Raw genomic sequence first — 57,671 nt, forward strand, 5'->3', positions numbered from 1 at the left:
GGGAAACGGTCGATGTGTTTGGCGATCATGGCTTGGGCGGTTTGTTGAAAGAAGGTGGTCATGGAAAATCCCCTAAATGTCTTGGTGGGAATTTAGGGGATTTTGGGGAATTTTGCAAAGGTCTCAGCCTGCAAACATAAAAGGCCGTCTGAAAATCAATTTCAGACGGCCTTTTTTATTATCAATCCAATCAGTTTTTCATCGATTGAACCGGAGCCGGGATTCTGCCGCCTCGGTTGACGAATACTTCACATGAGCCTTCTTTGACCGGCATTACAGGCGCGTAGCCTAACAGGCCACCGAACTCGACGCTGTCGCCGACGGTTTTGCCGGTTACCGGAATAATGCGCACGGCAGTGGTTTTGCTGTTGATCATGCCGATGGCGGCTTCGTCGGCGATAATACCGGAAATGGTATGAGCAGGCGTATTGCCGGGAACGGCAATCATATCCAAACCAACGGAGCAGACAGCGGTCATGGCTTCGAGTTTGTCCAGTGTCAGCACGCCGGCTTCGGCAGCGGCAATCATGCCCTCATCTTCTGAAACAGGGATAAATGCGCCGCTCAAACCGCCGACCGCACTGGAAGCCATCATGCCGCCTTTTTTCACGGCATCATTCAGCAAGGCCAAAGCCGCTGTCGTGCCGTGCGTACCGCAGACGCTCAAACCCATCTCTTCAAGAATGCGCGCCACCGAGTCGCCAACGGCAGGGGTTGGTGCCAATGACAAGTCGAGAATACCAAATGGGATGTTTAGCATTTTTGAAGCTTCGCGGCCGATGAGTTCGCCCACGCGGGTAATTTTGAAAGCAGTTTTCTTCACTACTTCCGCAACTTCGGTCAATGTCGTTGCATCTGAGTTTTCCAACGCGGCTTTTACAACACCCGGACCCGATACGCCGACATTGATAACGGCATCCGCTTCGCCCGAACCGTGAAACGCGCCCGCCATAAACGGGTTGTCTTCTACTGCATTACAGAACACGACGATTTTGGCGCAGCCGAAACCTTCGGGCGTGATTTCAGCCGTACGTTTGATGGTTTCGCCTGCCAGCTTGACTGCATCCATATTGATACCGGCACGCGTGCTGCCGATATTGATGGAGCTGCACACGATATCGGTAGTCTTCATCGCTTCGGGAATGGAATGAATCAGCACCTCATCCGAAGGCGACATACCTTTTTGCACCAACGCGGAAAAGCCGCCAATAAAAGACACGCCTATCGCTTTGGCAGCCTTATCCAAAGTTTGCGCCACGCTGACGTAAGAATCAGCATGGGTGGCCGCGGCGATTTGGGCAATCGGCGTAACGGAAATGCGCTGATTCACAATCGGTACACCGTATTTGGCAGACAGATATTTTGCCGTTGCCACCAAGTCTTTGCCGACTGTGGTGATTTTATTGTAAATATTTTGGTTCAACACATTGATATCGCTGTTGATACAGTCATGTAAATCAATGCCGATGGTAATGGTACGGACATCAAAATTCTGGTCGGCTACCATTTTGACGGTTTCAAGTATCTCATTACTGTGGAAGTTATTCATGGGGTTCGGCCTTTCTTGCAGGTCGTCTGAAAAATATTTTCAGACGACCTTCGATTAGACTTTAAGCTTGACATACATATGCTCTTGCGTGCCTTCAGCAGTTTTTCGCATTTCGTAATCAAACACATCAGAATATTTTTTTACTAAATCGGTAAATTTCTTACACCCGTAATTACGTGGGTCAAAATCTACCTGCAAGCGTTTCCAAGTGGCACCGAATGCAGTCATAGCCATCCATTCACTTTCCGCATGTTCGAAAATTTTATGTATAGTCTCTAATGGTAATTTGTTCTCAAGTTGTTCGGCAATTTTCGGTTGAGCTTGAGCATTTTCGGGAGAGGCTGTTTGAATCTGTTTCTCTGTTGGTTTCTGTGGTTTATCAGTTACTGTTTCTTTTTGTGTGGGTTCAGGCATCAAGTTTTCTACATAGATAAATTGGCTGCACGCATTACGGAAAGCTTCAGGCGTTTGCTTTTTGCCAAAACCGTAAACTGTTACACCTTGTTCTTTCAACCGAATAGCTAATGCAGTAAAGTCACTATCACTAGATACCAAACAAAAACCATCAAAACGGCCAGTATAAAGTAAATCCATCGCATCAATAATCATAAAACCGTCAGTGGCATTTTTACCTGTGGTGTAAGCAAATTGCTGCATAGGTTTGATAGCATGCTCATTAATGACGGCTTTCCATTTGCCGTTGTCACCAACAAAGTTGCCATAGATGCGTTTTGCCATTGCTTCACCGAATTTAGTTGTTTCTTCTAAAATCGCATCAATGGTTTGCGCTGACGCATTATCAGCATCAATTAAAACTGCCAACCGTGCAGATTTCTCTTCAGCTACATTAAAACTAATTTTATTTTTTGACATAATTTTAGAGTTCCTAAAAATCAAATACGGTGCATGGCTTGAAAAATTTCTTCGTTTTGCATACGGATATCAAGCGCGAGTTTTTTGCTCTCTTCCGCAAACAAATCCAAAACTTCTTGACGCGATTTGGCGCATTTTGAAGTGTCTACCAAAATAATCATGGTAAAAAAATCGTCCATCAGCTGTTGGCTGATGTTGAGAATATTGATTTGGTTTTCCGCTAAAATTTTGGAAACGTCGTACACAATGCCCACACGGTCTTTGCCGATGACGGTGATGACTGAATTGTTCATAACGCGGTTTCTCCTCATAAGATATTTGAAAAGTGTTGACAATTATAACACTTAGGCCGTCTGAAAAACTGTTTCAGACGGCCTGAGTATTCAAATTTCAATTTTAATTATCGCCCTGCTTTCAAAGCCTGCCACAGGCGAACGCTGAGTTTGCTCGCATCGGTTGACTTAGGGGAGACGATGAAGCTTTTTTCCATCAATTCTTTGCTTGGGAAAATCGATTCGTCAGAGGTATATTTTTCATCCATCAAATCACGCGCCGGACGGCTGGCAGGAGCATAAGTCACATAGTTGCCGTTTTTGGCCGCTGTTTCCGGATTGAGCGTGTGATTGATGTATTTGTGTGCATTGGCCACATTTTGCGCATCACGCGGAATCATCAGCGAATCCACCCAAATACCGACGCCGCTTTTCGGCGCCAATACTTCGACTTCGACGCCGTTTTCTGCTTCTTTGGCACGGGTTTTGGCAATATTGAGGTCGCCGCCGTAGCCTACCGATACGCAAAGATTACCGGCAGCCATATCGTCAATATAGCCGGATGAGGTAAAGCGTTTGATGTCGGGACGCACTTTTTTCATCATATCGACAGCTGCTTTGATGTCATCAGGGTTTTCGCTGTTCGGATCTTTGCCCAAATAATGCAAAGCCAAAGGAATCTGCTCGATGGCGCTGTCAAAATAGCTGATGCCGCAGGATTTCAGTTTTTGGGTGTATTCAGGATTGAACACCAAATCCCATTCGTTTTCAGGCAGCTTGTCCGTACCCAAAGCCTTTTGAACCTGCTGTTTGTTAATCGCCAGCGTATTGATACCCCAGAAATAAGGGACGGCATATTCGTTGCCCGGATCGACGGTTTCCATCATTTTCAACAAATCAGGATCGATATTGGCGTAATCGGGAATTTGCGATTTGTCGATTTTTTGATACGCGCCGGCTTTAATCTGACGGCCGACATTGGCAATAGAAGGCGCAACCAAGTCATAACCCGACTTGCCGGTCAGCAGCTTGGCTTCCAGCGCTTCGTTGCTGTCGTAGTAATCGTAGCGGACGTTGATATACGTTTTGTTTTCAAACGCAGACAGCGTGGCAGGATCGACATAATCCGACCAGTTGTAGATATTGAGTTTATCCGTTTGAGAGGAAGTTTGAGATGCGGAAGATTCTGCGGCGGTTTCTTTTCCGCCGCTACACGCAGTCAAGACGAGGCTCAAGATTGCCGCCGCCATCAAAGATTTTTTCATGGTTTCAGACCTTTTGTTCGGGGGGTAAAAATATTGCAGCGGTGGCGGATGCCACTTACAAAAGGGAAACTGTGGGGGCGGCCGGCATGTGTCCTTTGCCCTTGATTCAGCAAGGTTTGCATTAAACGGCAAAAATCTTTTGAATGCAAGACCTTAAAGCAGAAAAAAATTTCATTTTTCAGATGGCCTGAAGCTATGGTTTTATTCATAAACAACATTTTTTCAGAAACGGTTTCATGCCGTCTGGAAAAAACTGTGGGCTTATTCAAACGGCCTCAAGATTTGTCAAAACCGCCCAATTTGTGGGAAAATTGCACGATTGAATTTAATGAAGGGCGACACCGTGTTAGACAGAGAAGGCTATCGCCCCAATGTCGGTATTATCCTGATTAACGAGCGTAACGAAGTCTTTTGGGGCAAACGCGTACGCGAACATTCATGGCAGTTTCCGCAAGGCGGCATCAAGCCGGGTGAAAGCCCTGAGACCGCCATGTACCGCGAGTTGTACGAAGAAGTCGGCCTGTTACCGCAACACATCAAAATTGTTGGCCGTACGCGCGACTGGTTGCGTTATGACGTTCCCAGCCATTGGGTGCGCCGCGAATGGCGCGGTTCGTATCGCGGACAAAAACAGATTTGGTATCTTGTGCGTTTGGTCGGCCGCGACAGCGACGTCAACCTCCGCGCCTGCCATCATCCTGAATTTGACGGCTGGCGCTGGCACCAATACTGGGCGCCGGTTGACGAAGTCATCGACTTCAAGCGCGGCGTGTATTTGGACGCATTGACCGAACTCTCCCGTTTCTTGCGCGGCATAGAAAGCTATGAAGACTTTATCCGGCGCAATCCAATAGAAAACCTATAATCCAAACGCTTTCAGGCCGTCTGAAAGCGTTGTTTTTCATCCTTTCAGACGGCCTTTACATTATTCCTATGGCTAAAAACAATCAATACAGCGAATCCAGCATTACCGTCCTCAAAGGCTTGGAGCCGGTCAAAGAACGTCCCGGCATGTACACCCGTACCGACAGCCCGACCCATATCTGTCAGGAAGTAATTGATAATGCGGCGGACGAGGCGTTAGGTGGTTTTGCAACTGCAATCGACGTGCAAATTCATGAAGACGGTTCGCTTTCCGTCCGTGATAACGGCCGCGGCATTCCCGTCGGCCTGCACCCTGAAGAAGGCGTACCCGTAGTCGAACTCGTCTTCACCCGTCTGCACGCAGGTGGCAAGTTCAACAAAAAAGACGGCGGCAGCGCCTATGCCTTTTCAGGCGGCCTACACGGCGTCGGCGTATCTGTGACCAACGCCCTTTCCACCCGCCTTGAAGTAACGGTCAAACGCGAAGGCAAAGTCCACCGCATCGTCTTTTCCGGTGGCAACGTCATTGAGCCATTGACTGAAGTGGGCAAATGCGCCGTCAAAGACAGCGGCACCGAAGTGCGCGTCTGGCCGGACGGCAAATATTTTGAAAGCCCGAATTACAGCATTCCCGAACTCGAGCGCCTATTGCGCGCCAAAGCCGTCTTGTTGCCGGGCGTACGCGTTTCCCTGACCCGTCCGGTTAAAGGCGAAAACGAAACATACACCCAAACTTGGCACTATCCAGACGGCTTGAAAAGCTATCTGACCGACCTCATTGCCGATGCGCAGGAAGCCGTGCCTATCTTCTCTTGTGAAAACTACATTTCAGACGGCCACAACGGCGATTTCAGTATCGGAGAAGGCGCCGCGTTTGCCCTGACTTGGCTGGAAGAAGGCTCGTGTGCCAACGAAAGCTACGTCAACCTCATCCCCACCCCTCTGGGCGGTACGCACGAAGCAGGCTTGAAACAAGCCGTGTTTAACGCCGTCAACAACTTCATCAATCTGCACAACCTCTTGCCGCGCGGCGTGAAAGTGCAAAGCGACGACGTGTTCAGCAAAACCGCCTTCGTCCTCTCTGCCCGCGTCCTCGACCCTCAGTTCCAAGGTCAGACCAAAGACAAGCTAACCAACCGCGACGCGCTGAAACTCGTTGCCACCGTATCGGGCGATCCTTTGGAATTGTGGCTGAACCAAAACGTGGATTACGGCAAAAAAATCGCCGAACTCGCTATCCGTCAGGCACAAGCACGAATGCGTTCGGTTAAAAAGATTGAAAAGAAAAAAGGCAGCGGCGTTGCCGTCCTGCCCGGCAAGCTAACCGACTGCGAAAGCGAAGACATCCGCGAAAACGAACTCTTCCTTGTCGAAGGCGATTCTGCCGGCGGCTCTGCCAAACTTGCCCGCGACAAAGCCACACAGGCCATCTTGCCCCTGCGCGGCAAAGTGCTCAACAGCTTTGAAGTCCACCCCGACCAACTCTTCGGTAACGCCGAAATCCATGATATTTCCGTCGCCATCGGTGTCGATCCGCACGGCATCAACGACAATCCCGATTTAAGCGGCCTGCGCTACGGCAAAATCGCCATCCTGTCCGATGCCGACGTGGACGGCTCGCATATTCAGGTCTTGCTGTTGACCCTGTTCTACCGCCACTTCCCCAAACTGGTTGCCGACGGACATATCTACGTCGCCCAGCCGCCGCTGTTCCGCGTTGATGTCAACGCACAAGGCAAAAGCAAACCTGCCCGCAAATTTTACGCCCTCGACCAAAACGAACTCGACAGCATTTTGGAGCGACTACAAAAGAAGGCGTTAAAGAAACTGCTTATTCCATCAGCCGTTTCAAAGGCTTGGGCGAGATGAACCCCGACCAGCTCAAAGACACCACCATGCACCCTGACACCCGCCGCCTGTTGCAGGTACAAATCCCAGAAGGCGCAGATGACGAAACACGCGACATCTTCGTCAAACTGATGGGCAAAGGCGAAGCCGCCGCCCGCCGCGCATGGATGGAAAAAGAAGGCGATACGGCAGAATTGGATATCTAATCCATTGTTTCAATAGACTAAAGGTGTAGAAATCAGTAGCGTTGTTTACAGTATTTCCAGGAGAATACTGAAACATGAACATGCACAAAAACACTCGTCTCACCCCACACCACCGCCAAGCCATTTGGCTGGCCTACACGCAGGAAAAGGAAAGCGTTACCTCCCTGGCACGCCGCTACCAAGTCAGCCGCGTCACCATTTACCGCGCACTTAAAGCTGCAAGAGGCAGGCTGCTCAAACCCCAAACCAGCACCAACAACCGTTTCAAACAGGCAAAGTACGGAATGAAACGCCTGACCAAGGTAGAACGCAGCATTCAGAAAAAACTCAAAAAGCAGGCCAAACGCTACAATAAATCCTACCCCGGAGAGTTAGTGCATCTCGATACCAAACGGCTGCTGCTGCTCAAAGGGCAGAAAGCCACCGATAAACGGGATTACCTGTTTGTCGCCATCGATGATTTCTCAAGGGAGCTATACGCCGCCATTTTGCCGGACAAAACTGCAGACAGTGCCTCCAAGTTTCTGACCGAACACCTGATTGATTCCTGCCCCTATTTGATCGAGTGCGTGTATTCCGACAACGGGACGGAATACAAAGGATCGGCCAACCATGCTTTCGGTGTGGCCTGTTATGAGAACGGGATTGGTCAAAAGTTTACCCGGGTTGCCCGTCCGCAGACCAACGGTAAGGCGGAGCGAGTTATCCGTACCCTGATGGAGATGTGGCATGAGAAGCAGTCGTTTGACAGTCCGGAACATCGGCAAAAGGAGTTGTGTCGCTTTGTTAATTTCTATAACACTGTGAAGCCGCACCGCAGTTTGAATGGGGATACGCCGTTTGAGGTCTTGCAGGCTTATTTTTCTCAACCTGTGGTGTAAACAACGCGATGATTTCCTACACTAAAGGCCGTCTGAAACTTTAAAAGTTTCAGACGGCCTTTTTCAAAATCATCAGAATTTAAGGTTAAACAGTATTTCCATACCCCGTTACTTACCTATTTCTATTTTTGCAGCTTGATTGAGTTTTTAAGACAAATAAAAAAGCACTGATATTATCAGTGCTTTTTAAATAATGGCGCGGCGGACGGGGCTCGAACCCGCGACCCCCGGCGTGACAGGCCGGTACTCTAACCAACTGAGCTACCACCGCGCATCCACTGTCAAAGACAATGAAAGGAAACTTGGTGGGTGATGACGGAGTCGAACCGCCGACATTCTGCTTGTAAGGCAGACGCTCTACCAACTGAGCTAATCACCCGATAAGCCGACATTAAATCAAAAAATCAGGCTACGCGCAAGGTTTTTATTTAAACAAAAATATATCCCATTGAAAGAATATAGAATATTTTATTTAACCGCAAAAATTACCGTTATGCCCATCTATCAATCGAAAATCAAATGCCCCAATTTATCCGCTTTAGTATGCAGATAACGTTCATTTTCCACATTTTCGCCGACATGTAATGCAATCCGTGCGACCACATTAATACCGGAATCTTTCAATGTTTGGATTTTTTCAGGGTTATTAGTCAACAACTTGACTTCACGAATATGCAGATAATCATAAATCTGCTTGGCCAAAGTAAAGTCGCGCGCATCAACAGGAAGACCGAGTGCAACATTGGCCTCAACCGTATCCAAGCCCTGATCTTGCAGACGATACGCACGGATTTTGTTTATCAAACCAATGCCCCTGCCTTCTTGGCGCAAATATACGATAACGCCACGCCCTTCTTTCTGAACAGCCTGCATCGCCGCTTGAAGCTGAGGGCCGCAATCACATTTCACCGAAAATAAAGCATCGCCGGTCAAGCACTCGGAATGAATACGCGACAACACAGGCAGGCCGTCTGAAACATCGCCCATCGTCAATGCGACATGCTCCTGACCGCCCTCTTCTTCAAAGCCGTGCATGGTAAATTCGCCCCATTCCGTAGGCAAACGGCATGACGCGACAAACTTCAACGCGTTACTCATTTTCCGCTTCCTCGTTTTCAGCCACGCCCAACAGATTTTTCAAAGAATCCGACAGCGCCAAGGCAAGGGCAATCCAAGCCACCAATACTTCATCGGGCGCGCCGTCTTTGACATCAAACTCGGCATGTACCACACCCAAAACCGCACCGCTGGGCATACAGACAGGAACAGAAATCTGACTCAAACCAGGATGATTGCGTTCGTTCGACAATTCACCAATTTCCTGCCAATACGCCACATTCTGACAAACATTCATCCAACCGCTTTGTGCCGTACGCACAGCCAAAAAAGCCTGTCCGGCCTGCTCGTCGATTGGAATCACATTTTCCAATGGCACGCCCCAACGGCTCAGTCGAACCAGCGACAACGCGCCATCTTTCGGAAACGCTGTATAAACCGCTGCGCTTTTCAAATGCTCGGTGCGCTCGGCAACCGAATCCAAAGCCATAAAAATCTGTTTCAGCAACAATTCATGCTCGGCATCAACATAATCCGCCAACTGCCAACCGTCTTCAGACGGCCACAAAATCGAACGCTCAACCGAAGCATTGCCCATTTTAATCACAGACTGGGCAGTCAAATAAGCAACATGTATATCATCCGCAGGCAACTTCAAACCTTGCGTCTGCAAAAAATCTTTAATCAATAAAGCAGGCATCTGCCCTTCCTCACCAAATGGAAAGTTGAGGCCGTCTGAAAACAAACCCTGCTTTCAGACGGCCGGAATAAATCATTATATAAGGGATAAACCGAAAAATTCAAGCAACCAAGACTTTGCGCCCCCATTAATCTTGTGTATAATCCACGGTTCAGATTAGTGCGGACGTGGCGAAATTGGTAGACGCACCAGATTTAGGTTCTGGCGCCGCGAGGTGTGAGAGTTCGAGTCTCTCCGTCCGCACCACACTCAAAATGAGCAGCTTTCGGGCTGCTTTTTTTACATCTATTCCACTATATACCCTATTCAAAATCAAAACTGCTTTAATTTTTTGACCTTTGCAAAAAGGGGTTTATTTGGGGGTATAACAGACGTTTCCACTTATCTTTCAGACGGCCTATCATTTATGTTGAATCCATCGCAAAAACTTGTCGAATTGGTCCGTATCCTTGAAGAACGTGCCTATATTTTTCCGGGAGATCCCGTTCAGGCGACGGAAGCGTTGCGACATATTGATGGCGGCAACGAGGAAAAACTGATACACCGTGCCCAAATTATTGACCGCGACCAGCATTTGAAATATGTGTTGCAACAGGTGGAGACAGGCTCGTTTTGGCTTTGGATTGTTGCGGCGACGTTGTTGTTTACGGTCGGTTTTTCCAGTACTTATCTTTTGATGGACAATCAGGGGCTGAACTTTTTTCTGGTATTGGCCGGGATTTTGGGCATGAATACAGTCATGCTGCTGGTGTGGCTGGCGACTTTATTCCTGCATTTGAAAAATGTGCACTTTATCAGCAGTCCGGCAACTTGGTTCCGAGGCAAAGATCCTGTCAATCAGGCAATTTTGCGGCTTTATGTGGATGAATGGCGCAAACCGCAAACGCGTTGGCTGATTGGTGCAACTTCACACGGTCTGTGGCTATGCACGCTGTCGGGAATGTTGGTTTCTGTTTTGCTGCTGCTTTTGGTGCGTCAATATACGTTCAACTGGGAAAGTACGCTTTTAAGTAATACGGCATTGGTGAAAACGGTTGAGGCTTTGTCATGGCTGCCGGAACGTTTGGGCTTTCCTGTTCCCGACAGTCAGGCTGTGATTGCAGGCCGTCTGAACAATCATATCGAAGATGCACGCGCTTGGGCGGGTTTACTCATCGGCAGCATCATCTGCTATGGCATTCTGCCACGCTTGCTTGCTTGGCTGGCTTGCAAGATTACTTCAAAAACCCTGCGCGAACGTTTGGATTTGAATCAGCCCTACTATCAAAACATCCTCCGCACATGGCAAACGAAGATTGTCGATGCCGATGATTTTCAGGAAAACATCGTTCCCGTTTCATCTAAAATTACGCTGAATAATGCGCCCAAATGGGCTGTTACACTGGAAACAGAATGGCCTGAGCCGCTTTGGTTTTCCGGCGTTTTGGCGCAAGAGTGGATAGACAAAGGCGTGGCCGCCGGCAGAAAAGATTTGGAACAATTGGAAGCCGAATTGAAACAAACTCCGGCGCAACTTCTCATCGGCGTACGCACGCAAACTGTTCCCGATCGCGGCATTTTGCGTCAAATCAGCCGCTTGGCCGAGGCTACGGACGGCGGCGTTATCATTCAGCTTTTGAATCAAGACAGTTTCTCTGAAGATTTGGATACCAAACTGGATTATTGGCGCGATGCGCTGGCAGAAAGAAACATTGCCTGGCTGGAGCCGACCCGTTTGGCACAAGAAAAACGGCAAAGCGCTATTTGACAGATAAACCGAAGGCCGTCTGAAACCTGATGTTTGGGTTTCAGACGGCCTTATTTATTGTTGAGGATTCATCTTAATGATGTTCGTGGCGATGCTCTTGATGATGTTTAGGTTTGGCTGCATGATGTTTGGCTTTAGGTGCAGGTTTTTTCATTTTTTGCGGTTTGACTTTTTTGTGCATATGCTCTTGTTTCGGATGCATTTCATGTTTGCCGTGTGCAGAAGCGACTGGAGCCAATACCAAACCGGAAGCTGCAACCATCAAAGAGGTCATTTGAATCAGTTTTTTCATATTTATCTTCTTTCAAGTGGTTGATTTTAGGTAAAAATAAGAATTTATTCACATTCATTAGCGATGGACAAATATTAATGGCTTTGACTGTCAGCTGCTGTCAGCATTCGGCGAAATCTGTTCAAAATTCGGCAATAGAAGTATGGCGACACGATGATGTAGCATGGTTTTGAAAGTTTACCGTCAATTTTGACAAAGCGTCTTTACACATTTCCCAAACGACAAAAAGCGCGAACCTTTCGATTCGCGCTTTTTTCAGACGGCATCAATTATTTTTTGTCGTCTTTTACTTCTTCAAAGTCGGCATCTACAACGTCGTCGTCTTTCTTAGCAGAAGACTCGGCTTGTGCGCCCTCGCCTGCTTGTGCTTCGGCTTGCGCTTGAGCGTAAACCATTTCACCCAATTTTTGGCTGGCTGCACCCAAAGCTTCGGCTTTGGCATCGATAGCGGCTTTATCGTCGCCTTTAACGGCTTCTTCAGCTTCTTTCAACGCAGCTTCGATTTTTTCTTTCTCGGCAGCGTCGAGTTTGTCGCCGTAGTCAGCTAGAGATTTTTTCACGGAGTGAATCAGGGCTTCGGCTTGGTTGCGTGAAGCGACCAATTCAGTCAGTTTTTTATCTTCTTCAGCATTGGCTTCGGCATCTTTCACCATGCGTTCGATTTCTTCTTCGCTCAAACCTGAAGAGCCTTGGATGGTGATGTTGGCCGCTTTGCCTGTACCTTTGTCTTTGGCGGAAACGTGCAAGATACCGTTGGCGTCAATGTCGAAAGTAACTTCAATTTGCGGCATACCGCGTGGTGCAGGTGCGATGTCGGTCAAGTTGAACTGACCCAAAGATTTGTTGGCAGAAGCGCGTTCGCGTTCGCCTTGCAGTACATGGATGGTTACCGCGCTTTGGTTGTCTTCGGCAGTAGAGAACACTTGAGACGCTTTAGTCGGAATAGTAGTGTTCTTTTGAATCAGCTTGGTCATCACGCCGCCCATGGTTTCGATACCCAAAGACAGAGGCGTTACGTCCAGCAACAATACGTCGCTGCGGCCGCCGCTCAATACTTCGCCTTGAATCGCTGCACCTACGGCAACAGCTTCATCAGGGTTCACGTCTTTACGAGGCTCTTTGCCGAAGAAGGCTTTAACGGCTTCTTGTACTTTCGGCATACGGCTTTGACCGCCGACCAAGATTACGTCGTCAATGTCGCTGGTGCTCAAGCCGGCATCTTTCAATGCGATTTTGCAAGGCTCGATAGAACGTTGGATCAAATCTTCAACCAGGCTTTCGAATTTGGCACGGGTAATTTTCATGGCCAAGTGTTTAGGACCGGTTGCGTCCATAGTGATGTATGGCAGGTTGATTTCAGTTTGCTGACTGCTGGACAATTCGATTTTAGCTTTCTCAGCAGCTTCTTTCAGACGTTGCAGAGCCATTACGTCTTGTTTCAAATCAATGCCTTGTTCTTTTTTGAACTCGTCAATGATGTAGTCGATCAAGCGTTGGTCGAAGTCTTCACCGCCCAAGAAGGTATCGCCGTTGGTAGCCAATACTTCGAATTGTTTGTCTCCGTCGAGGTTGGCAATTTCGATGATGGAAATATCGAAAGTACCACCACCCAAGTCATATACGGCTACTTTGCGGTCTTTGTTGTCGCCTTTGTCCATACCGAATGCCAAAGCGGCTGCGGTTGGTTCGTTGATGATACGTTTTACTTCCAAACCTGCGATACGGCCTGCGTCTTTAGTCGCTTGACGTTGACTGTCGTTGAAGTAGGCCGGAACGGTAATCACGGCTTCGGTGACTTTCTCGCCCAAGTAAGCTTCAGCGGCTTCTTTCATTTTACGCAAAACTTCTGCGGAAATTTGAGGAGGAGACAGCTCTTTACCTTGCGCTTTCACCCATGCGTCGCCGTTGCTGGCTTTGATAATTTCGAAAGGCATAGATTCGATGTCGCGTTGAACTTCTTTGTCTTCAAATTTGTGGCCGATCAAACGTTTGGCGGCGTAAATAGTGTTTTTAGCGTTGGTTACCGCTTGGCGTTTTGCAGGCGCGCCGACGAGGATTTCGCCGCCGTCCAAATAAGCGATAACGGAAGGAGTGGTGCGTGCACCTTCTGCATTTTCGATCACTTTGGTTTGACCGTTTTCAGAAATGGCCAAACAAGAGTTGGTTGTACCTAAGTCAATACCGATTACTTTTGCCATATTATGTTGCTCCTAATAAATAAACTTTTCTAAATTAATAATCCTGTGGAACATTTCGTTCCGATGGCTTGTAAATAAGGTTGCTTCATTTTTTTTTCAAGGCTTAATTTGAATTTTTTTTAAATTAAATTCAAGTACTTGATTTATTTATCCACAAGCCGTTTATTCTTTTCTCAGACGGCCGGTTTTAATTTTCCGATTCCGGTTTATCGGAATGATTTTCCAATAGCGGAACATCGGGATTTGAAACCGGATAAGGCCGTCTGAAGATTTTATGCTTGATAAACTTTATCAAGCGGTGCCTTCAATCTTCTTTTTTCGCCACGACAACCATCGCAGGACGCAGTACGCGGTCGGCCAATGTATAGCCTTTTTTCATCACGCTGACGATGGTATTCGGCTCTTGCTCGCTGACGACTGCCTGCATCGCTTGATGTTGGTGCGGATCGAGTTTGTCACCCGGCTGCGGGTTGATTTCTTTAATATGGGTGGCATCAAATGCTTTTTGCAGCTCGTTCAAAGTCATTTGCACGCCCATTTTCAGTGCATCGAAATTGCCGCTTTGGTCCAGCAGCGCCATTTCGAGATAATCTTTAACCGGCAACATTTCTGCTGCAAATTTTTGTCCGGCGAATTTATGGGTGTCGGCGATTTCCTGCTGATGGCGGCGGCGCAGGTTTTGCTCGTTTGCCAGACCGCGCAATTCGCTGTCTTTGAGTTGGCCTTCCAACTCGGTGACACGCGCCTGAAGCTCTTCGTAAGTCGGTTCTGCTTGTTCGGTTTCAACGGTTTCGGCAGTTTCTACGGCTGCCGCTTCTTCTGCTTCATGTTGATGTTGTTCGTTATGCTCCGTCATTTCTGACATCCTTTTAGCGTGTTGATATTCGATGTTTCATATATAAGGCCGTCTGAAAAAACTTCAAGCATTTGAACGTCGATTATCAAATGCCTTGTTAAAAGACGTTGGAAAACGGTAAGATAGCCATCTGATTTTATTCTTCAGACGGCCTCGAATATGAAAAAAGACCATTTGAATTCAACCGATTTTAATCTGTGGCACACCATCCGCGAAGAAACTGAAGCGGCAGCCGCGGCCGAACCGATGCTGGCGAGCTTCCTGCATCAAACCGTGTTACGCCACGATTCGCTCGATTCGGTACTTGCCTACCATCTTTCCAGCAAACTCGGCAGCCCGATTATGGATGTGCGCGCTCTGTTTGAAATTTATCAGCAGGCTTTGAGCGTGGACACCCGTATCAGCAAATGTGTCGAGGCCGACTTAAAAGCCATTTACGAGCGCGACCCGGCTTGTGATGAATATTCGCTGCCGCTGTTGTATTTCAAAGGCTTCCACGCCGTACAGGCACACCGTATCAACCACTGGCTCTATCAAAACGGCCGTAAAACGCTGGCGTATTTCCTGCAAAACCGCATGTCGGAAGTCTTCGGTGTCGATATCCACCCAGCCGCCCGTTTCGGTCACGGTTTGATGCTCGACCATGCCACCGGTTTTGTGGCCGGTGAAACCGCCGTCTTAGGCAACAATATTTCCATCCTCCACGGCGTAACGCTGGGCGGTTCAGGAAAAGAAAGCGGCGACCGCCATCCGAAAATCGGTAATGGCGTGATGATTGGTGCGAATGCTTCGATTTTGGGCAACATCCGCATCGGCGAAAATGCCAAAATCGGCGCAGGCAGCGTGGTGGTTGCCGACGTACCGTCTTCGATTACCGTTGTCGGCGTACCGGCCAAACCGGTCGGCCGCTCTTCCAAAACTCCGTCTGCCGATATGGATCAAAGTATTCAATTATCATCTACGGATTTTGTGATTTAAGCAGTCTGCCATTAAAAAAGGCCGTCTGAAAGATTTATTCTTTCAGACCGCCTTTTTCTATTTAAATCTTGGTGTTAACCGCGTTTGCGCAAGGTTTCCAAGTGCGTTTTAACCTGCTTAACTTTCTCTTCGGTAAATAGGTTGGCAATGTTTTTCCAAATGCTGTGATAACCGTAAGGCCCGTGTTGCATTTCGGCTTTTGCTTCTTCCACCGGCCAACCTTGATAAATGATGCGGTACATTCCGGCAATCAAACCGGTACGGTCTGCGCCGTGATAACAATGAATAAGCACTGCCCCGTTTTGCTGTTGTTTTTCAATCAGGTATAGGATTTCCGCAATCTCTTTCGGCTTAATGCTCCATGACAGCAACGGACGGTTTAGCAAGGTCAAACCATACGCCTTCAAATGGTCGTCATCGTTGCGGTCGAAAAAGCGCAGGTTGATCACGCTTTGAATGCCCAGTTTGACGATGGCTTCGCCATCTTCGGCAACAGGCTGCTCGCTGCGGTAAAGCTTGTCGTCGATACGATAAAGGTTGGCATCGTGTTTGACAGGCGTTGCCCAACGTTCGGACTGAACGGCTTGGCCGCCGTTATCCGGCGGCGCAGATAAGCAAGCGATGGGCAAGCCGGAAGCGAGAAGGCACAATAAAAGACGGCGCATAAAATTCCTGTATGAAAATCAATGGGAAAACAAATATCGAAAGATTTTATCAAAACCCGTTCGGATATTCTATCCGCGCAAACCGCGTTACAATAAAGCCTCTTTTTTCAGACGACCTTTCATCATGACCTGCCTTGCTTGGAACACCACGCCTTCCCTTGCCAACCTTTGCCACGCGATCGAACAACATACCGCGCCGCTTTATTTGATTGTCTGCCTGCCTGAAAACCATATTCCCGATTTTCCATTATCGAATCAGCCATCCGAGCTTGAAGGCCGTCTGAACAACCGCCTCGTTCAAGCCATGAAATGCCTTCAGTTCAACAGCGTCAATGTTTTGGAAAACCTATTGCCTGACGTGCACCTTTGGCTGGTTCCGCCACACCGCGCCGACCGCTTACACGAACATTTCCCTCATATCGAATGGCAAACCGAAGCCATACCCCAATCCACCCCCATTACTCTAAAACCTTGGTTCAGACGGCCTGAACATCAAGCCGCGCCCGAACATGTCCTGATTATCGGCGCAGGCATTGCCGGCGCGGCAACCGCACGCAAACTGGCGGAACACGGCGTACGCGTTACCGTTTTAGAGGCCGGAAAAGCAGCGCAGGCAGGCAGCGGCAACCGCCAAGGCTTGCTCTACGCCAAAATCTCGCCACACGATACCGAACAAACCGAGCTGCTGCTGACAGGCTACGGCTACACGCGCCGATTGTTGGAAGACTTGCTACCCGACTCCGACGTATGGGGCGGCGACGGCGTATTGCATTTGAATTTTGACGACAGCGAACGCAAACGCAATCAGGCCTTGGGTTTGCAACACCAGCATAAACACCTTTACCACAGCGTATCTGCCGAAGAGGCTGCGCACATTGCAGGCATAGACGTATTTTCAGACGGCCTTTACTGGCCGCAAGGCGTATGGCTGAATCCGCCCACTGTCGTGCATGCCTTATTGAATCATCCGCTAATTGAGTTGCACGAACACTCGCCGCTGACCGCCGTATCGCATGACGGCACACAATGGATGGCACACACACCGGATGCTCATTTCAACGCCAGCCATATCGTTTACTGCATGGGCGCGCACAGCCCGACTGCCGCCGACACCAACGTCTCCGCCCTGCCTTTCCGCCAAATCCGCGGCCAAACCGGCGTTGTGTCCTCAAGCCCGTTTTCACAAAAGCTGCGTTGCGCCATTTCCGGCGAAAGCTACATCAGTCCGAGCTGGCAAGGCCGCCACTGCTACGGCGCGACATTTATCCTCAACAGCAACGATGAAACTTGGTATCCAAACGAAGAAGTCGACAACCGTGCCGCCCTTCAACAACTCAATCCGCCATTGGCACAATCCCTGTTTGATCAAAATTCGTTTTCAGACGGCCTTCAAAACACACAAGGCCATGCCGCCCTGCGTTGCGACAGCCTCGACCACTTGCCCGTTGTCGGCGCACTCGGCGACATCGCCGCCATGCAGTCCGCCTACGCCAAGCTGGCATTGGACAAAAACTACCGCCTCGACAATATCCCCTGCCCTTACCTGCCCAATGCCTACATCAATACGGCACACGGCACGCGCGGCCTGGCGACAGCCCCCATCTGCGCCGCCGCCATTGCGGCCGAAATACTCGGCTTGCCCCATCCGCTATCGCAAAGGCTGAGAACCGCGCTACACCCCAACCGCGCCATCATCCGCGCGATTGTTCGGCAGCAGCCGTTGTTATCCGTTTAAAGATTTCGTTTTAAATAAAAAAGGCCGTCTGAAAGTCATCAAAACTTTCAGACGGCCTTTAGCTATCCGTTAACTGCCTAGAATTTCCATTCCAGCGATACAGCGTAATTACGGCCTGGGGCGCGATAGCGGTCTAAGCCTTTGCCATCGCGGTCAACCCCGTTGGTGGTGCTGTAGCTGTACAGGCCGCGCAGGGAGTCCCAAGTGGTGTATTTGCGGTTGAACATATTGTACACGCCGGCACGCAAAGTCAGGTTTTTAGCCGGTTTGTAGAAGCCGTACATATCAAACACATAAGCCGATTTGTTCAGCCATGGATAATCCACTACTTTTTCTTGCAAAGGCGTACCCCAACCGTTGTTTTCAAACACGGTATATTGAGCGTCTTTGGCTTTTTTCGCACCCAAATAAGTCAGGCGGGAGAACACACCCCATTTTTCGCTCGGGCTTTCGTAATCGACACCGGCAATCACTTTCAGAGGCTGAGTGGACAGCAGGCTGTTGTTGCCTGACAGTTTGCTCTTCGCGTAACCGACAGAACCAAACAATTTCCAGCCTTCAGGTACAAAAGAAACCACTTGACCTAAATTCAGACGGCCTGTCAGCTCAAGACCACGGATTCGGGCCTTGTCGATGTTTTGCATCTGCCATTCCAGTTTTTCGGAATAAGGATTGCTACAAATACCATAGTAGTAATTCATCTGAGTACAGCCGACATCGCCACTGGTGGTCAGCTTCTGCTCTTCAGACAAGAAGTTGCGGTAATTGCTTTGATACAGGTTGGCATCCAAAGTACCTTTTTCGCTGCGGCCTTGCAGAGAAAGGGTATGGGTGGTGCTGCGCTCGGCTTTCAGGTTCGGATTAGGCAACCAGGTACCTGAGCCGTGGTTGTAAGTGAAATACACTTCAGACGCATTCGGCACGCGGAAACCGGAAGTTACATCGTAACCCAAACGCCATGTCTGACTCAGCTGTGCAGCCAAGCCGACAAAACCGCTCCAGCCTTTATAAGTGTTGGCTGCAGGTGGTGTTTTGTCACAAGCATGACACTCGGCATTCAGTTGCTGCGGCGTCATTTTGGTGTAGTCGTAACGGATACCTGCGCGGCTGCTAAACACGTCGTTCCATTGGATTTGATCAGACAGCGAGAAACCGTAGTTGTTGGTTTTCACTGGATGCTGAATCGTGCTGGACGTGCGTAAAATACGGCCGCTGAAGTAGTAGTCGTCGCGGTTTAAGTTTTCAAACTCACGCTGGCTGGCGAAAGTTTTAAACGACAAGCGATGTTGGCCGCCCATTTGCAATGGTTGGCTGTCCATACGCAATGTAATGCGTTTGAAGGTTGTATCCATGCTGCGGTTGTAGATTTCGTCCAAATCCTTCTGATTGTAGTTGCGCGTCCAGGTAGAATAATCCATCGGGAACGAGCCTTTGTTGTTAACCGCCGCTACTTTGGTTTTCTGATAATCGAAGTCCGCTTTCAACAACGACAACCAATTCGAATCGGGCGTCCACTCGTAAAACAGGTTGGCATTGCGCCGTCTGTTTACGTCATCGGCTTCGCGCCAAGAAGAAGCGGTCAGGTTATAAGACTCTTCAATCGTGTAATTGTGGCCCTGCTGACCGTTGAGAGATGCGCCGATACGATGGTTGTCGTTGATTTGGTAAGCAATCTTACCCAAGAAGCTGTGGTATTTATGTTTGGACGGGTCAGGAATACCGCGCGCAGAACCACGGATATTCGCTCCGCTGCCGGCGCCCTCTACCGGATAACCACGCTCGCCCGCGCTTTCAGTCTCATGGCCGCGACGTTGCGAATACAGCAAAGCGGCATCCACGCGGTCGTTGTTCAAACCGAACCCAAGTGTATTTGTCCATTCGCGGTTGCGGCTGCTGTAACCGTTTTTCATCATCACGCCGAACTGACGCTCAGGCAACAGCAAATCATGACCTTGCAGTGTTTGGTAATTCACGCCGCCACCCAATGCACCGCTGCCGGTATTGAAAGAGTCTGCGCCCTTCACGATTTCGATGTTGCGCACGAGTTCGGGGTCGATAGACAGACGCGAGCTGTTGAAGTTGCCATAACGGGCATACAGCGAGTTTTCTTCGGAATCAGGCAGGTTTACGCCGTCAATGCTGACGCCGACACGGTTGCCTTCCACGCCGCGCACGGCAAAGCCTTTTTGATGGCGGCCACTGTCGCTCAAGCCAACGTCGGTGGAATAACGTACCAAGTCTTTGTTGTCACGTACCATTTCTTGTTGGATACGGCCAAGGTTGACACGTTCCACGGCTGCAGGCGCATTGCGCTGACCTTTAACGCGGACTTCTTTTATCTCTGCTTTAACGGGTGTGGTTTCAGTTGCAGCTTCATCTGCTGCTAATACTGGATTGCCAAAAATACTGCCGACTAGCGCGGCAATAGGGAGCATTTGTAATGGTTTCATATTATCAACTCAAGATGTAATGGATTGTTCATCCATCAGTTAATGCATAAAAAATTTCTGATAATCATTAATGATTAATAAGACAGCAACCCGTTCAAACAAAACTTTGTTGTGTAATTAAAGGCCCCTGCAAACATCTACGCCGAGACCTTGTCTGTTTGATTTAATTATTTTTTAGAGTCTGTGCGGCGTCATACCTTCAGGCGCTTCCGCACCTTCCGGCAAACCGAAGGTTTCACGCAGAATCACTTTATAGAATTCAAAAGCTTCGCGCGCGCCTTGAATGGCTTCCGCTTCAGCTTCCGGAGTCAAGTTCAAAGCATTCAGATGCTCGACAAAAGCGCGCCAGTGTTTGCCGCGGCCGTTCGGATGAGGAGCCAGGTGGCGTGCGCCAAATTCGCCGGTGTATTCGAGTTTTTGAGCGTGTTTGAACAAGAATGCCGCGCCCAAATTAGAACCTTCGGCGCAATACAGCCAGCCGATGGCTTTATTGCCGGTTTCGTGTGGCAATTCTTTGTCAAATTTGTAAGGCTCTTCACCCAAGTCTTTCAAGTCTTGAGTCACGGCATCGTAACGCGCCATGTATTCAAGCTCTGGAATGGCTTTGTTCAATTCGGCATCTTTATAGATGTGGTCGACAGCCTTATGGAAAACAGATTGAAGTTTCAAGAATTTGATGTAGTTTTCTTTGCTGGAAAAAGGTTGAACGGACATAACCAAGTTATCAACGCTGTCGTGCGTTGTCGTGGTTTGCTCTTTCAAGCGTTTGGCGAAAGTCAGCTCTTGGGTTTCACTCATGATGTTTCCTTTGAATTAAGAGACTAATAGTTTCAGATGGTTTCAGACAGCCTTTATGGTTAAAAATCCGTCTAATTTGAAAAGAATCGTTTTAAAAACAAAGAAGATAATTTTTAGCCTGCTTCAGGTTCGTTGACCGTGTACCTTCCACAAATCTACAAGGATTATCGTGTTTTTAAATATTGAGAATATATCTTATTTTTATCCTAATGGCAATAAACCAAACTAAGACCTATTAATAAAATTTAACGGTCCATAGTAATAATCTTCTGAAGTTTTTTCAAACTTTTCAGACGGCCCAAACCTTATTAAGCAGCCGCCATTCAATCCAATATCGACCTAAATTTGGGCTATCCTTCTGTTTTCCTTTATAATGCAACACTCTTTGCACCTTCTTTATCCCCTGCCGAACCATGAAACGGATTCCTGCCTACCATCGCTGGTGGCGCTACAAGTCTTATCTTCCTGATGCGACGCTGCCTGCACATACGGTGGAATGCCCGGATTGCGGCTGCCGTATGGATATTCCGCGCCTGCGTCAGGGGCAGGAAGCGCATTGTCCGGTGTGCAACCATGAAATTGTGGAGGTGGAAAACAATCCGTATATCGCGCCAATTGCCTATGCGCTGACAACCTTGATTCTAATGGCGTTCGCGTACAATATGGTGTATATCCGCGTGGATTTGTTCGGCGTGACATCGATTTTGTCGTTGCCGCAAATGATGCGGCTTTTGATTTCGCTGGATTACGGTTTTCTAGCGGAAGTGATGTTTATCCTCACCTTCGGCGCGCCCTTACTGTTTTTGCTGCTCTGTCTTTATGTTTATACGGCCTTGATACGCGAAAAGGCCTACCCTGCGCTGCGCTTTGCAACGCGCGTATTGGTTCGGCTGCGTCATTGGATTATGGTGGATGTGTTTTTCATTTCCACTTTGGTGGCGTATATCAAGCTCTCGTCCGTTGCTACAGTGGAATTCGGCTCAGCGTTTTATCTGATGTTTCCGCTGTCGGTCATGCTGATTCGGACTTCGGTATCGATTCCGCAGCATTGGGTTTATTATAAGATTCACCGTTTAACCGGCGGCCATGCGGTTCAGACGGCCGCTGAAGACAAAATCTGTTGCAGCCGCTGCCTGTATTTCCGCAATAAAGACGAGCAACCTTGCGGCGTATGCGGAGCAGACTTATACCGCCGCCGCCCGAAAAGCCTGAGCATTTCTCTGGCGTTTTTAATGGCGGCGTTTATCCTATATTTCCCTGCCAACATCCTGCCGATTATGATTTCGTCCAATCCGACGGCTTTGGAGATCAACACGATTTTTAACGGCATTGTTTATATGTGGAACGACGGCGACCGATTGATTGCCGTGATTATCTTTAGTGCCAGTATTATGGTGCCGGTTTTGAAGATTATTGCGATGGCGGTTTTGATTTATTCCGCATACTTCAAGCCTGTGATGAGCGCGGACAAGATGTCGGTTTTGTATCGGATTACCGAATCCATCGGCCGCTGGTCGATGATTGATATTTTTGTGATTATTATTTTGATGAGTTCGTTCCACACCAATATGGCACGCGTCGTGCCGGGTGGTGCGGCGATTTACTTCTGCCTGGTCGTTATTTTGACCATGCTTTCGGCCTATTATTTCGATCCCCGTCTGATTTGGGACAAGCAACAGCAGCTTTCAGACGGCCTTGATTCTGACCAGACCTTAACACAATGAAAAAACACGATTCTTCACCCAATTATCACGCCCCAGCGCGTGTCAAGAAAACCAATGTCTTCACGTCTGTCGTGTGGCTGATTCCGCTGATTGCGCTGATTGCCGGCGGCTGGCTTTTGATTAAAGACATCCGCAACCGCGGCCCTGTCGTTACGCTGTTGATGGACAGCGCCGAAGGCATCGAAGTCAACAACACCGTTATTAAAGTATTGAACGTCGATGTCGGACACGTTACCCGCATCAAATTGCGCGACGACCAAAAAGGCGTGGAAGTTACTGCCCAGCTCAGCGCCGATGCCAAAGACCTTATCCGCAGCGATACCCAATTTTGGGTGGTCAAACCGCGTATCGACCAAAGCGGCGTTACCGGCTTGGGAACCTTGCTTTCCGGCTCATATATTGCATTTACACCGGGCAAAAGCCAAGAAACCAAAGATGTATTTGTCGTCCAAGACATTCCGCCGATTGCCGCCATCGGTCAAAGCGGCCTGCGCCTGAATTTGATCGGCAAAAACGACCGCATCCTCAACGTCAGCAGCCCTGTTTTGTATGAAAACTTTATGGTCGGCCAAGTAGAAAGCGCGCATTTCGACCCGTCCGACCAAAGCGTGCATTACACCATTTTCATCCAAAGCCCCAACGACAAACTAATTAATTCCGCCAGCCGTTTTTGGCTGGAAAGCGGCATTAATATCGAAACCACAGGCAGTGGTGTCAAACTCAATTCCGCCCCTCTGCCTGCCCTGCTGTCCGGTGCGATTTCGTTTGATTCGCCCAAAACAAGCGACAGCAAAAACGTCAAAAGCGAAGACAGCTTCACGCTTTATGACAGCCGCAGCGAAGTCGCCAACCTGCCTGACGACCGCTCGCTGTACTACACCGCATTCTTCAAACAATCCGTACGCGGCCTGACTGCCGGTTCGCCTGTTGAATACAAAGGCCTGAATGTCGGCGTAGTTTCCGATGTTCCTTATTTCGACCGCAACGACAGCCTGCATTTGTTTGAAAACGGTTGGATTCCCGTACGCATCCGCATCGAGCCTTCCCGTTTGGAAATCAATGCCGACGAGCAAAGCAAAGAGCATTGGAAACAACAATTTCAGACGGCCTTAAACAAAGGCCTGACTGCCACTATCTCCAGCAACAACCTGCTGACCGGCAGCAAAATGATTGAGTTGAACGATCAGCCTTCCGCATCGCCTAAGCTGCGACCGCATACCGTTTATGCAGGCGATACCGTTATCGCGACCCAAGGCGGTGGTTTGGACGATTTGCAAGCCAAAGTGGCCGATTTGCTAGACAAATTCAACAATCTGCCATTGGATAAAACCGTTGCCGGCTTGAACGGTTCGCTTGCCGAGCTCAAGTCCACACTCAAATCTGCCAATGCCGCCCTAAGCTCTATCGACAAACTGGTCGGCAAACCGCAGACACAAAACATTCCGAACGAGTTGAACCAAACCCTGAAAGAGTTGCGTCAAACCCTGCAAGGCGTATCGCCGCAATCGCCTATCTACGGCGACGTACAAAATACGCTGCAAAGTTTGGACAAAACCTTAAAAGACGTTCAACCCGTGATTAATACTTTGAAAGAAAAACCCAACGCGCTGATTTTTAACAGCAACAGCAAAGACCCTATCCCGAAAGGAAGCCGATAATGCGCCTCTTCCCGATTGCCGCCGCCCTGACGCTTGCCGCCTGCGGCACTGCGCAAAGCACACAATATTTCGTCCTGCCCGACAGCCAGTACATCCGTCCGGCTGCACAAGGCAACGAAATCGCGGTCAAAGTCAACCTTGCCGAACCGCTTGCCAACGGCGGCCTCGTTTACCAAACCGATGCCTATCATGTGAATCTGGCGAAAAACCACCTTTGGGCGGCTCCGCTCGATGGTGCATTGGCGGCAAACCTCAGCAACAAGCTCAACCGCCTCAATCCGCGTCGCACCTTTGTGCCTGCTTCACGTAGCCAAAGCAGCCAAACCCTGAAAGTCTATATCGAAGCCTTCCAAGGCAGCTATCAAGGGCAGACCACCATCAGCGGTTATGCACAATGGCCGGACGGACGCAGCAAACCGTTTAACGCCATTACGCCGCAACAAGGCGACGGCTATACCGCCATGCTCGAATCGTTGGAAAACGGTTTGTCACAGGTTGCCGATACGATTGCCCATTAAACAAAAAGGCCGTCTGAACATTTTCAGACGGCCTTTTTCATGTTTCAAACATTCATTACAACGCGCGGTCAAAATACAAAGCCACGCCGGAACGCTCACTCATCGCCAACAAATAATCCATCAATTTTTGCGGCCATTGAATACCGCGCACAACGGTCAGGTTGCGCAAAATAGGGAACGTCAGGATATCTTCCAAACTGATTTCACCGCCCAAGCCCTCGCCTTCGCATACCAGCGCTTCCAGTTCGGCCAAATCTTGATGCAGACGCTCCAGATATTGCGCCGTTTTGTTCAGATTAGTCTCGAAATTTCCGATACTTTTCTCTTTTTTGTCGATAAAGTATTTTTTCGCTTCATCGGTCTCAAATTCAGGCAAGCCGATTTTGACCATGCGCGGCTGTACCAATTTGTTATTGTATTCGCCCACTTTATCCAACCAAGCCTGAACTTCGGGACGAACCTCTTCTTTCAGACGGCCTTGATCGATATAGCGGACAATATCCAAACTTTCACCCATAAACGAACCATCTTCTTTTTGCAAAATCGGCACTTGTTTTGAGCCAATCATGCCAATCGGCGTAGCTTCGTCATCGTTTGCTAAGACGACCTCTTCCACCGCCACATCGCGCAAGCCGAAAATCATCCTTGCACGAACGCAAAACGGGCAATGGTCGTAAATATACAGTTTCATCGAAATACTCCTTAAAATTTCAAAACGGTTAACCATAACACCCAAGGCCGTCTGAAACAAGACTTCCTGAAACATAGTGCCACATTCGCATACAAATCTAGGGCTGTCGGCAATAAACTGTTACAATGGCAACGTTTTTATCAAAAAGAAAAAAACGCACGCCATGACCATTATTCGCCAAACGCCCCAAACATCGAGTGCAACGCTGGAAGGCCTCCTCGCTTGGTTCGACGGCTATGTTGCCGCGCTGCCCGATTCCGATAAAAACCTGATTCAGACGGCCTTTGACTTAGCTAAAGAACATTACCCCGCCGATGCCCTAACAACTTACGGCGAGCCATTGCTGGAACATTTCCTCGGCTCGATGCAAATCGTCAGCGAACTCGACCTCTTGCCCGATGCCGTGGCCGCTACGATTTTGTCCGACATCGGCAAATACGTTCCCACTTGGCGCGAATTGGTTACCGAACGCTGCAACAGCACCGTTTGCGAGCTGGTCAAAGGCGTGGACGAAGTGCAGAAACTGACCCAATTCGCACGCGTGGACAGCCTTGCCACGCCTGAAGAGCGCGCCCAACAGGCGGAAACCATGCGTAAAATGCTGTTGGCGATGGTTACCGACATCCGCGTCGTCCTGATCAAACTGGCCATGCGTACGCGCACCCTGCAATTTTTAAGCAACGTTCCTGACAACCCTGAAAAGCGTGCCGTTGCCAAAGAAACCCTCGACATTTTTGCCCCGCTCGCCAACCGCTTGGGTGTATGGCAACTCAAATGGCAGCTCGAAGATTTGGGCTTCCGTCATCAAGAGCCGGAAAAATACCGCGAAATCGCCCTGCTTTTGGACGAAAAACGCACCGAGCGCCTCGAATACATCGAAAACTTCCTCAATATCCTGCGTACGGAACTGAAAAAATACAATATTCATTTTGAAGTTGCCGGAAGACCGAAGCATATCTACTCCATTTACAAAAAAATGGTGAAGAAAAAGCTCACTTTCGACGGCTTGTTCGACATCCGCGCCGTACGGATTTTGGTGGACACCATTCCTGAGTGTTACACCACCTTGGGTATTGTCCACAGCCTCTGGCAGCCTATTCCGGGCGAGTTTGACGACTATATCGCCAACCCGAAAGGCAACGGCTATAAAAGTTTGCACACCGTCATCGTCGGCCCGGAAGACAAAGGCGTGGAAGTCCAAATCCGCACCTTCGATATGCACCAATTCAACGAATTTGGTGTCGCCGCCCACTGGCGTTATAAAGAAGGCGGCAAGGGTGATTCCGCCTATGAACAGAAAATCGCTTGGTTGCGCCAACTCCTAGACTGGCGCGAAAACATGGCTGAAAGCGGCAAAGAAGACCTTGCCGCCGCCTTTAAAACTGAGCTTTTCAACGACACGATTTATGTTTTGACTCCGCACGGCAAAGTCCTCTCCCTGCCTACGGGCGCCACCCCCATCGACTTTGCCTATGCCCTGCACAGCAGCGTGGGCGACCGTTGTCGCGGCGCAAAAGTCGAAGGACAAATCGTACCGCTGTCAACGCCGTTGGAAAACGGACAACGCGTTGAAATCATTACCGCCAAAGAGGGAAATCCTTCCGTCAACTGGCTCTACGAAGGCTGGGTCAAATCCAACCGCGCCATCAGCAAAATCCGTGCCTATATCCGCCAGCAAAATGCAGATACCGTGCGCGAAGAAGGCCGCGCCCAGTTGGACAAACAGTTGTCAAAAATCTTCCCCAAACCCAATCTGCAAGCATTGGCGGAAAAACTCGGCTTCAAAAAAACCGACGAACTCTATACGGCCATCGGTCAGGGCGAAGTTTCCAACCGCGCCATCCACAAAGCCTGCGGCGCGCTGAATGAACCGCCTCCCGTGCCGATTGATGAAACCAATATCGTCAAGCAGTCCAAAATCAAAAAAGGCGGCAAAAATGGCATTTTGATTGACGGCGAAGACGGCCTGATGACCACGCTTGCCAAATGCTGCAAACCAGCACCTCCTGACGACATTATCGGTTTCGTTACGCGCGACCGGGGCATTTCCGTCCATCGCAACACCTGCCCTTCTTTCCGCCACCTTGCCGAACACTCTCCTGAAAAAGTGTTGAATGCAAGCTGGGCAGCCTTGCAAGAAGGACAAGTATTTGCCGTCGATGTTGAAATCCGCGCCCAAGACCGCTCCGGTTTGCTGCGCGACGTTTCGGATGCGCTGGCGCGGCACAAGCTCAACGTTACCGCGGTTCAAACCCAATCACGCGATTTGGAAGCCAGCATGCGCTTTACCCTTGAAGTCCGCCAAGTCAACGACCTGCCGCGCGTATTAGCCAGTCTGGGCGACATCAAAGGCGTTTTAAGCGTAACGCGCTTATAATTCCCATTCCCCCATCTAAAGGCCGTCTGAAAGTATTGCTTTCAGACGGCCTTTCACACATCAGCTGCCAATATATAACCTACGCTTCTATCCTTACAATCAGCCGTTATTTCCTGTCCGCCATATTCTCAGGCAAACTCGCCATCCGTATGATAAAGAAAGATATTTTTATTCTTATATTAACCTTAAGGAAACTTCATGGATACACGAGACCTGTTCCCTCATGAAATTTTGCAGGACGCCATCGGCAAGAGTTGCGCCAAATCTGAATTCAGCATCAAAATGTTGGTGATTTTGAGTTTCTTAGGCGGCGGTTATGTCGGCTTCGGCTATCTTGCCTGCCTGCGCGTCATCAGCGGCATTCCAGCCGAATGGAACGGCCTGGCCGCCCTTTTGGGCGCATCCGTGTTCCCTATCGCACTGATTTGTATCTTAATCGGCGGCGGCGAGTTGGCAACAGGCAATATGATGATTATGGCTTTGGGCAGATTGACCGGCCGCGTCAGCACCCACAAACTGGTGCGCAACTGGCTGATTGTCAGCTTGGGCAATCTGGCAGGCGCCGTTGCCATGGCCTATTTCCTCGGCCACTATGTCGGCCTGGCAGAGGGAGCGGCTACGGCTAAAACCATTGCCATCGCAGAAGCCAAAGTTAATATGGACTTTGGCCGTGCATTCGTCTCCGCTATCGCATGTAACTGGATGGTGTGCATGGGTATTTGGTTCTATTTCGGTTCACGCCATACTTCAGGCCGCATTTTGGCAACTTGGTTTCCGGTCATGATCTTCGTGTTAATCGGCTTTCAACATTTTGTTGCCAATATGTTCATCATTCCGGCCGGCATTTGGGCGGGCGCAAACGTCAGCTGGGGTCAATTTTTCTACAACATGATTCCCGTTTTCTTAGGCAACGTCCTGGGCGGGTCATCCTTTGTCGCAGCCTCTTATCTCTTTGCTTACAAACACTTACTAAAAGACGATTTTTCTATTTAATGTAGTCTTTTTTCTAAAAACCCCGTATCTACCCGACACAGATACGGGGTTTCTGCACAAGGCCGTCTGAAAGTCCAAGTCGTTTAATTACTTTTTCTCTTTAATCCTCAAAAAACATCAGGAAAGATAGTTTCATACACTTTCCTTCGTCATCATCGGTAAAAATTTATATATTTTTATGTTTTTAAATGACTTAGCTAAAAGGCGGCATTAATTTCGAATAAAGGCTGAGTTCTTCGCTTTGCAAAAGCGACTTTTTACGGTATGCTGGTTTAAATTATTTACAATTTAATGCATTAAAATTTCGTATTTTATTGTATTTGAAAATAATTTATCCTGTCTCTCTCGCAAAAAACAGGATTTTTAAGCTGTATTTTTATTAGAAAAAAGTTTGGGTATGAATTGCTTGCAATTTCAAACCCGTTTTAAAAGTTAGATGAGGAATAAGTACATGAATCCCATGTATATCACTTTCGCGATCTATTTGGTCGCCGTATTACTGATCGGCCTCGCTGCCTATTTTTCAACACGAAACTTCGACGACTACATCCTCGGCGGCCGCAGCTTAGGTCCGTTCGTGACCGCGATGTCTGCCGGTGCTTCCGATATGTCAGGTTGGCTTTTGATGGGCTTGCCAGGTGCCATTTACCTGAGCGGTTTGAATGAAGCTTGGATCGCCATTGGTCTGATTGTGGGTGCATACCTCAACTGGCTTTTGGTTGCAGGCCGTCTGCGCGTACATACCGAATACGCCAACAACGCGCTGACGCTTCCTGATTACTTCTTCCACCGCTTTGGTGCCGGCGGTCACTTGATGAAAGTGGTTTCTGCACTGATTATCTTGTTCTTCTTCACTATTTACTGTGCTTCAGGCATCGTAGCCGGTGCTACCCTGTTCCAAAGCCTATTCCACGGTATGTCTTACACTCAAGCCATGTGGCTGGGTGCCGGCGCAACCATCGCCTATACTTTCTTGGGCGGTTTCTTGGCAGTAAGCTGGACCGATACCCTGCAAGCTTCTTTGATGATTTTTGCATTGGTACTGACTCCTGTCATGGTGTACTTGGGTTTGGGCGGTGCTGATCAAATGAACTCTGCCATCCAACAAGTTGCCGCTTCTACCGGTAAAGAATACGGCAGCCTGTTTGCCGGTACTACTTTCATCGGCATTATCTCTACCGCCGCTTGGGGCTTGGGCTATTTCGGCCAACCACACATCTTGGCCCGTTTCATGGCTGCTGAAAGCGCTAAATCTTTGGTTTCTGCACGCCGTATCGGTATGACCTGGATGATTCTGTGTATGGCCGGTGCCGTGGCTGTCGGCTACTTCGGTATCGCTTACTTCGGCGCCAACCCTGCCCACGTTGATGAAATGAACGGCAACCACGAACGTATCTTCATCGCTTTGGCCACCCTGCTTTTCAACCCTTGGATTGCCGGTATCATCTTGAGTGCGATTCTCGCCGCCGTAATGTCCACCCTGTCTTGCCAATTGTTGGTTTGCTCCAGCGCGATTACCGAAGACTTCTACAAAGGCTTCCTGCGTAAAAAAGCACAACAAGCCGAGTTGGTATGGATCGGCCGTCTGATGGTTTTGGCGATTGCCGTGATTTCCATCCTGATTGCTTCTGATCCTAACAGCAAAGTATTGGGCTTGGTGGCTTACGCATGGGCTGGCTTTGGTGCCGCATTCGGCCCGGTTGTTATCCTGTCTGTACTGTGGAAACGCATTACTGCCTACGGCGCACTCTCCGGCATGATTGCAGGCGCGCTAACTGTAGTAGTTTGGGCTGAGTGGATCAAAAAACCTGCTTTGGCCGCACAAGAAACAGGTTTCGCTACTGTCTATGAAATCGTTCCAGGCTTTATCATTTGCACACTCGTGATTGTTTTGGTGTCCCTGATCGACAAAAAACCTTCACGCGAATTGCAAGAACGCTTTGAGAAAGCAGACGCAGAATACCGCGCCTCTAAATAAGGTGTTTTCAGACGGCCTGCATGATTCCGTGCAGGCCGTCTTTACGACATAAACTGTTTCAAAATAATCTGAGCCTTATCAGAAAAAACAGCAATTTATGCGGATGCATCTTGTATCCGCATCATAATTTTATTACGATATTACTATCCTTCAGAATGCTTGTTTTAGCAGTCTTAATTCAGGTCGTCTGAAATCATGAAAAAACCTTTGGAGAACATAAATAATGTTTAACTTCGCTTTTCCAACACAAACTCCTCTGCGTCAAGCTGTAACTGATGCCTACCGCCGCGACGAAATCGAGGCCGTTCAGGATATGTTGCAACGTGCACAGATGACCGACGAAGAGCGCAATGCCGCCTCCGAGCTTGCCCGTCGTTTGGTTACTCAAGTCCGCTCCAGCCGCACCAAAGCAAGCGGCGTAGATGCCTTGATGCACGAATTCTCTCTCTCCAGTGAAGAAGGTGTTGCACTGATGTGTCTGGCCGAAGCCCTGCTGCGTATTCCGGACAATGCAACCCGCGACCGCCTGATTGCCGACAAAATCTCCGAAGGCAACTGGAAAAGCCACTTGAACAACAGCCCTTCCCTCTTCGTTAACGCGGCTGCATGGGGTCTGTTGATTACCGGCAAACTGACCGCGACAAACGACAAACAGATGAGTTCCGCATTGAGCCGTCTGATCAGCAAAGGCGGCGCCCCTCTGATCCGTCAAGGCGTTAACTACGCCATGCGCCTGCTGGGCAAACAGTTTGTCACCGGCCAAACCATTGAAGAAGCGCTGCAAAACGGTAAAGAGCGCGAAAAAATGGGTTACCGCTTCTCTTTCGATATGTTGGGTGAAGCCGCATACACCGAAGAAGATGCCAACCGCTACTACAACGACTACGTTCAAGCCATTCACGCCATCGGTAAAGATGCCGCAGGCCAAGGCGTTTACGAAGGCAACGGTATCTCCGTTAAACTTTCCGCCATCCACCCTCGCTACTCACGCGCCCAACACGAACGCGTTATGAGCGAACTGTTGCCACGCCTGAAAGAATTGTTCCTTTTGGGTAAAAAATACGATATCGGTATCAACATCGACGCCGAAGAAGCCAACCGTCTCGAATTGTCTTTAGACTTGATGGAAGCTTTGGTTTCCGATCCTGACTTGGCCGGCTACAAAGGTATCGGTTTCGTTGTTCAAGCCTACCAAAAACGTTGCCCGTTCGTTATCGACTACCTGATCGACCTGGCCCGCCGCAACAACCAAAAACTGATGATCCGTTTGGTTAAAGGCGCATACTGGGACAGCGAAGTGAAATGGGCTCAAGTAGACGGCATGGAAGGCTATCCGACTTACACCCGTAAAGTCCACACCGACATCTCCTACCTCGCCTGCGCACGCAAACTCTTGGATGCGCAAGATGCCGTGTTCCCACAATTTGCCACCCACAACGCCTATACTTTGGGCGCAATCTACCAAATGGGTAAAGGCAAAGACTTCGAACACCAATGTCTGCACGGCATGGGCGAAACCCTGTACGACCAAGTGGTCGGCCCGCAAAACTTAGGCCGCCGCGTACGCGTGTATGCCCCGGTCGGCACACACGAAACCCTGCTTGCCTACTTGGTACGCCGTCTGTTGGAAAACGGTGCGAACTCTTCTTTCGTGAACCAAATCGTTGACGAAAACATCAGCATCGACCGCCTGATTAAGAGCCCGTTCGACACCATCGCCGAACAAGGCATCCACCTGCATCCGGCATTGCCTCTGCCGCGCGATTTGTATGGCAAAAGCCGTCTGAACTCCCAAGGCGTCGATTTCAGCAACGAAAACGTATTGCAAAACCTGCAAGAAAAACTCAACCAAGCTTCTTCCGAAGACTTCCACGCCGCTTCTATCGTCAATGGCGAAGCGCGTAACGTGGGCGAAGCTCAACCCGTCCGCAACCCTGCAGACCACAACGATGTTGTCGGCACTGTCAGCTTTGCCGATGCAGCCTTGGCTCAAGAAGCTATTGGTGCAGCCGTTGCCGCCCTGCCGGAGTGGAGCGCCAAACCTGCTTCAGAACGCGCCGACTGCCTGCGCCGTTTTGCCGATTTGTTGGAACAACACACGCCTGCATTGATGATGCTGGCCGTCCGCGAAGCCGGTAAAACCCTGAACAACGCCGTTGCCGAAGTACGCGAAGCCGTTGACTTCTGCCGCTACTATGCCAACGAAGCTGAGAACACCCTGCCTAAAGATGCCAAAGCTGTCGGCGCAATCGTTGCCATCAGCCCATGGAACTTCCCATTGGCCATCTTTACCGGCGAAGTGGTTTCTGCATTGGCAGCCGGTAACACCGTTATCGCCAAACCTGCCGAACAAACCAGCCTGATTGCTACTTACGCAGTTTCCCTGATGCATCAAGCTGGTATTCCGACTTCTGCGCTGCAACTCGTACTCGGCGCAGGCGATGTCGGCTCTGCCCTGACCGGCGATGCCCGCATCGGCGGCGTGATCTTTACCGGTTCTACCGAAGTAGCGCGCCTGATCAACAAAGCCCTGTCCAAACGCGACGACAGCCCTGTCCTGATTGCCGAGACCGGCGGTCAAAACGCGATGATCGTGGACTCTACCGCCCTGCCGGAACAAGTCTGCCTCGACGTATTGAACTCTGCCTTCGACAGCGCGGGCCAACGTTGTTCCGCCCTGCGTATCTTGTGTGTTCAAGAAGATGTTGCCGATAAAATGATCAACATCATCAAAGGCGCAATGGACGAGCTGGTTGTCGGCAAACCGACCCAACTGACCACAGACATCGGCCCTGTCATCGATACTGAAGCCCAACAAAACCTGTTGGCCCACATCAACAAAATGAAAGGCGTAGCAAAGGCTTACCACGAAATCAAAACTGCCGCCGACGTTGATGACAACAACTCTACCTTCGTTCGTCCAATCCTGTTTGAATTGAATAACCTGAACGAGTTGCAACGCGAAGTGTTCGGTCCTGTACTGCACGTTGTCCGCTACCGCGCCAGCGAATTGGATCAACTCATCGACCAAATCAACGCCAAAGGCTATGCTCTGACCAGCGGTGTACACAGCCGTATCGAAGGCACTGTCGACCATATCCGCGACCGCATCGAAGCCGGTAACATCTACGTTAACCGCAACATCGTTGGTGCTGTTGTCGGCGTACAACCTTTCGGCGGTCACGGCTTGTCCGGTACCGGTCCAAAAGCAGGCGGTTCATTCTATCTGCAACGCCTGGTTCGTACTCCTGAATGGGTTGCCCCAACCCTCAGCCGAATCGGTCAAGCAGACGAAGACGCACTCAAACGTTTGGAAACCCTGGTTCACAAACTGCCGTTTAACGCAGAAGAGAAAAAAGCCGCAGCCGCAGCTTTGGGTCACGCCCGCGTCCGTACCCTGCGCAAAGCCGAAACCGTATTGGTCGGTCCGACCGGCGAACGCAACTCATTGAGCTGGCGCTCTCCAAAACGTGTTTGGGTACATGGCGGCAATCTGCTGCAAGCCTTCTCTGCCCTGACCGAGCTGGCAGCCGCAGGCATCCAAACCGTTGTTGAGCCTAACAGCCCGTTGGCTTCCTACTCAGCCGATTTGGACGGTTTGTTGCAAGTCAACAGCAAACCTGAAAACGCAGGCATCAGCCATGTTGCCGCTATCGAGCCTTTGAGCAGCGAGCGCAAACAAGAGTTGGCCGGCCGCGACGGTGCGCTCATCCGCATCCTGCCTTCCGAACAAGGTCTGGACATCCTGCAAGTATTTGAAGAAATTTCTTGCAGTATCAATACTACCGCTGCCGGTGGTAACGCCAGCCTGATGGCAGTTGCCGACTAATCGTAGCCAAATCAAAGGCCGTCTGAAATTCAGACGGCCTTTTTTTATCTGTTTTTATTTACATTTTTGCCGGATATTCGCACAAATCATTAATCAAACATTTGCTGCATTGCGGTTTCAAAGCCTTACATGTATAACGGCCGTGCAAAATCAACCAATGATGGGCATCCATCAAAAATTCTTTGGGAATAAAGCGCATCAGCTTGTCTTCAACTTCGCGCACATCCTTGCCGGGCGCGATTTTGGTGCGGTTGGCCACACGGAAAATATGGGTATCGACCGCCATAACAGGTTGCCCGAATGCAGTATTCAACACCACATTGGCTGTTTTACGGCCAACACCGGGCAAAGATTCCAAAGCCTCTCGGTCGGCAGGCACTTCGCCATTGTATTTTTCCAGCAAAATACGGCAAGTCTGCATGATGTGTTTGGATTTGGTTTTATAGAGGCCTATGGTTTTGGTGTATTCCATCACGCCGTCCAGCCCCAAATCCAACATGGCTTGCGGCGTATTGGCAACGGGAAAGAGTTTGGCAGTCGCTTTGTTCACGCCGACATCAGTTGCTTGTGCAGACAATAAAACGGCGATAAGCAGCTCAAACGGCGAGCTAAAATTCAACTCGGTAGTCGGATGAGGATTGGCAGCGCGGAAACGCTCGAAAATTTCTTGGCGGATTTGTTTGTTCATTGTTTAGATTATTTTTTATTGGCGCAGCAATTATAGTGAAATCATGCTGATACGGCTACTTCAAGTAAACAAGGCCGTCTGAAATTGTTTTCAGACGGCCTTGTTTTATAAAAGCATTGCTATTTTAATGCGGTTTACTTCTTACTCAAAGTCAGCCCTGTCCAGCCGAACACCAGCGTCAGAGCCAAGCTCAAGTAGCAGAAGAAGGCATAAGGCAGGTATTCCCAAACAGGCACGCCCAAGGCATGGCTAATAAATACGCCGCAGACGCTCCAAGGCACCAACGGGTTGATGACCGTACCCGCATCTTCCAGCGTACGGGCAAGGTTGCGCGAATGCAGGCCGAGTTTGTCATATACCGGCTTAAAGGTTTCGCCGGAAAGCAGGATACTTAAATATTGTTCGCCAATCAGGAAGTTGACGCCGACCGATGTCATGGCCACGCTGAAAGTAGCACGTCCGGCATTGGTCAGGAACGCACGAATGGCTTCCAACAAAGACGGAATCACACCGATGCTGAACAACAGGCCGCCCAAGCTCATGCCGAGTATCACAATGGTTTGCGTGAAGAACATGCTTTCCAAACCGCCGCGTGAAATCAAACGGGCAATGTCTTTAAATGCTTCGCCTTCGAGTTTGTATCCGCCGTAAAACCACGCGCCCAGCTGTTTCAAATCAGGCGTACTATGGAAGTAAGTGACAATCAGCGCCACCACAACGGTAAACAACATGGCCACAATGGCATTGACACGCATCAGGGCGAGGACAACCAATAAAGCAAACGGAATCAGCGAGTAGGCATGCACCAAACCGGTTGCTTCCAATTGCGCGCGGAAAGCCTCGACGCTGTTCATATCATGCGCGGCAACATTGGGCAAGAGCCACAACATCAAGGCCGCACTGATCAACCACGCAGGCACAGTGGTGTACATCATGTTTTTGATGTGCTCGAACAAATCAATGCCGACAATCGAAGCGGAAATACCGGTCGTATCGGAAAGCGGCGACATTTTATCGCCGAAAAACGCACCCGACACAATCGCACCTGCCGTCATCGCCATATCGGCATGAAACGCAGCCGCCATCCCCATAAATGCCACGCCAACAGTTGCACAAGTCGTCAAACTACTGCCGATGGAAATACCGATGATCGAGCAAAGCGCAAACGCCGAAAAATAAAAATAAGTCGGCGAAATCAATCCGAAACCGTAATACATCAGCGTCGGAATCGCACCACTCATCATCAGCGCGCTGACCATCAGGCCGATAAAGAAAAACAGATAAATCGCGCCCATGCCCTGCCCGACCGCGCCTATCATACCGTTTTGCATATCTTGATATTTCAAGCCACGCATCAAACCGTACAAAAGCAAGACCACGATCGCCGTCACAATCGACATATGCGGCAGCCATTCAAGCGAAATAATCGTATAACCCATTGCAGCCACCAAAGCTAAGGCCACAGCGATGGCCTCAAAGCGCGGCATATTAAGTAAGGATTTGAAAGCAAACATTGTTCTTTGCCTTTTTAATAAGTATTTAACAGATTTTAGCATAACAGGCCGTCTGAAAAACCGGTTTCAGACGGCCTGTTGATTATTTTACGAAAGCAACGCTCACAAATCCTTGCCATTTTCTTTAAAATAAACGAATTATTTAGAATAAAATATTTTTTAATTAAAATAAATAGTATTTTATTGCTTTTTAAAATATCCATCATGCAAAAATGCCACCACTTGCTCGACCGTTTTACGGTTAAACAGCATACCGCTATGGCTGACAGGTAAAACAATATGATCGCGCATATTCGGACAATGCGTTTCGCTGACCAAAACCGTACCATCATGTTCGCCATGCAAACCTAAAACACGGCCCAGACCATACGGTTTGTTACCGGCGATACTGCCCAGCTCAACACCCTCTGGCAATTCAGGCATACCGCCGTCCAATGCGCCTTTATACGAGCCGCCCAATACCGGCTTTTGCAAACCCATATTGAACACACGTTGCGCGGCACGGCTGCCTTGGTGCGGCGTACCCATGGTAACGATACGGCCGCTGACTTTATCCGGATATGCTGCTGCAAAATTGCGTAAGACCAAGCCGCCCAAACTGTGGCCGACAAAGTGCAGCGTTTCATCAGCATGGTTCTCATCAATCCATCGCGCCAAGTCCTCAACATGCCGATTCATCGAGTGCAACACACTGCAATAATCGAACAGAGCAACTTCAAAACCTTCTTGTTCCAGCAAATACGCCAGCGGTTTCATTACCCATGAATGCATGTGCAAGCCATGCAGCAAAATGATTTTGGCCATTTTTTCCTCCTGTCATTTAAATCATTATGCCACAAAGTAAAAAGGCCGTCTGAAATCCCATAGGGTTTCAGACGGCCTTTTATCATGATGAGTTATTCGTCAGCTTTGTAGCCTTTAATTGCAAAGAAGACGATGTATACATAACAAATCGCTGATACAACGAAAGAAATCATCAAGCCGTAAGTATCCGCAGCCCAACCTTGTACCACAGGCACAACCGCACCTCCAACAATCGCAGTACACAATACGCCAGAAGCGCTGCTGGTGAATCGGCCCAAGCCTTTGGTTGCCAAAGAGAAAATGGTCGGGAACATGATGGAGTTGAAGAAGCCGATGGCTAACAATGCCCACATCGCAATATCCGCACTGGCTTTACCTGCCAACATAGCAACGCCCAACAAGGCAACAGCAGCAGTAGCGTTAAATGCCAAATAGCGGTTAGGCGCAATTTTCGCCATGATGGCAGAGCCTAAGAAACGGCCGACCATTGCACCGCCCCAGTAGAACGACAGATATTTTGCGGCAGATGCGTGGTCCAAACCTTTCAGGTAACCCAACACGCTGACCAACAAAGAACCGATAGATACTTCGGCACCGACATAACAGAAAATACCGGCCGCACCAAAAACCAAATGACGGTATTGCCAAACACTGTGTTTGCCATCATGGTTATGTTCGCTCTCTTCTTCAGCAATTTTACGCGCATCAGGCAAACGAATCATTTTGACACACACAGCCAAAATAATAAGTAAACCGGCCAACCCTAAATACGGAATTTGAACGGAAGAAATTTGCTCGGCTTTGCTGACAGTTTGTGTTGCATCAGCCAAAATCAGGAATGCGCCGATTTGCGGAGCAATGGTCGTACCCAAAGAGTTAAATGCCTGAACCAAAGTCAGTGTTGCAGATTCTTTACCCGGTTTGGACAGCAAAGTCACATAAGGGTTACCCGCTACTTGCAACAGGGTTACACCTGAAGCCAAAATAAACAATGCACCCAAAAAAGTTGCATAAGAATGACTACCGGCTGCAGGATAGAAGAGCAGACAGCCGATGGCGGTCAATACGAAGCCGCTAATCACGCCGTTTTTATAGCCGATTTTGCCGACCAAATAGCCCATCGGAATCGACATAATCGCATAAGCGGTAAAGAAACAGAATTGAATCAGCATCGCCTGAACATAAGTTAGGTCGAAAATATCTTTCAAATGCGGAATCAAAATATCGTTCATGCAGGTAATGAAACCCATCATGAAAAAGAGTGTGGTTAGGACAACCAGTGCAGGAGTATGATTTTGTTGTGAATGCGCAGACATGATTTGCCTTTCGTTTTGTTAAGATTTGCTGGAAAAATGAGCTTAAATCAGTTCATTAAACTTAACACCCATTAACAGCCGCCCGTATCATACTGATAATCCGTCACTTTGAAAACTATTTTCTAACAGCCGACTACATTATCCTTCAGTCGTTTAATTTTAAAAATTTCAATAATATTGGATTTATCTTTTATTAGATTAAAAAATAAAGGCATAATCCTCTTATTAAACCTATTATTTCTTTTTTACAATATCACTTGATGCAACTCAAAACATGCCCCCTCTTTACGCTTACCTTGCCCTGATTGCTTCTGCCTTCACTTCAGCCACACTACTTCCGGGTACATCCGAGGCGGCATACGCCGCATTTGTGTACCAATATCCGCAACATGCCCTCGGCGCATGTTTGTGTGCCGGTTTGGCGAATGGCTTGGGCAGTATGGTTTCGTATTACATGGGCAGAATGTTTCCGGCCAAGAAAAGGCCGTCTGAAAAAGTATTGGCGCGTATACAAAGATGGGGGATTTGGCCGCTATTGTTCGCATGGTTGCCGATTATCGGCGATGCACTCCCCCTTGCCGCAGGCTGGCTCAGGCTCAATGCTTTGCATTGCGCCATCATTCTGATTACAGGCAAACTGCTGCGCTATGCCATGATTTATTGGGGAATGAACATAGTTGCCGGATAAGCTTCGACAGTCAAAAATAAAGGCCGTCTGAATGATTCAGACGGCCTTTGCTTTTAATTCGACAATTACAAGACTTTCACAATGCTTTCGCACAGGTAGTCGATGTTGTCATCGGTAATACCTGCAACATTAATGCGGCCGGAGCGGACAGCATAAATGGCAAACTCGTTTTTCAAACGGTCAACTTGTTCGGGAGTCAGACCGCTGAAAGAGAACATACCGTTTTGTTCGATAATGAAATCAAAGTCTTGGGTTGCACCTTTGGCTTTGAGCAACTCAACAAATTTTTGGCGCATGGCTTTGATGCGACCACGCATTTCATCGAGTTCGGCAATCCATTGCGCTTTTAAATCATCATTTTTCAACACCAGCGCAATGGTGTTCGCACCATGTGAAGCCGGGTTGGAATACAAGGTACGGATGATGGTTTTGACTTGGCTGTGGGCGCGGGCTGCTGTTTCTTCATCTTCGGCCACCAAAGTGAACGTGCCAACGCGCTCGTTGTACATACCGAAGTTTTTAGAATAAGAACTGGCAATCAGCAATTCTGTATTGTGTTTCAAGAACACGCGCAAGCCGTAGGCATCTTCTTCCAAGCCATTGCCGAAGCCTTGGTAGGCAAAGTCAAACAGTGGCAACCAGCCTTTTTCGGCAGAAAGTTTTGCCAAAGTTTCCCATTGTTCGGGCGTAGGGTCGATGCCGGTAGGATTGTGGCAGCAGCCGTGCAGCAGGACGATGTCGCCTTTTTGCGCTTGGCTCAAATCTTCAATCATACCGTCCCAATCCAAACCGTGTTTGGCGGCATCATAGTAACGATAAGGTTTATCTTGGATACCGACTGCTTTGGCGATGGCGTTATGGTTAGGCCAAGTCGGATTGGAAATCCAGATGGTTTGCGCGTTCAACTGACGTTTGACAAATTCGGCCGCAATGCGCAATGCACCTGTACCGCCAAGGCTTTGCGCTGTTTTGGCGCGACGGCTGGCGATGATTTCGTGGTCTTTACCAAACAACAGGATTTGGGTTTGCTCGTTGTAATCGGCAACGCCGTCGATGGTCAGGTAATTTTTAGTTGTCTCGCTTTCCAGCAGGCGTTTTTCAGCCTCTTTGACGGCTTTGACAATAGGCGTCGCGCCGGATGCGTCTTTGTACACGCCGATGCCGAGATTGACTTTCTCCGGACGGGTTTCGGCTTTAAACGCCTCGCCCAAACCTAAAATCGGATCAGCAGGAGCAGCTTCGATATGCTTGAAGAACATGATTTTTCTCTTTACAAGTAGTAAAACGGTTGAAAAAATACAAATTTATGTAATTTTACGCCGTTTCAGGCCGTCTGAAAACGGATTATTACAGGGTTTTAACGCAAGATTGCCAACAAATCCAAAGGCGTGGCAATACGGAAATCGGCAAGCCAGTTTTCGGTTTGGTCTTCGGCAGAAATATAGCCCCAATCGGCAAGCACGGTCGTCATGCCTGCATTTTTTCCTGCCTGCATATCGCGCTCTGCATCGCCAACATAAAAACATCGCTGCGCCTCAACGCCAATCTGCTCGCACGCATAAAACATAGGCTTCACGCTGGGCTTGGGTTCATCGCAAGTATCGCCGCTGACAATCACGGCAGGAGGCACGGTAAATCCGAGCTTAGGCACGAGGACATCGGTAAAACGCATGGGCTTGTTGGTAATAATGCCCCATTGGATACCGCATTGAACTAAGGCTTCCAGCATTTCATTTACGCCGTCGAACAAGATGGTTTGGTCGGCATAGCAGCGGCTGTATTCGTCCAAAAACTCTTTGCGCCATTGCATATAGTCCGGATGGTCGGGCGTAATGCCTGCGCCAAGTTTGAGCAAACCACTCGCACCATGACTGGCCTGCGGACGGATTTCATCCATGCTTTTTTCTGGCAAACCGTGTCGGCGCAATACCGTGTTGAGCGCGCCACCCAAATCAAGTGCGGTATCGGCAAGCGTGCCGTCAAGGTCGAATAATACGGCTTGGGTCATAAGTGTTCCTTTGATAATTTTAGAAAGCCGTCTGAACAATCCAACAAGTTTCAGACGGCCTGAATATGGTTAATGGTGATGGTGTTCGTGCATTTCCTGTGAACACAAAACTTCATCTTTATGCGGATGCTGTTCGCTTTCAATCTGAATCGTACAATGCCCGATGTTGTGATGCGCCAATTCATGTTCGATGCGGTAGACAATTTGTTCGGACTCTGCAACCGTCATGCTGCCATCTACAACAATATGGCAGGACAAAACGTGGATATTGCTGGTAATCGTCCAAACATGCAAGTCGTGAACGGATTTTACGCCCTCCGTATTGCGGATAACGCTGAGCAACTCATCGGTATGGATGTTTTCCGGCGCGCCTTCCATCAAAATGTGCAAAGTCTGTTTAAACAGCTTCCAGCCGCTGCACCCTACCAAAGCCGCCACCAATACGCTGGCAACCGTATCCGCCCATTGCCAACCATACGCCATCATCAGTACCGCTGCGACAATCGCCCCTATCGAGCCGAATAAATCGCTGATTACGTGCAGATACGCGCCGCGCATATTGACGTTTTCTTCGGTATCACCATTTTTCAACATATAAACGGCGACGCCGATGTTGACCAGCAAACCGATGATACTGACCACCAACATGCCGCCTGTCAAAATTTCCGGCGGATAAAACAATCGTTTGACTGCTTCATAAAAAATCATCACCGCAATCAACACCAGCGACAATCCGTTAAACATTGCCGTCAAAATTTCAAAACGCTTATAGCCAAATGTCTTTTGCAGCGTGGTCTGTTTCTCGCCAAGTTTGAATGCCCACAATGCTACGCCCAGCGAAAACGCATCGCTGAACATATGCCCCGCATCGGAAAGCAGGGCCAAAGAGTTGGTCAGCCAGCCGCCGACAGCTTCAACCAGCATAAATCCGGCAATGACGAAAAATGAAATGCGCAATACCTGCTTATTGGCGGTATGCGTGTGCGCGTGCAAATGATCGTGATGATGTGCCATGATGATTTTACCGTTTCAGACGGCCTTTTTATCCTGTTTCAAACTTTTCTCAAAATCTTCCAACATATCCAGCTCGAAACGGCTGAATCCTGCACGTTCCCGAGCTTCAATATTGACGTAGCCGCGGAAGATAAACATATCGTAACGCGCAATCAGGCTGCGGAACAAGGCAACCGGTTCCAAACCGCGCTCACGGCAAAGATGCTGATACCAATGATTGCCGATGGCGACATGCCCTACTTCATCGCGATAAATAATATCCAACACATCGCAGGTTTCCACATCGCCACGCTGTGCCACTTTTGCACGAATACCCGGCGTGACATCCAAACCGCGCGCTTCCAACACCCGCGGCACCAAAGCCATGCGTAACAAGGGATCGTAAGCGGTTTTATACGCCATGTCCCACAAATGCCCGTGCGCTTCAAAATCGCCGTAATCGTAGCCCAAGCTGTTCAGACGGCCACGCATCAAGCCGAAGTGAAACACTTCTTCTTTCGCCACCCTTACCCAATCGCACACAAACTGAAACGGCATATTGCGGAAACGATACGCCGCATCCAAAGCCAGATTAATCGCATTAAATTCAATGTGCGCAATCGCATGCAACATGGCCGCATAGCCTTCGACCGTATTCATCTTGCGCGGCGTAACCTCCGAAGGCGCAACCAAACGTGGACGCAACGGATGTCCGGCAAAACGGCAATCCACAGGTTTTGACTCATCAACCGTCAAACCTTCCGCCTCGCCCAACTGCGCAAACAAGGCCTGTGTCAACCTTCCCTTTTCATCCGGATTGTCCGACAGCAAAGCCTGTTCCAATAAAGGATAAGGATTCAGATACATACAAAACCATTGTTTTAAAAAGACAAATATTATAACCGTTTTAAAAAGCAAACAGAAAGACTATAATTTCAAGCTTTCCGTCAAATGACATTAAATACCACACCAAACCATTGTGTGCTTCATTAAAAAAACGTCAAAACCAAATACAGGCCGTCTGAAGAAATGAAATTATTTCAGTCACTTGATTGGATTTTTCATATTTACACAAATTAAACCCTCCATTCAACCCCTTGCCTGTTACACCATAACGTCTATACTGAACCCATCTCTCCGAACAAGGAATCAAAACATGAAAACTACCCGACTGTTCACACTGACCGCTGCCGCGCTGCTTTCTTCAGCCATCGGCTTTGCACAAGCCGGCGCAGTGGACGCCCTGAAAAAATTCAATAATGACGCCGACGGTATCAGCGGCAACTTCAGCCAAACCGTTCACAGTAAAAAGAAAACCCAAACCACATACGGTACATTCAAAATCCTGCGCCCGGGTTTGTTCAAATGGGAATACACCAAACCCTACAAACAAACCATCGTCGGCGACGGCAAAACCATTTGGCTCTATGACGTAGATTTGGCGCAAGTAACCAAATCCTCACAAGACCAAACCATCGGCGACAGCCCTGCCGCCATCCTCTCCAACAAAACGGCATTGGACAGCAGCTACACGCTGAAAGAAGACGGTTCTGCCAACGGTATCGACTACGTTTTGGCTACACCTAAGAAAAACAACGCCGGCTATCAATACATCCGCATCGGTTTCAAAGGCGACAACCTCGCCGCCATGCAGCTGAAAGACAGCTTCGGCAACCAAACCAGCATCAGCTTCAGCGGTTTGAACACCAAGCCAAACCTTTCCAGCGGTATGTTCAAATTCACGCCTCCTAAAGGCGTGGATGTCTTGAGCAACTAAGCTTCTAATGAAACACAAAGGCCGTCTGAACAACAGACGGCCTTTTATTTAGTTCAATTCAAAATCAAACACACTGTTACTTTTGACCTTGAATGGCAGCGGCAATTTTTTCTGCGCCTTTTTTCGCCCAGTCTGCCTGCTTGGCTTCCACCATCACGCGTACGACAGGCTCGGTACCGGATGCGCGCAAGACCACGCGGCCTTTGCCTTCGAGTTCTTTTTCCACTTCAGCCAAAGCCTCTTTGGAAGCGTCCTGCCAGTTTTGGCCTTTTTTGATGTGGACGTTGATCATGGTTTGCGGATACGGCTGCCAATCGGCGCAAACGGTGGCAAGGTCTTGATTCAAGGTTTGCAGTGCGGCCAAAACTTGCAGCGCGGAAATGATGCCGTCACCGGTATTGTGTTTGTCCATGCACAAAATATGGCCGCTGGCTTCGCCGCCAATCAACCAACCGCGTTGATGGAGCTGTTCCAACACATAGCGGTCGCCCACTTTGGCGCGGCAGAAATCAACACCCTGCTCTTTCAAAGCAACTTCCATCGCCATATTGGTCATCACCGTACCCACCACGCCGCCGATCTCCACGCCTTCGTGCGCGCGTGCTTTGGCAATCACATAAATCAAGCTGTCGCCGTCATACACTTTGCCATTGCGGTCAACCATCATCAAACGGTCGCCATCGCCATCCAAGGCAATGCCGTAATCGGCTTCATTTTGCAACACAGCCGCTTGCAGAGCTTTCGGATGGGTCGCACCACATTTCTCATTGATGTTGTAGCCGTTTGGCTCATCACCGATACTAACCACTTGCGCACCCAACTCGTGGAATACTTTAGGCGCAACTGCATAGCCTGCACCATTGGCGGTATCGACCACCAATTTCAGACCGCGCAAATCCAAATGACTTGGGAAAGTGGATTTACAGAACTCGATATAGCGGTCATCCGCACCATTAATCCGGCGCGCACGGCCAAGACGACTGGACGGCTGGGTTTTCATTTCCTCATCGATTTTGGCTTCGATTTCCAACTCGATTTCATCGCTCAGCTTCACACCACCTTCGGCAAAGAATTTAATGCCGTTGTCGGAATAAACGTTATGGGAAGCAGAAATCATCACACCGGCAGACAAACGCAAAGCACGGGTCAGATACGCTACGCCCGGGGTTGGCAGAGGGCCGGTTTGAATAACATTGACACCGGCGGCAGTAAAGCCGGCGATCAGCGCGGCTTCCAGCATATAGCCTGAAATACGCGTGTCTTTACCGATCAAGACGGTTGGTTTGATTTCGCCTTCGTGCTGCACCAAAACCTGACCTGCCGCATAGCCTAATTTCAGGACAAAATCAGGATTGATAGGAAACTGACCGACTTCGCCACGCACACCGTCAGTACCGAAATATTTTTTTGCCATGAGATAACTCCGTGATTGTTTTGTCGTATGTGAATATGGTTGAACTTCTTTAAAAGAATCTTGATTGTATTCGAAGGCCGTCTGAATCTTTCAGACGACCCTTGATCATGAGAATAATTTACTACTTCAGTATTATAGCAAGATCCAGATTTCCTGCACAAAAAAAGCGCATCCTTTTGCAGAATGCGCTTCCTATTCGAGATTCAAAATCAAATCTTAGAATTTAGCACCAGACTGATTAGCCATGTAATCAACTGCAGCTTTCACTTCATCATCGCTCAGGCTACCGTTACCACCTTTGGCAGGCATTGCGTTAAAGCCTTCGAGTGCGTGTTTGTGTAGGGTGTCTTTACCTTGTTTGATACGAGGAGCCCAGTCTTCTTTTTTACCTACATGAGGAACACCTGGAACTGCGCCGCCGTGACATGCTTGGCAGTTGGCTTCGTAAACTTTTTTGCCGTCTGCGCCACCGGCTGCTGGAGCTGCCGCACCTTTGTCATCTGCTTTGGCCGCATCTGCTTTAGGGGCTTCTGCAGGAGCTGCACCTTCAGCCGCCGGAGCTGAAGCGGTTTCACCGGAAGCGGCTGCATCGGCAGGAGCTGCGGCATCAGGATCAGGGAAAGTACCGCCGGCTTTGTTGGCCATGTAAGTAATGACGCGTTTCAATTCTTGATCGGTCAAATCAGCTGCACCGCCTTTGGCAGGCATTGCGTTGAAACCGTTCAAAGCGTGTTGGAACAAGGTATCAAAGCCTTGAGCAATGCGAGGCGCCCAATCGCCTTTGTTTTCAAATTTAGGCGCTTTGGGAACAATGCTGTCCGCTGCGTGACATTGAATACAGATTTTGTTGAAAATCTGATCGCCTTGACGCTCGCCGACTGGAATGCCGTCGCCCAATTTCAGTTGGCCGACTGGCTGGATACGGGTTTGAGTCGCAGCTTCGGTTGTTTCGGCAACATCGCCGAATGAACCGCTTCCCGCCAGTTTGATCAGGAAGTAAATCACTGCAATGACAATAACGATACCGCTCACAAGGGTGAACAATGCAGAGCCTTGGGCTTTGTGGTCGCGGAGTTGTTTCATTTGGTAGGCCTCGCCGTTAGGTTAGGTTGTGCTGTAAGTTATAGTTTATGTGTTAAACGCAGTTAACAATATTTTGCTGGATTATACTGAATTCGCAAAGGCTTTCCAATCCATCTTGAGAAAAAGATACGCAAAAATCCTCAAAAGGCCATCTAAATTCTGCTAAGCCTTTGTAGTTAATTGATTATTCCAGCTATGCAAAAAAGTGACCGCCAATGCCACTTTCAGACACTTTCAAGATAAACTTTGCCAATAAAGCCAATATGCGTTAACCTTACGGCTTTCGCACCCATAGCTCAGTTGGAAGAGTGTCAGTTTCCGAAGCTGGAGGTCACAGGTTCGATCCCTGTTGGGTGCGCCAATTATAAATAGGCCGTCTGAAAGATGAAAATTTTTCAGACGGCCTTTTGATTTACTTCAAATAAAACTACATTCAATTTCAGATTGCATGGCTATTGCAACACTTTGGCAAATGCCTCGGCTACATAATCGATATTCGATGCATTCAATCCTGCCACACACATCCTGCCCGAATCCAGCAGATAAACGGCAAACTCGTCACGCAGGCGGTGTACCTGCTCTACGGTTAGGCCTGTATAGCTGAACATGCCGCGCTGTTTGATGAAATAGCTGAAATCACGATTGGGAATTTTGGCCGTCAAAACATCATAAAGTTTCTGACGCATGGCACGGATGCGGTCGCGCATGGCGTAAACCTCGTTTTCCCACAAAGCGCGTAGCTCCTCGCTATTCATCACATCAGACGCAATATATGCACCATGCGCGGCGGGGCTGGAATAAATGCGGCGGACGGTAAATTTCAACTGTCCGAACACCAGCTCTGCTTCTTCCTTATTGGGACACACGACGCTCAAACCGCCGACGCGCTCGCCGTACAGCGACAGGTTTTTCGAGAAAGAGTTGCTGACAAACAAAGGCAGTCCCATTTCGACGGCTTTACGAATCGCATAGGCATCGCTGTCTAAATCTTCGCCGAAACCTTGATAGGCAATATCCATAAATGGAATCAACTTGTGCGTTTTGATGATGTCCAACACTTCATCCCATTGCGCTTGCGACATATCTACGCCGGTCGGGTTTTGACAGCATGGATGCAAAATCAAGACACTGTTTTCCGGTAATGTCTTGAAAAACGCAGTCATTTCTTCAAATTTCACGCCGACGGTTTCAGGGTTGTAATAAGGATACGTCCCCACTTCAAAACCTGCGCCTTCAAAAATGCCTTTATGGTTGTCCCAAGTCGGATCGCTGACATAGGCTTTTGCATCGGGGAACCAACGGTGCAAAAAGTCGGCACCGACTTTCAACGCCCCTGAACCACCCAAAGTCTGTATGGTTGCAACGCGCCCTTCTGCCAATGCCGAATTATCCTTGCCAAACAACAAACGCTGAACGGCGCTTCGATAAGTATCCAAACCTTCCATCGGCAGATAAGGAGAGGGGCGCGGTACGGCCGCATGCTCTGCTTCTGCCCGGCGGACAGATTCCAAAACCGGCATTTTGCCTTCGTCATCAAAATAAATGCCTATGCTCAAGTTGACTTTTTCAGGACGCTCGTCGCGTTTGAAAGTTTCAACCAAACTCAAAATCGGGTCGCCCGGATAATACTCGACATGACGGTACATGGTGCTTCCTTTGTTTTCAGACAGAATTGATGAAGATTGTGGCACTAAAAGTTCTTATTTGCAAAATCAGGCCGTCTGAAAAATTCAGACGGCCTGATTATTTTTAAACGCTACCAATCCACCCGTTTCAAATCATTTTGTGCCAATACATCCGCATGCTCGCTGCGGCTTTGATATTCCCTGTCCTGCAAAATGCGGCGAGCGACATAATTCAAATGCAGCTTGGCCGCTTCCGCCGCCTCGGCCGGTTTGGCCTGGGCAATGGCTTCAAAAATAGCGCGGTGCTGGGCAATCAGTGTCGGGCGTGGGTCTTCGGTTTGATGGATATAGATAATGCCGCTGCGTGTTTGCTGATAAAGCATTTTGAGCAGGCTGCTGGAAAGATGACTGAATAGGATATTGTGCGCGGCATCAGCAATGGTTTGATGAAAGCTGACGTCTGCTTCGGCTTGATGCTCCAAATTTCCGCTTTCACAGGCCGTTTCAAACTTCTGCCGCCAGAAGTCAATGCGTTTCAAATCGGCGTCAGTCCGTCTTTCGGCGGCCAGTGCCGCCATACAGCCTTCAACGTGACAGCTGAAATCGAAAACGTCTGTTTCCCAATTGGTATGTTTGCCGAGCAACTCCTGCCAGCTTTGCAAAAAATCCTGCTGCGGCTTGACGGAAACATAATAGCCATCGCCCTGCCGCGCTTCCAAAACCTGCTTGGCAATCAAGATATTCAATGCCACCCTGACTGACGGACGCGATACGCCGAATTCTTCCGCAAGCGTACGTTCGGGAGGCAATTTACTGCCTTCTTCATAAATGCCGGTCGCGATACGTTCTTCCAAAACGGCTAAAACCTGATCGCTGATTTTTTGCGGACGAACCAATTTCGTCATGTTGTATTCCTGATGATTGAAGGACAGTTGTATTCAAACGGCCATAAATTGGATTGACCAATTGGCCGCCCATTCTAATCAATCCCCTATTTTTTCGTCAAGAAATGCCATTCTCCCCATTGCAAGCAGTTTAATTCAAACACATTCATTTTTATCACGTAACCTCACCAATGCCTTCAAATCAATATTTTGGTATGACCAATCTTAATAAACAACCTATGCGCCCAAAATCTGAAAATATTGATTTAGATTAAAATCCCACTGCTTCTATTTAACTAGACTTTATGTATAATACTTAGGTATTAATCAACATAATTCCTAATAATAGAGAGAAACAATATGAAATACCCACCATTACTTATCTTACCCATTGCCTTAGCCGTATCCCAAGCATGGGCAGACACTGATCCTGTACCTGAAGAAACAGTTACCCTTTCCCCTGTCACCGTCACCGGCACACAACAACAAAAAGCCAATCGCGTTACTTTCAACCCCAAAGCTGCTTTGCAACCCCTCCCTGCCGGAGACGGGGCAGACCTTTTACAATCCGTGCCCAACATGAGCATCATCCGTAAAGGGGGCAGCTCGGGCGATCCGCTGTTCCGTGGTTTGGGCGGCTCGCGCCTCTCCGTCAATGCCGACGACCAGTTTATTTATGGTGGTTGCGGTATGCGCATGGACCCACCGACTGCCTATATCCACCCCAATTCATTTGATAAAGTTGTCGTTACCAAAGGCCCGCAAACCGTTACCCAAGGCATGGGTTTGGTCAGCGGCTCGGTGCAATTTATCCGTAAAGATCCTGATTTCACTGAAAAACCTTACAACATCAACGCAACCCTGACGGCAGGCAGCAACGACCGCCTTGACGGCTCGCTGGAAGCCGAGTTCGGCGGCAAATATGGCTACGTCCGTACCAATATCTCCCATAATGAGGCCGACGATTACAAAGACGGCGACGGCAACCGCATTCACTCCAACTTCAAACGCGACAGCCAAATGTTGCAACTGGGTGTTACTCCGACAGAAAACACCACCATTGCCGGCACATACGAACGCAGCAGAGCCAAGGTTGCCTACGCCGACCGCATGATGGACGGCAGCAAATTCGACCGTGATGCATGGAATATCCGTTTTACCCAACGCAACCTCACCCCATGGTTCAGCGAGTTGGAACTGCGCTACGGTAAAAGCGAAATCGACCACGTGATGGACACATACAGCCTGCGTACCATCTACAATCCTGCCGGCAAGCAGATTAAAAATGCCAACAACCCTAAACGCAATACCGACACAGGCCGTCTGAAAGCTACTTTCGACTGGGACAAGCTCAACCTGCAAACCGGTTTGGATTATTTGGATGACGTCCACGTCGCGCGTCATGAGCGTGGTGGCGACGGCTACAGCCACAAGCCTTACATGCCCAACCAAAGTTTCAAACAATGGGGTATTTTCACCGAAGCTTCTTGGCAGCAAACCGACAATCAACGCTGGGTAGCAGGTTTGCGCCATGACCAAGTCAAAGCGCATTACGATACCGCGCGTGTTACCGACCCCGTTTTGAAACATCAAAAATTCAATTTGAACTCAGGCTTCCTGCGTTGGGAAAGAAATACGGACAACGGCCTGAAATACTATGCCGGCTTCGGTATTGCCGAACGCGCACCTGACTATTGGGAACGCCTGCGCTCTGAAAACAAAGCCATCCGAGCAGAGCAAAACCGCCAAATCGATGCAGGTGTAATCTGGAAACGTCCTAACCTCCACGCGTCTGTATCCGTATTCGGCAGCGACATCAAAGACTTCATCATGATGGAGCGCCAAGGCATGAATTTCGGCGTGCGCAACATCAACGCTTCACGCTTTGGCGGCGAAGCCGAAGTCAAATGGACATTTGCGCCTAACTGGGAAGTCGGCACCAGCCTCGCCTACACCCACGGCAAAAACCGTACCGATGGCAAACCTTTGGCACAAACCCCGCCGCTCGAGTGGAACAATACCCTCGCCTTTGACAACGGCAAATTCAGTGCGGGCGCATTATGGCGCGTCGTGGCCAAACAAAACCGTTACAGCAAAGGCCAAGGCAATATCGTCGGCCAAGACATCGGCGCTTCTTCGGGCTTTGGCGTACTCTCGCTCAACGCCGGTTGGAAATTCAGCAAATACGCCACATTGCAAGGCGGTGTGGACAACGTGTTCAACAAAACCTATGCTGAATTCGTCAGCCGTGGTGGCGACCCGTCTGCCGGTACTCAAACCATGCGCGTGAACGAACCTGGCCGTACTGCATGGTTGAGACTGCAAGCGAAGTTCTAATCAGCCTCTTGCGTATATAAAAAGGCCGTCTGAAAATTTTTCAGACGGCCTTAATATTTTTAATGATATTTTTAAACAAACAGTCCGGCGAAGCAATGCAACGCCGGACTGTTTGCTCACTATCGGATTAAATCAAACCCAAAGAGTTGATGAACACCACAATAATCGCAATCGGCGCAAGATAGCGAAGCACACCCAGCCACAGGTAAAGCAGCTGTTTCGGAATGGTGCTGCCCATGCCCGCATCACGCAAAACAGACTGTTTGTCCTGAACCCATGCTGTAAACACGGCAACGCTCAATGCGCCAATCGGCATGATGACGGCGGAAATAATAAAATCCCACAAATCAAAAATGGTTTTGCCGAAAATTTTAAACTCGCTCCAAACGCCAAATGACAGCGCCGAAGGAATACCGACTATGAAAATTGCAATACCGGTTACCCAAGCGTGGCTGCTGCGCTTTTTCTCGTCTTGGCGGATGGTTGCCGCGATAACGGTTTCCAGCATGGAAAACGCGGAAGTCAGTGTCGCAAAGACAACCAACAGCATAAACACGGCAAACAAATATGTACCCATCGGCATTTTCATGAAGACCGCAGGCAACACAACAAAAATCAAACCAGGGCCTTGACCCGGTTCAAAACCGAAGGCAAATACCGCAGGGAAAATAACCAAACCGGCCAGCAATGATACAAACAGGTTCATCCACATAATCATATGGCCGGAGCGGAACATATCCTGATCCTTACCCAAATACGAAGCATAGGTAATCATCGCGGACACGCCGATACTCAATGCAAAAAACGCCTGACCCAAAGCAGTCAGCATCGTACCCGGTTTCAAATACGACCAATCCGGTTTCAACAAGAATGCCACGCCCTCCATTGCGCCGGGCAAAGTCAGCGAACGGATAGCCAGCGCGATAAAGAGGATAAACAAACCCGGCATCAACACGCGGTTTGCCTTTTCAATGCCGTCTGAAACGCCGCCTTTGACCACCCAAATGGTAATCAGCATGAACAAGCCTTGGTAAAACAGCGAACCAAACGGCGAAGAAATCGTTTTGCCGAACAAGGCTTCAAAGTCTGCACCGGCATGAATTTCGCCGGTAAAGCTGTGCACGACGTAGTTCAATACCCAGCCGCCAACCACGCTGTAAAACGATAGCAAAATAAAACACGCGGCCACACCCATGCGGCCAACCCACGGCCACTGCGAACCCGGGCGCAATGCTTTGAAGGAATCAATGGCGTTTTTACCGCCTGTACGACCGATGTAAAACTCGGCCAGTTGAACCGGTAAAGCCACCAAAATGGTGAAAATCAAAAACAAAAGAAAGAATACGGCGCCGCCGTTGGTACCGGCTGTATAAGGGAATTTCCAAATTGCACCCAAACCGATGGCCGAGCCTGCCGCAGCAAGCACAAAGCCGATTTTGGATGACCAAGATGAATGGTTGCTCATGATGTAATATTAAGAAACGTGAAGATGCCGAATTGTAACAGGGTGAAGTCAAGCCGTGAGTGGCTGACGGACAGCCGATAAGCAATTCGCACGGATGGTGCGTACTTACCAAGCAAATTAGCATGAATTTTTGATAATTAAACTTCTAATAGCACAAATTTTATTTTTATATTCTAAATTTGACGGTTTATTTCAAAAATAAGCATATAAAAGGCCGTCTGAAACCTTGTTTTTAAGGTTTCAGACGGCCTTTATCCTTAAGCCGCTTTATTTTTTCATGGCATCGGTCATAACTTTGACATTGTAGCGGTACATGCCGATGTAGCTGTTTGCCGGTGCGCCACCCAATGCATCGGAATACAAACGTCCGCTGACATTAACGCCGGTTTCTTTGGCAATACGGTCAATCATGCGCGTGTCTTTGATATTTTCAGTAAAGACGGCTTTAATGCCCTCGCGTTTGATTTGGCGGATAATGGAAGCCACTTGTTTGGCAGACGGCTCGGCTTCGCTGCTCACGCCTTGAGGGGCGATGAATTCAATATTGTAGCGTTTGCCCATGTAAGAGAACGCATCATGCCCGGTCAAGACTTTACGCTTGGCGGCAGGTACGGCATTAAAGGCAGCCTGCGCATCACTGTGCAGTTTTTTCAGCTGCATTTGATAGTTGCCCAAACGTTGCTGATAGTAGGTTTTGCCTTCAGGGTCGGCTTGAATCAAAGCATTGGCAACGTTTTGCGCATAAGTACCCATCAGGACGGGATCGGTCCAAACGTGCGGGTCAAACTCGCCGTGATCGTGATGATGGCCTTCATGATCGTGGTCATGATGATGGTCGCCCTCTTCTGCTTTCAAAGCCTGAATGCCTTTGGTAGCTTCGGCGAAAGGAACTTTGCTCTGTTTGACTGCACGCTGTACATCGGCGGCTTCCAAGCCCAAACCGTTAAGCAATACCAATTTGGCACTGCGGATTTTTTTGATGTCGCCACTGGTCATGTGGTAGGCATGGCTGTCTTGGTTGGGGCCCACCAAGCTTTGAACGGCCACACGGTCGCCACCAATCTGTTTGGCCACGTCGCCCAAAATGCTGAAGCTGGTGACAACAGGCAGCGGAGCGGCATAAGCTGCACCGGTCAATAATGCGGCAACGATGCCGAGTTTCCAATGTTTCATATTCTCTCCAGTGATATAACGTAACATTAACATCATCATAAAACAGACCGCCTGATTATTCAAGCGGCCGTCTGAAAAATCATGCCGTGCGGTGTTTCTTGCGGCGCAGCCATTTTGCCAAAATGCCGCCCTCCCAACCGAACACGACGGAAATCAGGTAAAGCGTGCCGCAGCATAAAATAATCGCCGGGCCGGACGGGATTTCGATATGGTAGGAAAACAACAGTCCTGCCAAGCCGCAAAGCAAAGCCAATGCGACCGACAAAATCATCAGCCAACCCATGCTTTTCGCCCACAGTCTGGCGGTAATCGCCGGCAACATCATCAAACCGACCGACATCAGCGTACCCAATGCCTGAAAACCGGCAACCAGATTCATCACGACCAGCACCAAAAACAACACATGCCAAAAGCCGCCCTTGCCGCCGACAGCCTTGAGGAACAAAGGGTCTATGCTTTCCAACACCAGCGGACGGAACATGACCGCCATCAGCAAAATAGTAACACTCGCAGAAACGGCAATCAGCTGCAAAGCCGGAATATCCACCGCCAACACCGATCCAAACAGCAAATGCAGCAAATCGACGCTGCTGCCGTTTTTGCTGACCAAAACCACGCCGATGGCGAGGCTGCTCAAATAAAATGCGGCAAAGTTCGCATCTTCTTTCAATGAAGTAAACCGGCTGACCAAACCGGCCAACAACGCCATCAGCAAACCGGCCGCAAAACCGCCGACACTCATCGCAGGCAAACTCAAACCGGCAAACATATAGCCAATGGCCGCACCGGGCAAAACCGCATGGCTCAAGGCATCGCCCACCAAACTCATGCGGCGCATCACCAAAAACACACCAACAGGCGCCGCGCTCAATGCCAGACAGAAAATCGACGCCAAGGCATAGCGCATAAAGTCAAATTCGGCGAACGGCGCGACGACCAAATCATATAAATCCATGTTTTATCGCTTTTTTATTAATCTCTGAAAGCCTGAGGCCGTCTGAAAAATACTTACTTTCAGACGGCCTTGTCCATTAAACCGCGCACCAATCGGCCGCTTCCTGTTTCTGCATCATTCGGTTTGCCTGTGCCAAAAATTCATCGGTCAACACATTTTCAGTCGCACCGGCAGTCACTTTTTCACGCGCCAAAAGCAGCGTGTTGGCAAAATATGCCCTCACCTGCTCGTAATCATGCAACACGGCAATCACAGCCTGACCGTCCTGATGGCACTGGCGCAAAACTTCCAACAGCGCATAAGTCGTCCGCGCGTCCACCGCGTTAAACGGTTCGTCCAGCAGCAAAAATTTGGCATCCTGCACCAGCATCCGCGCAAACAATACGCGTTGGAACTGACCATTGGACAAATGCGCAATTTGGCGCGTGGCAAAATCCTGCATTTCCACGCGTTCCAACGCCGCCATCACGCGCTTTTTCTGCGCCGCGTTCACGCGTCCGAAAAATCCGATTTCATACCACAGCCCCATCGCCGCCAGCTCAAACACCGTCATCGGCTGGCTGCGGTCAATGTCCGACTGCTGCGGCAGATAGGCAATGTCCTTGCGCGCCATATTTTCATAGCGCACGCTGCCGGTGTCCGTCTTCTGCAAACCCATAATGGCTTTGAGCAAAGTCGATTTGCCCGCGCCGTTCGGCCCGAAAATCGTCCACATCTTGTCATCTTCAAACACCATATCGACATGGTGCACCACCGGCCTGCGCTGATAGCTGACCGTCAGATTTTCCACCACGATACTCATGGCGACACCGCCCAAAAATATACAGCCCACAACGCCGCCAATGCGACAAGCGCAATCAGCAACCTTTGCAGCAATCCGGTCAACAATACAGAATTCATAAGCCTAAAACCGCCCTTGTCCGAATACGGACAACAGGCCGTCTGAAAGAAAATTAAAAACATTAAAATGATACTGTATAACGTTAACTCTGTAAATTTCTTTCGTTTTCAGACGGCATCAGGCAAAAGGCCGAATATCGGTTACAATCCATTTTTTATTTGATGATTATCCTATGTCTATTCCACTCTTAAACGAAAAACTCAATACCGAAACCGCCCGCATTTCATGGGAAGAGCTGCAACCCCACTTTGCACGCGGTGCCGCCGTCTATGTTGCGCCCGATTTGGATTTGATTACCGTCGCCCGCCATGTTGCCGAAGATGAAGCTGCACCATTGAAACAATGGATGGAACAAGGCAAATTCGGTGCCGTCAGCGATGATATGGCGCGCACATTTTTAGCGGATAAGCAGGAAATGTGGGCGGTCGTTATAGCGCCGTGGGTATTGGTACAGCCTTGCAAAGACTGATAAGGCCGTCTGAAAAAACAAAACCGAAACATTTCACATGTTCCGGTTTTTCATTTTTCAGACGACCTATTGCAAAGTAAAGCCAGCTTTGAATTCAAGCTTCGGCACCCCGATAACGAAACGTTTGCCGATGCTGTCTTCAAATTCATACGCGCCTTCGATACTGCCCCAAGGCGTGCTGATTTGCGAACCGCTGTTGTACTCATAGGCTTCGCCCGGGTACAAAACAGGTTGCTCTTCAATCAAGCCGGCATGTCCGACCTGCTCTGTCTCACCGTGTCCGTCGGTGATTTCCCAAAAACGCTGACGCAAAGTAATGATTTCATCACTGCGGTTGCAGATGGTAATCAGATAATTGAAGGCATAGCGGTCGCGATAGACGTCGCTCTGGCCGGCCATATAACGCGGCTCCACGTTAATCTCGATTTCATTCATAATTGTTTACCCCGTATGGTATTTATTTTATTTCAATCCGGATAATTCCGGCGTGCCCGCCCTATTTTTGCAAAGGGTCGAAACACTTAAAACGCATCACGCGATCCAATAAAACAGGCCCAAGATCATCAAGGTCATCCC

The 57,671-nt window shown here is 49.1% G+C and carries 47 protein-coding genes, 4 tRNA genes and 1 pseudogene (1 of these 52 running past the window's edge); 19 read left to right on the forward strand and 33 right to left on the reverse strand.

Going from position 1 to position 57,671, the window contains the following annotated elements:
* Nucleotides 1-190 precede the first annotated feature (190 nt).
* The 4 genes from TW89_RS09595 to TW89_RS09610 all read right to left on the reverse strand — a co-directional run bounded on the left by TW89_RS09595 (nt 191) and on the right by TW89_RS09610 (nt 3,959).
* Nucleotides 191-1,549, reverse strand: coding sequence for a PFL family protein (locus tag TW89_RS09595; protein WP_128581302.1), 1,359 nt, complete (start codon nt 1,547-1,549; stop codon nt 191-193).
* A 54-nt stretch (nt 1,550-1,603) separates the two neighbouring features.
* Nucleotides 1,604-2,422 carry an NYN domain-containing protein gene (locus tag TW89_RS09600; RefSeq protein WP_128581303.1) on the reverse strand — a complete coding sequence of 273 codons (819 nt, stop codon included), beginning with the start codon at nt 2,420-2,422 and terminating at the stop codon, nt 1,604-1,606.
* Between the two features lie 20 nt (nt 2,423-2,442).
* The gene (locus tag TW89_RS09605; protein WP_128581304.1) at nt 2,443-2,715 is read right to left on the reverse strand and encodes an ACT domain-containing protein; all 273 of its coding nucleotides are present in this window, start codon (nt 2,713-2,715) and stop codon (nt 2,443-2,445) included.
* Between the two features lie 107 nt (nt 2,716-2,822).
* A complete protein-coding gene (locus TW89_RS09610; RefSeq protein ID WP_128581305.1) occupies nt 2,823-3,959 on the reverse strand; it encodes a polyamine ABC transporter substrate-binding protein in 1,137 nt (378 codons plus the stop codon).
* A gap of 328 nt (nt 3,960-4,287) precedes the next feature.
* On the opposite strand from TW89_RS09610, the gene TW89_RS09620 reads away from it, so the two are divergent.
* The 3 genes and pseudogenes from TW89_RS09620 to TW89_RS09630 all read left to right on the forward strand — a co-directional run bounded on the left by TW89_RS09620 (nt 4,288) and on the right by TW89_RS09630 (nt 7,758).
* Nucleotides 4,288-4,824: an RNA pyrophosphohydrolase gene (locus TW89_RS09620; RefSeq protein ID WP_164836722.1), complete on the forward strand. Its 537-nt coding sequence runs from the start codon at nt 4,288-4,290 to the stop codon at nt 4,822-4,824.
* A gap of 68 nt (nt 4,825-4,892) precedes the next feature.
* Nucleotides 4,893-6,877 (forward strand): annotated as a pseudogene (gene parE / locus TW89_RS09625) (DNA topoisomerase IV subunit B).
* A gap of 74 nt (nt 6,878-6,951) precedes the next feature.
* On the forward strand, nt 6,952-7,758 hold the full coding sequence (locus tag TW89_RS09630; protein ID WP_128581307.1) for an integrase core domain-containing protein: 807 nt from the start codon (nt 6,952-6,954) through the stop codon (nt 7,756-7,758).
* A gap of 194 nt (nt 7,759-7,952) precedes the next feature.
* Here TW89_RS09630 and TW89_RS09635 read toward each other — a convergent pair.
* The 4 genes from TW89_RS09635 to TW89_RS09650 all read right to left on the reverse strand — a co-directional run bounded on the left by TW89_RS09635 (nt 7,953) and on the right by TW89_RS09650 (nt 9,514).
* A tRNA-Asp gene (locus TW89_RS09635) sits at nt 7,953-8,029 on the reverse strand.
* Nucleotides 8,030-8,061: 32 nt separating this feature from the next.
* Nucleotides 8,062-8,137, reverse strand: a tRNA-Val gene (locus TW89_RS09640).
* 125 nt (nt 8,138-8,262) lie between these two features.
* Complete coding sequence (gene ribA / locus TW89_RS09645) at nt 8,263-8,856, reverse strand: GTP cyclohydrolase II (RefSeq protein WP_128581308.1); 594 nt, start codon at nt 8,854-8,856, stop codon at nt 8,263-8,265.
* A complete protein-coding gene (locus TW89_RS09650) occupies nt 8,849-9,514 on the reverse strand; it encodes a hypothetical protein (RefSeq protein WP_164836723.1) in 666 nt (221 codons plus the stop codon). Before TW89_RS09650 ends, ribA begins: the two co-directional genes overlap by 8 nt.
* 161 nt (nt 9,515-9,675) lie before the next feature.
* On the opposite strand from TW89_RS09650, the gene TW89_RS09655 reads away from it, so the two are divergent.
* Nucleotides 9,676-9,760: transfer RNA gene (locus TW89_RS09655), tRNA-Leu, on the forward strand.
* 160 nt (nt 9,761-9,920) lie between these two features.
* Nucleotides 9,921-11,261, forward strand: coding sequence for a DUF2868 domain-containing protein (locus TW89_RS09660; RefSeq protein WP_128581310.1), 1,341 nt, complete (start codon nt 9,921-9,923; stop codon nt 11,259-11,261).
* Nucleotides 11,262-11,334: 73 nt separating this feature from the next.
* On the opposite strand, the gene TW89_RS09665 is transcribed toward TW89_RS09660, so the two are convergent.
* The 3 genes from TW89_RS09665 to grpE all read right to left on the reverse strand — a co-directional run bounded on the left by TW89_RS09665 (nt 11,335) and on the right by grpE (nt 14,616).
* Entirely contained in the window at nt 11,335-11,553 is a 219-nt protein-coding gene (locus tag TW89_RS09665; protein WP_128581311.1) for a hypothetical protein, read from the reverse strand.
* Between the two features lie 269 nt (nt 11,554-11,822).
* Nucleotides 11,823-13,751, reverse strand: a complete 1,929-nt coding sequence (gene dnaK / locus TW89_RS09670) for a molecular chaperone DnaK (RefSeq protein WP_128581312.1) — start codon at nt 13,749-13,751, stop codon at nt 11,823-11,825.
* Between the two features lie 304 nt (nt 13,752-14,055).
* Nucleotides 14,056-14,616: a nucleotide exchange factor GrpE gene (grpE, locus tag TW89_RS09675; RefSeq protein ID WP_128581313.1), complete on the reverse strand. Its 561-nt coding sequence runs from the start codon at nt 14,614-14,616 to the stop codon at nt 14,056-14,058.
* A gap of 150 nt (nt 14,617-14,766) precedes the next feature.
* Between grpE and cysE the strand changes: the two genes are divergently transcribed.
* Nucleotides 14,767-15,585, forward strand: coding sequence for a serine O-acetyltransferase (cysE, locus tag TW89_RS09680; RefSeq protein WP_070583842.1), 819 nt, complete (start codon nt 14,767-14,769; stop codon nt 15,583-15,585).
* 74 nt (nt 15,586-15,659) lie between these two features.
* On the opposite strand, the gene TW89_RS09685 is transcribed toward cysE, so the two are convergent.
* On the reverse strand, nt 15,660-16,250 hold the full coding sequence (locus tag TW89_RS09685; RefSeq protein ID WP_128581314.1) for a tyrosine-protein phosphatase: 591 nt from the start codon (nt 16,248-16,250) through the stop codon (nt 15,660-15,662).
* A 124-nt stretch (nt 16,251-16,374) separates the two neighbouring features.
* Between TW89_RS09685 and mnmC the strand changes: the two genes are divergently transcribed.
* On the forward strand, nt 16,375-17,985 hold the full coding sequence (gene mnmC / locus TW89_RS09690) for an FAD-dependent 5-carboxymethylaminomethyl-2-thiouridine(34) oxidoreductase MnmC (protein WP_128581315.1): 1,611 nt from the start codon (nt 16,375-16,377) through the stop codon (nt 17,983-17,985).
* 77 nt (nt 17,986-18,062) lie between these two features.
* Here the strand turns inward: mnmC and TW89_RS09695 are convergent, their stop codons facing one another.
* Together TW89_RS09695 and TW89_RS09700 are read right to left on the reverse strand one after the other, a co-directional pair.
* On the reverse strand, nt 18,063-20,435 hold the full coding sequence (locus TW89_RS09695) for a TonB-dependent hemoglobin/transferrin/lactoferrin family receptor (RefSeq protein ID WP_128581316.1): 2,373 nt from the start codon (nt 20,433-20,435) through the stop codon (nt 18,063-18,065).
* Between the two features lie 174 nt (nt 20,436-20,609).
* A complete protein-coding gene (locus tag TW89_RS09700) occupies nt 20,610-21,233 on the reverse strand; it encodes a biliverdin-producing heme oxygenase (protein WP_049329094.1) in 624 nt (207 codons plus the stop codon).
* Nucleotides 21,234-21,646: 413 nt separating this feature from the next.
* Here TW89_RS09700 and TW89_RS09705 point away from each other — a divergent pair, with 413 nt between their 5' ends.
* From TW89_RS09705 to TW89_RS09715, 3 genes are read left to right on the forward strand one after another with little or no spacing between them, the layout of a single operon-like run.
* A complete protein-coding gene (locus TW89_RS09705; protein ID WP_128581317.1) occupies nt 21,647-22,957 on the forward strand; it encodes a paraquat-inducible protein A in 1,311 nt (436 codons plus the stop codon).
* Nucleotides 22,954-24,615: an intermembrane transport protein PqiB gene (gene pqiB / locus TW89_RS09710; protein WP_128581318.1), complete on the forward strand. Its 1,662-nt coding sequence runs from the start codon at nt 22,954-22,956 to the stop codon at nt 24,613-24,615. The genes TW89_RS09705 and pqiB overlap by 4 nt, the downstream gene beginning before the upstream one ends.
* Nucleotides 24,615-25,133, forward strand: a complete 519-nt coding sequence (locus TW89_RS09715; RefSeq protein WP_128581319.1) for a PqiC family protein — start codon at nt 24,615-24,617, stop codon at nt 25,131-25,133. Before pqiB ends, TW89_RS09715 begins: the two co-directional genes overlap by 1 nt.
* Before the next feature lie 55 nt (nt 25,134-25,188).
* Here TW89_RS09715 and TW89_RS09720 read toward each other — a convergent pair whose 3' ends face one another.
* On the reverse strand, nt 25,189-25,899 hold the full coding sequence (locus TW89_RS09720; protein WP_128581320.1) for a GrxB family glutaredoxin: 711 nt from the start codon (nt 25,897-25,899) through the stop codon (nt 25,189-25,191).
* 88 nt (nt 25,900-25,987) lie between these two features.
* Between TW89_RS09720 and TW89_RS09725 the strand changes: the two genes are divergently transcribed.
* The 4 genes from TW89_RS09725 to putA all read left to right on the forward strand — a co-directional run bounded on the left by TW89_RS09725 (nt 25,988) and on the right by putA (nt 35,001).
* On the forward strand, nt 25,988-28,201 hold the full coding sequence (locus TW89_RS09725; RefSeq protein ID WP_128581321.1) for a RelA/SpoT family protein: 2,214 nt from the start codon (nt 25,988-25,990) through the stop codon (nt 28,199-28,201).
* Nucleotides 28,202-28,399: 198 nt separating this feature from the next.
* Nucleotides 28,400-29,194 (forward strand): formate/nitrite transporter family protein, encoded by a 795-nt coding sequence (locus TW89_RS09735; RefSeq protein ID WP_063068917.1) that lies wholly within the window; start codon nt 28,400-28,402, stop codon nt 29,192-29,194.
* Nucleotides 29,195-29,645: 451 nt separating this feature from the next.
* Nucleotides 29,646-31,172: a sodium/proline symporter PutP gene (gene putP, locus TW89_RS09740; protein WP_128581322.1), complete on the forward strand. Its 1,527-nt coding sequence runs from the start codon at nt 29,646-29,648 to the stop codon at nt 31,170-31,172.
* A gap of 223 nt (nt 31,173-31,395) precedes the next feature.
* Nucleotides 31,396-35,001 carry a bifunctional proline dehydrogenase/L-glutamate gamma-semialdehyde dehydrogenase PutA gene (putA, locus tag TW89_RS09745; RefSeq protein WP_128581323.1) on the forward strand — a complete coding sequence of 1,202 codons (3,606 nt, stop codon included), beginning with the start codon at nt 31,396-31,398 and terminating at the stop codon, nt 34,999-35,001.
* A 58-nt stretch (nt 35,002-35,059) separates the two neighbouring features.
* Here putA and nth read toward each other — a convergent pair whose 3' ends face one another.
* The 4 genes from nth to TW89_RS09765 all read right to left on the reverse strand — a co-directional run bounded on the left by nth (nt 35,060) and on the right by TW89_RS09765 (nt 39,323).
* Nucleotides 35,060-35,689, reverse strand: a complete 630-nt coding sequence (nth, locus tag TW89_RS09750; RefSeq protein ID WP_049323145.1) for an endonuclease III — start codon at nt 35,687-35,689, stop codon at nt 35,060-35,062.
* A 134-nt stretch (nt 35,690-35,823) separates the two neighbouring features.
* A complete protein-coding gene (nhaC, locus tag TW89_RS09755; protein WP_070607613.1) occupies nt 35,824-37,203 on the reverse strand; it encodes a Na+/H+ antiporter NhaC in 1,380 nt (459 codons plus the stop codon).
* Nucleotides 37,204-37,383: 180 nt separating this feature from the next.
* Nucleotides 37,384-38,007, reverse strand: coding sequence for an alpha/beta fold hydrolase (locus tag TW89_RS09760; protein WP_128581324.1), 624 nt, complete (start codon nt 38,005-38,007; stop codon nt 37,384-37,386).
* A 92-nt stretch (nt 38,008-38,099) separates the two neighbouring features.
* Nucleotides 38,100-39,323: a sugar MFS transporter gene (locus TW89_RS09765; protein WP_128581325.1), complete on the reverse strand. Its 1,224-nt coding sequence runs from the start codon at nt 39,321-39,323 to the stop codon at nt 38,100-38,102.
* 274 nt (nt 39,324-39,597) lie between these two features.
* On the opposite strand from TW89_RS09765, the gene TW89_RS09770 reads away from it, so the two are divergent.
* A complete protein-coding gene (locus TW89_RS09770; RefSeq protein ID WP_128581326.1) occupies nt 39,598-40,011 on the forward strand; it encodes a YqaA family protein in 414 nt (137 codons plus the stop codon).
* A 65-nt stretch (nt 40,012-40,076) separates the two neighbouring features.
* Here TW89_RS09770 and TW89_RS09775 read toward each other — a convergent pair whose 3' ends face one another.
* The 4 genes from TW89_RS09775 to TW89_RS09790 all read right to left on the reverse strand — a co-directional run bounded on the left by TW89_RS09775 (nt 40,077) and on the right by TW89_RS09790 (nt 43,879).
* Nucleotides 40,077-41,270, reverse strand: a complete 1,194-nt coding sequence (locus tag TW89_RS09775; protein ID WP_128581327.1) for an amino acid aminotransferase — start codon at nt 41,268-41,270, stop codon at nt 40,077-40,079.
* Between the two features lie 98 nt (nt 41,271-41,368).
* Nucleotides 41,369-42,019: an HAD family hydrolase gene (locus tag TW89_RS09780; RefSeq protein ID WP_128581328.1), complete on the reverse strand. Its 651-nt coding sequence runs from the start codon at nt 42,017-42,019 to the stop codon at nt 41,369-41,371.
* Nucleotides 42,020-42,088: 69 nt separating this feature from the next.
* The gene (locus TW89_RS09785; protein ID WP_128581329.1) at nt 42,089-43,033 is read right to left on the reverse strand and encodes a cation diffusion facilitator family transporter; all 945 of its coding nucleotides are present in this window, start codon (nt 43,031-43,033) and stop codon (nt 42,089-42,091) included.
* Nucleotides 43,034-43,048: 15 nt separating this feature from the next.
* A complete protein-coding gene (locus TW89_RS09790; protein ID WP_128581330.1) occupies nt 43,049-43,879 on the reverse strand; it encodes a ferritin-like domain-containing protein in 831 nt (276 codons plus the stop codon).
* 289 nt (nt 43,880-44,168) lie between these two features.
* Between TW89_RS09790 and lolA the strand changes: the two genes are divergently transcribed.
* On the forward strand, nt 44,169-44,789 hold the full coding sequence (lolA, locus tag TW89_RS09795; protein WP_036493771.1) for an outer membrane lipoprotein chaperone LolA: 621 nt from the start codon (nt 44,169-44,171) through the stop codon (nt 44,787-44,789).
* A 76-nt stretch (nt 44,790-44,865) separates the two neighbouring features.
* Here the strand turns inward: lolA and glmM are convergent, their stop codons facing one another.
* A complete protein-coding gene (gene glmM, locus TW89_RS09800; RefSeq protein ID WP_070646694.1) occupies nt 44,866-46,203 on the reverse strand; it encodes a phosphoglucosamine mutase in 1,338 nt (445 codons plus the stop codon).
* A gap of 216 nt (nt 46,204-46,419) precedes the next feature.
* A complete protein-coding gene (locus tag TW89_RS09805; RefSeq protein WP_128581331.1) occupies nt 46,420-47,286 on the reverse strand; it encodes a c-type cytochrome in 867 nt (288 codons plus the stop codon).
* A gap of 285 nt (nt 47,287-47,571) precedes the next feature.
* On the opposite strand from TW89_RS09805, the gene TW89_RS09810 reads away from it, so the two are divergent.
* Nucleotides 47,572-47,647, forward strand: a tRNA-Arg gene (locus TW89_RS09810).
* A gap of 91 nt (nt 47,648-47,738) precedes the next feature.
* Here the strand turns inward: TW89_RS09810 and TW89_RS09815 are convergent.
* Both TW89_RS09815 and TW89_RS09820 read right to left on the reverse strand, forming a co-directional pair.
* On the reverse strand, nt 47,739-48,932 hold the full coding sequence (locus TW89_RS09815; protein ID WP_128581332.1) for an aromatic amino acid transaminase: 1,194 nt from the start codon (nt 48,930-48,932) through the stop codon (nt 47,739-47,741).
* A gap of 110 nt (nt 48,933-49,042) precedes the next feature.
* Nucleotides 49,043-49,816, reverse strand: coding sequence for a FadR/GntR family transcriptional regulator (locus TW89_RS09820; RefSeq protein WP_049331101.1), 774 nt, complete (start codon nt 49,814-49,816; stop codon nt 49,043-49,045).
* A gap of 339 nt (nt 49,817-50,155) precedes the next feature.
* On the opposite strand from TW89_RS09820, the gene TW89_RS09825 reads away from it, so the two are divergent.
* Entirely contained in the window at nt 50,156-52,132 is a 1,977-nt protein-coding gene (locus TW89_RS09825) for a TonB-dependent copper receptor (RefSeq protein ID WP_128581333.1), read from the forward strand.
* Between the two features lie 127 nt (nt 52,133-52,259).
* Here TW89_RS09825 and TW89_RS09830 read toward each other — a convergent pair whose 3' ends face one another.
* The 4 genes from TW89_RS09830 to TW89_RS09845 all read right to left on the reverse strand — a co-directional run bounded on the left by TW89_RS09830 (nt 52,260) and on the right by TW89_RS09845 (nt 56,527).
* A complete protein-coding gene (locus TW89_RS09830; protein WP_128581334.1) occupies nt 52,260-53,597 on the reverse strand; it encodes a sodium-dependent transporter in 1,338 nt (445 codons plus the stop codon).
* Nucleotides 53,598-53,864: 267 nt separating this feature from the next.
* Entirely contained in the window at nt 53,865-54,770 is a 906-nt protein-coding gene (locus tag TW89_RS09835; RefSeq protein ID WP_108700264.1) for a metal ABC transporter solute-binding protein, Zn/Mn family, read from the reverse strand.
* 79 nt (nt 54,771-54,849) lie between these two features.
* On the reverse strand, nt 54,850-55,725 hold the full coding sequence (locus TW89_RS09840) for a metal ABC transporter permease (protein ID WP_003685375.1): 876 nt from the start codon (nt 55,723-55,725) through the stop codon (nt 54,850-54,852).
* A 76-nt stretch (nt 55,726-55,801) separates the two neighbouring features.
* Complete coding sequence (locus TW89_RS09845) at nt 55,802-56,527, reverse strand: metal ABC transporter ATP-binding protein (RefSeq protein ID WP_225522203.1); 726 nt, start codon at nt 56,525-56,527, stop codon at nt 55,802-55,804.
* Between the two features lie 271 nt (nt 56,528-56,798).
* On the opposite strand from TW89_RS09845, the gene TW89_RS09850 reads away from it, so the two are divergent.
* Nucleotides 56,799-57,095, forward strand: a complete 297-nt coding sequence (locus TW89_RS09850; RefSeq protein WP_128581336.1) for a DUF2288 domain-containing protein — start codon at nt 56,799-56,801, stop codon at nt 57,093-57,095.
* A gap of 66 nt (nt 57,096-57,161) precedes the next feature.
* On the opposite strand, the gene apaG is transcribed toward TW89_RS09850, so the two are convergent.
* Complete coding sequence (gene apaG, locus TW89_RS09855) at nt 57,162-57,530, reverse strand: Co2+/Mg2+ efflux protein ApaG (RefSeq protein ID WP_003682575.1); 369 nt, start codon at nt 57,528-57,530, stop codon at nt 57,162-57,164.
* Nucleotides 57,531-57,626: 96 nt separating this feature from the next.
* On the reverse strand, nt 57,627-57,671 hold the end of the coding sequence (locus tag TW89_RS09860; protein ID WP_164836725.1) for a phosphatidylglycerophosphatase A family protein. The gene runs 444 nt beyond the window's last position; only the last 45 of its 489 coding nucleotides appear in the window; its start codon lies beyond the right edge, outside the window; it ends in the stop codon at nt 57,627-57,629.

The sequence above is a fragment of the Neisseria flavescens genome, assembly GCF_001618065.1.
Classification (GTDB): domain Bacteria; phylum Pseudomonadota; class Gammaproteobacteria; order Burkholderiales; family Neisseriaceae; genus Neisseria; species Neisseria flavescens_A.

What these genes read in the sequence shown, in the direction of transcription:
- apaG (WP_003682575.1), bottom strand. Translation starts at nt 57,530, where the DNA reads ATGAATGAAATCGAGATTAACGTGGAGCCGCGTTATATGGCCGGCCAG.
- TW89_RS09715 (WP_128581319.1), top strand. Translation starts at nt 24,615, where the DNA reads ATGCGCCTCTTCCCGATTGCCGCCGCCCTGACGCTTGCCGCCTGCGGC.
- TW89_RS09700 (WP_049329094.1), bottom strand. Translation starts at nt 21,233, where the DNA reads ATGAGTGAAACCCAAGAGCTGACTTTCGCCAAACGCTTGAAAGAGCAA.
- TW89_RS09620 (WP_164836722.1), top strand. Translation starts at nt 4,288, where the DNA reads ATGAAGGGCGACACCGTGTTAGACAGAGAAGGCTATCGCCCCAATGTC.
- TW89_RS09820 (WP_049331101.1), bottom strand. Translation starts at nt 49,816, where the DNA reads ATGACGAAATTGGTTCGTCCGCAAAAAATCAGCGATCAGGTTTTAGCC.
- TW89_RS09770 (WP_128581326.1), top strand. Translation starts at nt 39,598, where the DNA reads ATGCCCCCTCTTTACGCTTACCTTGCCCTGATTGCTTCTGCCTTCACT.
- dnaK (WP_128581312.1), bottom strand. Translation starts at nt 13,751, where the DNA reads ATGGCAAAAGTAATCGGTATTGACTTAGGTACAACCAACTCTTGTTTG.
- nth (WP_049323145.1), bottom strand. Translation starts at nt 35,689, where the DNA reads ATGAACAAACAAATCCGCCAAGAAATTTTCGAGCGTTTCCGCGCTGCC.
- grpE (WP_128581313.1), bottom strand. Translation starts at nt 14,616, where the DNA reads ATGTCAGAAATGACGGAGCATAACGAACAACATCAACATGAAGCAGAA.
- lolA (WP_036493771.1), top strand. Translation starts at nt 44,169, where the DNA reads ATGAAAACTACCCGACTGTTCACACTGACCGCTGCCGCGCTGCTTTCT.
- TW89_RS09835 (WP_108700264.1), bottom strand. Translation starts at nt 54,770, where the DNA reads ATGAAACATTGGAAACTCGGCATCGTTGCCGCATTATTGACCGGTGCA.
- TW89_RS09685 (WP_128581314.1), bottom strand. Translation starts at nt 16,250, where the DNA reads ATGCGCCGTCTTTTATTGTGCCTTCTCGCTTCCGGCTTGCCCATCGCT.
- TW89_RS09610 (WP_128581305.1), bottom strand. Translation starts at nt 3,959, where the DNA reads ATGAAAAAATCTTTGATGGCGGCGGCAATCTTGAGCCTCGTCTTGACT.
- TW89_RS09705 (WP_128581317.1), top strand. Translation starts at nt 21,647, where the DNA reads ATGAAACGGATTCCTGCCTACCATCGCTGGTGGCGCTACAAGTCTTAT.
- glmM (WP_070646694.1), bottom strand. Translation starts at nt 46,203, where the DNA reads ATGGCAAAAAAATATTTCGGTACTGACGGTGTGCGTGGCGAAGTCGGT.
- TW89_RS09845 (WP_225522203.1), bottom strand. Translation starts at nt 56,527, where the DNA reads ATGAGTATCGTGGTGGAAAATCTGACGGTCAGCTATCAGCGCAGGCCG.
- TW89_RS09720 (WP_128581320.1), bottom strand. Translation starts at nt 25,899, where the DNA reads ATGTTTCAGGAAGTCTTGTTTCAGACGGCCTTGGGTGTTATGGTTAAC.
- TW89_RS09735 (WP_063068917.1), top strand. Translation starts at nt 28,400, where the DNA reads ATGGATACACGAGACCTGTTCCCTCATGAAATTTTGCAGGACGCCATC.
- TW89_RS09775 (WP_128581327.1), bottom strand. Translation starts at nt 41,270, where the DNA reads ATGTTCTTCAAGCATATCGAAGCTGCTCCTGCTGATCCGATTTTAGGT.
- putP (WP_128581322.1), top strand. Translation starts at nt 29,646, where the DNA reads ATGAATCCCATGTATATCACTTTCGCGATCTATTTGGTCGCCGTATTA.
- TW89_RS09840 (WP_003685375.1), bottom strand. Translation starts at nt 55,725, where the DNA reads ATGGATTTATATGATTTGGTCGTCGCGCCGTTCGCCGAATTTGACTTT.
- TW89_RS09595 (WP_128581302.1), bottom strand. Translation starts at nt 1,549, where the DNA reads ATGAATAACTTCCACAGTAATGAGATACTTGAAACCGTCAAAATGGTA.
- TW89_RS09780 (WP_128581328.1), bottom strand. Translation starts at nt 42,019, where the DNA reads ATGACCCAAGCCGTATTATTCGACCTTGACGGCACGCTTGCCGATACC.
- putA (WP_128581323.1), top strand. Translation starts at nt 31,396, where the DNA reads ATGTTTAACTTCGCTTTTCCAACACAAACTCCTCTGCGTCAAGCTGTA.
- TW89_RS09725 (WP_128581321.1), top strand. Translation starts at nt 25,988, where the DNA reads ATGACCATTATTCGCCAAACGCCCCAAACATCGAGTGCAACGCTGGAA.
- TW89_RS09815 (WP_128581332.1), bottom strand. Translation starts at nt 48,932, where the DNA reads ATGTACCGTCATGTCGAGTATTATCCGGGCGACCCGATTTTGAGTTTG.
- TW89_RS09600 (WP_128581303.1), bottom strand. Translation starts at nt 2,422, where the DNA reads ATGTCAAAAAATAAAATTAGTTTTAATGTAGCTGAAGAGAAATCTGCA.
- TW89_RS09805 (WP_128581331.1), bottom strand. Translation starts at nt 47,286, where the DNA reads ATGAAACAACTCCGCGACCACAAAGCCCAAGGCTCTGCATTGTTCACC.
- TW89_RS09785 (WP_128581329.1), bottom strand. Translation starts at nt 43,033, where the DNA reads ATGGCACATCATCACGATCATTTGCACGCGCACACGCATACCGCCAAT.
- TW89_RS09825 (WP_128581333.1), top strand. Translation starts at nt 50,156, where the DNA reads ATGAAATACCCACCATTACTTATCTTACCCATTGCCTTAGCCGTATCC.
- mnmC (WP_128581315.1), top strand. Translation starts at nt 16,375, where the DNA reads ATGACCTGCCTTGCTTGGAACACCACGCCTTCCCTTGCCAACCTTTGC.
- TW89_RS09790 (WP_128581330.1), bottom strand. Translation starts at nt 43,879, where the DNA reads ATGTATCTGAATCCTTATCCTTTATTGGAACAGGCTTTGCTGTCGGAC.
- TW89_RS09665 (WP_128581311.1), bottom strand. Translation starts at nt 11,553, where the DNA reads ATGAAAAAACTGATTCAAATGACCTCTTTGATGGTTGCAGCTTCCGGT.
- ribA (WP_128581308.1), bottom strand. Translation starts at nt 8,856, where the DNA reads ATGAGTAACGCGTTGAAGTTTGTCGCGTCATGCCGTTTGCCTACGGAA.
- TW89_RS09660 (WP_128581310.1), top strand. Translation starts at nt 9,921, where the DNA reads ATGTTGAATCCATCGCAAAAACTTGTCGAATTGGTCCGTATCCTTGAA.
- TW89_RS09850 (WP_128581336.1), top strand. Translation starts at nt 56,799, where the DNA reads ATGTCTATTCCACTCTTAAACGAAAAACTCAATACCGAAACCGCCCGC.
- nhaC (WP_070607613.1), bottom strand. Translation starts at nt 37,203, where the DNA reads ATGTTTGCTTTCAAATCCTTACTTAATATGCCGCGCTTTGAGGCCATC.
- TW89_RS09760 (WP_128581324.1), bottom strand. Translation starts at nt 38,007, where the DNA reads ATGGCCAAAATCATTTTGCTGCATGGCTTGCACATGCATTCATGGGTA.
- TW89_RS09650 (WP_164836723.1), bottom strand. Translation starts at nt 9,514, where the DNA reads ATGCCTGCTTTATTGATTAAAGATTTTTTGCAGACGCAAGGTTTGAAG.
- cysE (WP_070583842.1), top strand. Translation starts at nt 14,767, where the DNA reads ATGAAAAAAGACCATTTGAATTCAACCGATTTTAATCTGTGGCACACC.
- TW89_RS09605 (WP_128581304.1), bottom strand. Translation starts at nt 2,715, where the DNA reads ATGAACAATTCAGTCATCACCGTCATCGGCAAAGACCGTGTGGGCATT.
- TW89_RS09830 (WP_128581334.1), bottom strand. Translation starts at nt 53,597, where the DNA reads ATGAGCAACCATTCATCTTGGTCATCCAAAATCGGCTTTGTGCTTGCT.
- TW89_RS09695 (WP_128581316.1), bottom strand. Translation starts at nt 20,435, where the DNA reads ATGAAACCATTACAAATGCTCCCTATTGCCGCGCTAGTCGGCAGTATT.
- pqiB (WP_128581318.1), top strand. Translation starts at nt 22,954, where the DNA reads ATGAAAAAACACGATTCTTCACCCAATTATCACGCCCCAGCGCGTGTC.
- TW89_RS09765 (WP_128581325.1), bottom strand. Translation starts at nt 39,323, where the DNA reads ATGTCTGCGCATTCACAACAAAATCATACTCCTGCACTGGTTGTCCTA.
- TW89_RS09630 (WP_128581307.1), top strand. Translation starts at nt 6,952, where the DNA reads ATGAACATGCACAAAAACACTCGTCTCACCCCACACCACCGCCAAGCC.